The 55,169-nt window shown below is 66.8% G+C and carries 57 protein-coding genes (2 of these 57 cut by a window edge); 32 read left to right on the top strand and 25 right to left on the bottom strand.

Features of this window, described 5'->3' with window-relative positions:
- Nucleotides 1–1,020 carry the 3' portion of an ATP-dependent RNA helicase DbpA gene (gene dbpA / locus J2X06_RS09660; protein WP_310061600.1) on the top strand. Its footprint begins 369 nt before the window's first position, so the window shows 1,020 of its 1,389 coding nt (coding positions 370–1,389); its start codon lies beyond the left edge, outside the window; its stop codon occupies nt 1,018–1,020.
- 65 nt (nt 1,021–1,085) lie between these two features.
- On the opposite strand, the gene J2X06_RS09655 is transcribed toward dbpA, so the two are convergent.
- The 4 genes from J2X06_RS09655 to J2X06_RS09640 all read right to left on the bottom strand — a co-directional run bounded on the left by J2X06_RS09655 (nt 1,086) and on the right by J2X06_RS09640 (nt 5,103).
- Entirely contained in the window at nt 1,086–1,481 is a 396-nt protein-coding gene (locus J2X06_RS09655; protein ID WP_310061598.1) for a DoxX family protein, read from the bottom strand.
- A gap of 88 nt (nt 1,482–1,569) precedes the next feature.
- The gene (locus tag J2X06_RS09650) at nt 1,570–2,436 is read right to left on the bottom strand and encodes a general secretion pathway protein GspB (RefSeq protein WP_310061595.1); all 867 of its coding nucleotides are present in this window, start codon (nt 2,434–2,436) and stop codon (nt 1,570–1,572) included.
- 3 nt (nt 2,437–2,439) lie between these two features.
- Nucleotides 2,440–4,068, bottom strand: a complete 1,629-nt coding sequence (locus J2X06_RS09645; RefSeq protein WP_310061593.1) for an ExeA family protein — start codon at nt 4,066–4,068, stop codon at nt 2,440–2,442.
- A gap of 93 nt (nt 4,069–4,161) precedes the next feature.
- Entirely contained in the window at nt 4,162–5,103 is a 942-nt protein-coding gene (locus J2X06_RS09640; RefSeq protein WP_310061591.1) for a DMT family transporter, read from the bottom strand.
- Between the two features lie 110 nt (nt 5,104–5,213).
- Between J2X06_RS09640 and J2X06_RS09635 the strand changes: the two genes are divergently transcribed.
- Nucleotides 5,214–5,576 (top strand): TfoX/Sxy family protein, encoded by a 363-nt coding sequence (locus J2X06_RS09635; protein WP_310061587.1) that lies wholly within the window; start codon nt 5,214–5,216, stop codon nt 5,574–5,576.
- Nucleotides 5,577–5,613: 37 nt separating this feature from the next.
- On the opposite strand, the gene J2X06_RS09630 is transcribed toward J2X06_RS09635, so the two are convergent.
- Nucleotides 5,614–6,495, bottom strand: a complete 882-nt coding sequence (locus J2X06_RS09630) for a LysR substrate-binding domain-containing protein (protein WP_310061585.1) — start codon at nt 6,493–6,495, stop codon at nt 5,614–5,616.
- A gap of 147 nt (nt 6,496–6,642) precedes the next feature.
- Between J2X06_RS09630 and J2X06_RS09625 the strand changes: the two genes are divergently transcribed.
- The 3 genes from J2X06_RS09625 to J2X06_RS09615 are packed head-to-tail and all read left to right on the top strand — an operon-like array spanning nt 6,643 to nt 8,211.
- Entirely contained in the window at nt 6,643–7,041 is a 399-nt protein-coding gene (locus J2X06_RS09625) for a cupin domain-containing protein (protein ID WP_310061583.1), read from the top strand.
- A 38-nt stretch (nt 7,042–7,079) separates the two neighbouring features.
- A complete protein-coding gene (locus tag J2X06_RS09620) occupies nt 7,080–7,976 on the top strand; it encodes a DMT family transporter (protein WP_310061581.1) in 897 nt (298 codons plus the stop codon).
- A 4-nt stretch (nt 7,977–7,980) separates the two neighbouring features.
- The gene (locus J2X06_RS09615; protein ID WP_310061578.1) at nt 7,981–8,211 is read left to right on the top strand and encodes a cyclase; all 231 of its coding nucleotides are present in this window, start codon (nt 7,981–7,983) and stop codon (nt 8,209–8,211) included.
- 90 nt (nt 8,212–8,301) lie between these two features.
- On the opposite strand, the gene J2X06_RS09610 is transcribed toward J2X06_RS09615, so the two are convergent.
- The 5 genes from J2X06_RS09610 to J2X06_RS09590 all read right to left on the bottom strand — a co-directional run bounded on the left by J2X06_RS09610 (nt 8,302) and on the right by J2X06_RS09590 (nt 12,768).
- Nucleotides 8,302–8,964 carry a peroxiredoxin gene (locus J2X06_RS09610; RefSeq protein ID WP_310061575.1) on the bottom strand — a complete coding sequence of 221 codons (663 nt, stop codon included), beginning with the start codon at nt 8,962–8,964 and terminating at the stop codon, nt 8,302–8,304.
- 140 nt (nt 8,965–9,104) lie between these two features.
- Nucleotides 9,105–10,466, bottom strand: a complete 1,362-nt coding sequence (locus J2X06_RS09605) for an NTP/NDP exchange transporter (RefSeq protein WP_310061573.1) — start codon at nt 10,464–10,466, stop codon at nt 9,105–9,107.
- Nucleotides 10,438–11,418, bottom strand: coding sequence for an aldo/keto reductase (locus J2X06_RS09600; protein WP_310061571.1), 981 nt, complete (start codon nt 11,416–11,418; stop codon nt 10,438–10,440). The genes J2X06_RS09605 and J2X06_RS09600 overlap by 29 nt, the downstream gene beginning before the upstream one ends.
- A 100-nt stretch (nt 11,419–11,518) precedes the next feature.
- The gene (locus J2X06_RS09595; RefSeq protein WP_310063580.1) at nt 11,519–12,346 is read right to left on the bottom strand and encodes a DUF72 domain-containing protein; all 828 of its coding nucleotides are present in this window, start codon (nt 12,344–12,346) and stop codon (nt 11,519–11,521) included.
- Entirely contained in the window at nt 12,343–12,768 is a 426-nt protein-coding gene (locus J2X06_RS09590; protein WP_310061568.1) for a VOC family protein, read from the bottom strand. The genes J2X06_RS09595 and J2X06_RS09590 overlap by 4 nt, the downstream gene beginning before the upstream one ends.
- A 138-nt stretch (nt 12,769–12,906) precedes the next feature.
- On the opposite strand from J2X06_RS09590, the gene J2X06_RS09585 reads away from it, so the two are divergent.
- A complete protein-coding gene (locus tag J2X06_RS09585) occupies nt 12,907–13,257 on the top strand; it encodes a GFA family protein (RefSeq protein ID WP_310061566.1) in 351 nt (116 codons plus the stop codon).
- 130 nt (nt 13,258–13,387) lie between these two features.
- On the opposite strand, the gene J2X06_RS09580 is transcribed toward J2X06_RS09585, so the two are convergent.
- Entirely contained in the window at nt 13,388–15,214 is a 1,827-nt protein-coding gene (locus J2X06_RS09580; RefSeq protein WP_430539561.1) for a DUF885 domain-containing protein, read from the bottom strand.
- Nucleotides 15,215–15,402: 188 nt separating this feature from the next.
- Here J2X06_RS09580 and J2X06_RS09575 point away from each other — a divergent pair, with 188 nt between their 5' ends.
- Nucleotides 15,403–17,277: an alpha/beta hydrolase family protein gene (locus J2X06_RS09575; RefSeq protein WP_310061563.1), complete on the top strand. Its 1,875-nt coding sequence runs from the start codon at nt 15,403–15,405 to the stop codon at nt 17,275–17,277.
- A 5-nt stretch (nt 17,278–17,282) separates the two neighbouring features.
- On the opposite strand, the gene fdhD is transcribed toward J2X06_RS09575, so the two are convergent.
- From fdhD to J2X06_RS09555, 4 genes are all read right to left on the bottom strand, one after another.
- Entirely contained in the window at nt 17,283–18,083 is an 801-nt protein-coding gene (gene fdhD / locus J2X06_RS09570) for a formate dehydrogenase accessory sulfurtransferase FdhD (RefSeq protein WP_310061561.1), read from the bottom strand.
- Nucleotides 18,080–18,316 carry a helix-turn-helix domain-containing protein gene (locus tag J2X06_RS09565; RefSeq protein WP_310061559.1) on the bottom strand — a complete coding sequence of 79 codons (237 nt, stop codon included), beginning with the start codon at nt 18,314–18,316 and terminating at the stop codon, nt 18,080–18,082. Before J2X06_RS09565 ends, fdhD begins: the two co-directional genes overlap by 4 nt.
- 16 nt (nt 18,317–18,332) lie before the next feature.
- Nucleotides 18,333–20,579, bottom strand: coding sequence for an FdhF/YdeP family oxidoreductase (locus tag J2X06_RS09560; RefSeq protein WP_310061557.1), 2,247 nt, complete (start codon nt 20,577–20,579; stop codon nt 18,333–18,335).
- A gap of 140 nt (nt 20,580–20,719) precedes the next feature.
- Nucleotides 20,720–21,016, bottom strand: a complete 297-nt coding sequence (locus tag J2X06_RS09555; RefSeq protein WP_310061554.1) for a hypothetical protein — start codon at nt 21,014–21,016, stop codon at nt 20,720–20,722.
- Between the two features lie 131 nt (nt 21,017–21,147).
- On the opposite strand from J2X06_RS09555, the gene speG reads away from it, so the two are divergent.
- Nucleotides 21,148–21,699: a spermidine N1-acetyltransferase gene (gene speG / locus J2X06_RS09550; protein ID WP_310061551.1), complete on the top strand. Its 552-nt coding sequence runs from the start codon at nt 21,148–21,150 to the stop codon at nt 21,697–21,699.
- Nucleotides 21,700–21,775: 76 nt separating this feature from the next.
- Here speG and J2X06_RS09545 read toward each other — a convergent pair whose 3' ends face one another.
- Nucleotides 21,776–22,666, bottom strand: a complete 891-nt coding sequence (locus J2X06_RS09545) for a peptidylprolyl isomerase (protein WP_310063576.1) — start codon at nt 22,664–22,666, stop codon at nt 21,776–21,778.
- Between the two features lie 176 nt (nt 22,667–22,842).
- On the opposite strand from J2X06_RS09545, the gene J2X06_RS09540 reads away from it, so the two are divergent.
- From J2X06_RS09540 to J2X06_RS09500, 9 genes are all read left to right on the top strand, one after another.
- Nucleotides 22,843–23,400 carry a hypothetical protein gene (locus J2X06_RS09540; RefSeq protein WP_310061548.1) on the top strand — a complete coding sequence of 186 codons (558 nt, stop codon included), beginning with the start codon at nt 22,843–22,845 and terminating at the stop codon, nt 23,398–23,400.
- A 181-nt stretch (nt 23,401–23,581) separates the two neighbouring features.
- On the top strand, nt 23,582–23,944 hold the full coding sequence (locus J2X06_RS09535) for a PadR family transcriptional regulator (RefSeq protein ID WP_310061546.1): 363 nt from the start codon (nt 23,582–23,584) through the stop codon (nt 23,942–23,944).
- Nucleotides 23,944–24,870 carry a sensor domain-containing protein gene (locus tag J2X06_RS09530; RefSeq protein ID WP_310061543.1) on the top strand — a complete coding sequence of 309 codons (927 nt, stop codon included), beginning with the start codon at nt 23,944–23,946 and terminating at the stop codon, nt 24,868–24,870. Before J2X06_RS09535 ends, J2X06_RS09530 begins: the two co-directional genes overlap by 1 nt.
- A gap of 201 nt (nt 24,871–25,071) precedes the next feature.
- Nucleotides 25,072–26,325 (top strand): sensor histidine kinase, encoded by a 1,254-nt coding sequence (locus J2X06_RS09525; protein ID WP_310061539.1) that lies wholly within the window; start codon nt 25,072–25,074, stop codon nt 26,323–26,325.
- Nucleotides 26,318–27,094, top strand: coding sequence for a LytR/AlgR family response regulator transcription factor (locus J2X06_RS09520; RefSeq protein ID WP_310061536.1), 777 nt, complete (start codon nt 26,318–26,320; stop codon nt 27,092–27,094). The genes J2X06_RS09525 and J2X06_RS09520 overlap by 8 nt, the downstream gene beginning before the upstream one ends.
- Nucleotides 27,095–27,148: 54 nt before the next feature.
- On the top strand, nt 27,149–27,532 hold the full coding sequence (locus tag J2X06_RS09515) for a hypothetical protein (RefSeq protein WP_310061533.1): 384 nt from the start codon (nt 27,149–27,151) through the stop codon (nt 27,530–27,532).
- A gap of 79 nt (nt 27,533–27,611) precedes the next feature.
- Nucleotides 27,612–28,115, top strand: coding sequence for a nuclear transport factor 2 family protein (locus J2X06_RS09510; protein WP_310061529.1), 504 nt, complete (start codon nt 27,612–27,614; stop codon nt 28,113–28,115).
- A gap of 112 nt (nt 28,116–28,227) precedes the next feature.
- Nucleotides 28,228–30,213 carry a serine hydrolase domain-containing protein gene (locus J2X06_RS09505; protein WP_310061525.1) on the top strand — a complete coding sequence of 662 codons (1,986 nt, stop codon included), beginning with the start codon at nt 28,228–28,230 and terminating at the stop codon, nt 30,211–30,213.
- A gap of 201 nt (nt 30,214–30,414) precedes the next feature.
- The gene (locus J2X06_RS09500; RefSeq protein WP_310061522.1) at nt 30,415–31,491 is read left to right on the top strand and encodes an OmpA family protein; all 1,077 of its coding nucleotides are present in this window, start codon (nt 30,415–30,417) and stop codon (nt 31,489–31,491) included.
- 70 nt (nt 31,492–31,561) lie between these two features.
- Here the strand turns inward: J2X06_RS09500 and J2X06_RS09495 are convergent, their stop codons facing one another.
- Both J2X06_RS09495 and J2X06_RS09490 read right to left on the bottom strand, forming a co-directional pair.
- Nucleotides 31,562–32,824 (bottom strand): polyhydroxyalkanoate depolymerase, encoded by a 1,263-nt coding sequence (locus J2X06_RS09495; RefSeq protein WP_310061519.1) that lies wholly within the window; start codon nt 32,822–32,824, stop codon nt 31,562–31,564.
- 115 nt (nt 32,825–32,939) lie between these two features.
- On the bottom strand, nt 32,940–33,548 hold the full coding sequence (locus tag J2X06_RS09490; protein ID WP_310061516.1) for a class I SAM-dependent DNA methyltransferase: 609 nt from the start codon (nt 33,546–33,548) through the stop codon (nt 32,940–32,942).
- A gap of 124 nt (nt 33,549–33,672) precedes the next feature.
- Here J2X06_RS09490 and J2X06_RS09485 point away from each other — a divergent pair, with 124 nt between their 5' ends.
- Entirely contained in the window at nt 33,673–34,125 is a 453-nt protein-coding gene (locus tag J2X06_RS09485) for a CopD family protein (protein ID WP_310061514.1), read from the top strand.
- Nucleotides 34,126–34,367: 242 nt separating this feature from the next.
- On the opposite strand, the gene J2X06_RS09480 is transcribed toward J2X06_RS09485, so the two are convergent.
- Nucleotides 34,368–36,113, bottom strand: a complete 1,746-nt coding sequence (locus J2X06_RS09480) for an alkaline phosphatase (protein WP_310061511.1) — start codon at nt 36,111–36,113, stop codon at nt 34,368–34,370.
- Nucleotides 36,114–36,260: 147 nt separating this feature from the next.
- On the opposite strand from J2X06_RS09480, the gene J2X06_RS09475 reads away from it, so the two are divergent.
- Complete coding sequence (locus tag J2X06_RS09475; protein ID WP_310061508.1) at nt 36,261–37,613, top strand: dicarboxylate/amino acid:cation symporter; 1,353 nt, start codon at nt 36,261–36,263, stop codon at nt 37,611–37,613.
- The gene (locus tag J2X06_RS09470; protein ID WP_310061505.1) at nt 37,614–38,054 is read left to right on the top strand and encodes a GNAT family N-acetyltransferase; all 441 of its coding nucleotides are present in this window, start codon (nt 37,614–37,616) and stop codon (nt 38,052–38,054) included.
- Between the two features lie 37 nt (nt 38,055–38,091).
- On the opposite strand, the gene J2X06_RS09465 is transcribed toward J2X06_RS09470, so the two are convergent.
- From J2X06_RS09465 to J2X06_RS09455, 3 genes are all read right to left on the bottom strand, one after another.
- Entirely contained in the window at nt 38,092–38,580 is a 489-nt protein-coding gene (locus J2X06_RS09465) for an NUDIX hydrolase (RefSeq protein ID WP_310061502.1), read from the bottom strand.
- On the bottom strand, nt 38,580–39,503 hold the full coding sequence (gene bla / locus J2X06_RS09460; RefSeq protein ID WP_310061500.1) for a subclass B3 metallo-beta-lactamase: 924 nt from the start codon (nt 39,501–39,503) through the stop codon (nt 38,580–38,582). The genes J2X06_RS09465 and bla overlap by 1 nt, the downstream gene beginning before the upstream one ends.
- A gap of 81 nt (nt 39,504–39,584) precedes the next feature.
- The gene (locus J2X06_RS09455) at nt 39,585–40,007 is read right to left on the bottom strand and encodes a hypothetical protein (protein WP_310061497.1); all 423 of its coding nucleotides are present in this window, start codon (nt 40,005–40,007) and stop codon (nt 39,585–39,587) included.
- Between the two features lie 195 nt (nt 40,008–40,202).
- Here J2X06_RS09455 and J2X06_RS09450 point away from each other — a divergent pair, with 195 nt between their 5' ends.
- Entirely contained in the window at nt 40,203–40,793 is a 591-nt protein-coding gene (locus J2X06_RS09450) for an NADPH-dependent FMN reductase (RefSeq protein ID WP_310061496.1), read from the top strand.
- Nucleotides 40,790–41,287 carry an acyl-CoA thioesterase gene (locus tag J2X06_RS09445; protein ID WP_310061493.1) on the top strand — a complete coding sequence of 166 codons (498 nt, stop codon included), beginning with the start codon at nt 40,790–40,792 and terminating at the stop codon, nt 41,285–41,287. The genes J2X06_RS09450 and J2X06_RS09445 overlap by 4 nt, the downstream gene beginning before the upstream one ends.
- Nucleotides 41,288–41,371: 84 nt before the next feature.
- Here J2X06_RS09445 and J2X06_RS09440 read toward each other — a convergent pair whose 3' ends face one another.
- The gene (locus J2X06_RS09440; RefSeq protein WP_430539558.1) at nt 41,372–42,043 is read right to left on the bottom strand and encodes a C40 family peptidase; all 672 of its coding nucleotides are present in this window, start codon (nt 42,041–42,043) and stop codon (nt 41,372–41,374) included.
- A 119-nt stretch (nt 42,044–42,162) separates the two neighbouring features.
- Nucleotides 42,163–42,684 (bottom strand): C40 family peptidase, encoded by a 522-nt coding sequence (locus J2X06_RS09435; protein ID WP_310063573.1) that lies wholly within the window; start codon nt 42,682–42,684, stop codon nt 42,163–42,165.
- 137 nt (nt 42,685–42,821) lie between these two features.
- Between J2X06_RS09435 and J2X06_RS09430 the strand changes: the two genes are divergently transcribed.
- The 6 genes from J2X06_RS09430 (at nt 42,822) to J2X06_RS09405 (ending at nt 49,559) form a co-directional block, all read left to right on the top strand.
- Nucleotides 42,822–43,301, top strand: coding sequence for an FKBP-type peptidyl-prolyl cis-trans isomerase (locus J2X06_RS09430; RefSeq protein ID WP_310061490.1), 480 nt, complete (start codon nt 42,822–42,824; stop codon nt 43,299–43,301).
- 153 nt (nt 43,302–43,454) lie between these two features.
- Nucleotides 43,455–44,753, top strand: a complete 1,299-nt coding sequence (locus J2X06_RS09425; RefSeq protein ID WP_310061487.1) for a DUF418 domain-containing protein — start codon at nt 43,455–43,457, stop codon at nt 44,751–44,753.
- Between the two features lie 79 nt (nt 44,754–44,832).
- The gene (locus J2X06_RS09420; RefSeq protein ID WP_310061484.1) at nt 44,833–46,089 is read left to right on the top strand and encodes an NAD(P)/FAD-dependent oxidoreductase; all 1,257 of its coding nucleotides are present in this window, start codon (nt 44,833–44,835) and stop codon (nt 46,087–46,089) included.
- Nucleotides 46,086–47,471 (top strand): glutathione-disulfide reductase, encoded by a 1,386-nt coding sequence (gorA, locus tag J2X06_RS09415; protein WP_310061481.1) that lies wholly within the window; start codon nt 46,086–46,088, stop codon nt 47,469–47,471. Before J2X06_RS09420 ends, gorA begins: the two co-directional genes overlap by 4 nt.
- A 34-nt stretch (nt 47,472–47,505) precedes the next feature.
- Nucleotides 47,506–48,306, top strand: coding sequence for an N-formylglutamate deformylase (gene hutG, locus J2X06_RS09410; RefSeq protein ID WP_310061479.1), 801 nt, complete (start codon nt 47,506–47,508; stop codon nt 48,304–48,306).
- Entirely contained in the window at nt 48,303–49,559 is a 1,257-nt protein-coding gene (locus tag J2X06_RS09405) for a winged helix-turn-helix domain-containing protein (protein WP_310061476.1), read from the top strand. The genes hutG and J2X06_RS09405 overlap by 4 nt, the downstream gene beginning before the upstream one ends.
- Nucleotides 49,560–49,650: 91 nt before the next feature.
- Here J2X06_RS09405 and parE read toward each other — a convergent pair whose 3' ends face one another.
- Complete coding sequence (gene parE / locus J2X06_RS09400) at nt 49,651–51,552, bottom strand: DNA topoisomerase IV subunit B (protein ID WP_310061473.1); 1,902 nt, start codon at nt 51,550–51,552, stop codon at nt 49,651–49,653.
- Nucleotides 51,553–51,875: 323 nt separating this feature from the next.
- On the opposite strand from parE, the gene J2X06_RS09395 reads away from it, so the two are divergent.
- The 4 genes from J2X06_RS09395 to kdsA form a co-directional block, all read left to right on the top strand.
- On the top strand, nt 51,876–52,154 hold the full coding sequence (locus J2X06_RS09395; RefSeq protein WP_310061471.1) for a hypothetical protein: 279 nt from the start codon (nt 51,876–51,878) through the stop codon (nt 52,152–52,154).
- A gap of 336 nt (nt 52,155–52,490) precedes the next feature.
- On the top strand, nt 52,491–52,985 hold the full coding sequence (locus tag J2X06_RS09390; protein ID WP_310061468.1) for a hypothetical protein: 495 nt from the start codon (nt 52,491–52,493) through the stop codon (nt 52,983–52,985).
- A 139-nt stretch (nt 52,986–53,124) separates the two neighbouring features.
- A complete protein-coding gene (locus J2X06_RS09385) occupies nt 53,125–54,789 on the top strand; it encodes a CTP synthase (RefSeq protein WP_310061466.1) in 1,665 nt (554 codons plus the stop codon).
- A gap of 184 nt (nt 54,790–54,973) precedes the next feature.
- A protein-coding gene (gene kdsA, locus J2X06_RS09380) for a 3-deoxy-8-phosphooctulonate synthase (protein WP_310061463.1) crosses the window boundary here: on the top strand, nt 54,974–55,169 show its 5' end (the start). The gene runs 635 nt beyond the window's last position; 196 of the gene's 831 nt are visible here — the first part of the coding sequence; it begins with the start codon at nt 54,974–54,976; the stop codon falls past the right edge of the window.

The following is a 55,169-nucleotide window of genomic DNA, read 5'->3' as shown; positions in this document are numbered from 1 at the left end:
GAACACGCTCCCCACGTCGTGGTCGGCACGCCGGGTCGCATCCAGGAATTGCTGCGCAAGCGCGCGCTGGACTTCTCGGGCCTGCGCACGCTGGTGTTCGACGAGGCCGATCGCATGCTCGACATGGGCTTCGAGGAACCCATCCGCGAGATCGTCGGCAAGACGCCGAAATCGCGCCAGGGCCTGCTGTTCTCGGCGACGTTCCCGGATGCGGTGCGCGCGATCAGTCGCGGCATGCTGCGCGATCCGGTCGAGGTGACGGTGGAGGGTGGCGAGCGCCACGCGGCGATCGAGCAGCGCTTCTACGAGATCGACGCGCCGCGCAAGACGCCCCTGCTGGCGGCGCTGCTGCTGCAGGAGCGACCGGAGTCGTGCGTGGTGTTCTGCAACATGCGCCGCGATGTCGACGAGGTGGCCGGGTCACTGGCGCACTACGGCTTCACCGCGCTGGCGCTGCACGGCGACATGGAACAGCGCGACCGCGACGAGGTGCTGGTGCGCTTCGCCAACCGCAGTTGCAGCGTGCTGGTGGCCAGCGACGTCGCCGCGCGCGGACTCGACGTCAAGGAACTGGCGATGGTGGTGAATTACGACCTGCCCAGCGACGCCGACACCTACGTGCACCGCATCGGCCGCACCGGCCGCGCCGGTGCCGACGGCCTCGCGCTGAGCCTGTCCACGCCACGCGAAGTCGGGCGTGCCAGCGCCATCGAGGAGCGCCAGGGCGCGCCGCTGCAGTGGTTCAAGGCGACGCCATTGTCCGGCAAGGCCAACAACGTGCCGCCCGCGGCGATGACCACGCTGCGCATTGATGCTGGTCGGAGCGACAAGTTGCGGCCGGGCGACATCCTCGGCGCATTGACCGGCGAGGCGGGATTGAAGGCCGATGCGATCGGCAAGATCGACGTGTTCGCCACGCGCGCCTATGTCGCGGTCGCACGCGGCCAGGCGGCGCAGGCGCTGGCGCGGCTGCGCGAGGGGAAGATCAAGGGAAGGAAGTTCCGGGTGAGCCGGCTGTAATTGCGCCAGGCCTGGTTCGTACCCCTCTCCCGCGTGCGGGAGAGGGTTTGGGGCGAGGGTGCTCTTCAGCGCTGATTGAACGCGTACTTGCCCGGCCCGATCAGCGCGACCGCGGCCGCGGTGGCCAGATACATCATCTGCAGTTCGATCGCCCAGCCGCCCTGCTCGTTGAGGTGGCCGATGTCGCCCTGGTGCACCAGATAGAGCGCGACGATCATGTTGAGCACGATCAGGATGCCGCCGATGCGCGAGAAGAAGCCGGTGATCACCAGCAGCGGCGCCAGCACTTCGCCGGCCAGCACGCCATAGCCGAACGAGGCAGGGAAGCCCTGCGTCTCGACCATCTTCATGATGCCGTCCAGGCCGCCATCGAGCTTGCTGACGCCATGCAGCAGCACCAGCGACCCGAGGGCGATGCGAAGGATGAGCTTGCCGAGGTCCTGCTGGGTATTCGTGTTCATGGCGACTCCCCAAGAAAGGTGGATCGATGATAGTCCAGCCCCGCGCCAGTGCATGGCGCGGTGCGGTAAACCTTGCGGCCAGGCTGGGTCAGCGCGGCAGCTTCACACGCAGTCCGTTCCAGGCCAGCACCACGCCGTCGGCGCTGATCTCGTCCACGACAGCCGGGCCGATACGGTCGCCCTCGGTCACGCGCGCGCCGTCGATGATGGCGAAGCGCTGCGAGGGACCCTGGCCCCACATGTGCATGCTGATCTTCAACGGCGGCAGCTGCTGCCGATCGGCGGTGCTGAGGTCGGACAGGCGCAGCGGCGCGACGGTCGCGGGGGCGGGCGAGGGTTCGGCCCGGGCCGGGCTTGCCGGCTCGGGCGGCGCTTCGATCGCCGGTGTCGGCGCGGGCGCCGTAGCGAGGGTTTCGCGCGGCCTTGGCGGCGCCGCGGACATGGCCACCACCGGGGCTTCCACCACGGGCGGGTCGGGCTTCGCCGGGGCCTGCGTCGCAGGAGCAGTTCTCGCAGGGACAGGTCCGGCGGTAGCAGGTCCGACAGGTGCGGGCGTGAATCCCGATGGGGTCATCGTTGAAGTAGCGGGGAGCGATGCGGTCGTCGCAGGCCGGGGCATGGCGGCGGTGGGCATCGTGACCGGTGGGATCGATGCCCCGTCGCCGAGGACGGATGACGGTGCAATCTCTGATGGAGTCGGGCCGGTGTCGACGAGGTCGCGCGCGTCGACAGCTGCAACGGCGTTGGGGGCACCCGTCGGGCTTTCGTTCCAGTATCCGCGCGCGGCCCAGCCGGCAATGGCCAGCGTGCCGGCGACGAGCGCGAGCCACTGCCACGGCAACATCCGCTTCGCCGTGCGCCGAGATGGCGGCGGCAGTTCGGTGTAGAGGTCGGGCGACTGGCCGCGGCGGCGCTCGGCTTCGGATTTGCGCAGGGCATCAAGAATCAGCGACATGCCTTACTCCAGAACCCGTTGCAGGCGTGGACCCATTTCACCGGCAGACAGCGCCAGCAACGTTTCCGGACCGACGACGCCGTCGGTGTCGAGGCCTCGCGCGCGCTGGAAGCGGCGCACCGCCTCGATCATCGCATCGTCCAGCGTGGCCGACGGCCGCTGCGCCGGTTCGTAGCCCGGTGTCAGGCGCTTGCCGATCCAGCCGATGGCCGGTCCCTGCGCACCCATTGCCAGCGGTGCGTCGAAGTAGGCGGGGCCGCGCCACACTGCTGCATAGTCGCCGGTCCACAGGTGTTCCAGAGCCACGCGGCTGGTATCGACGGAAACGCCGTCCAGCGAAAGACGTACGGTGACCGCGTCGGCGCCCTGCAGCAACGCCCAGTGTTCCTTGCCGCCCGATTGCAGGCGCAGCAGCGCCGGACGGCCTTGCGTCGCCAGTTTGTCCAGCCGCGCCTGGCCGCGCACGCAATACACGCCGGGTGCGAGCGCAGCCGGGCAGGCCGACGCCGCGACGGCATCGGCATCGGTGGCGGGCAACCGCCACATCGCCAGCAACTGTCGCCAGGCCGGCAACGGCGACGGCTCGGCGGCGCCCAGCCGGGCGAGCAGACCATCCTCGTCCAGTCGCACCACCTTCGCCGCCGGCTTCACGGCCGTCGCGGTGTTCACGGGTTGCGCGGTTTTTGGCATTGCCTGCGCGGAGGTGTCGGGCGAGGGGCTAGGCGGGCGCGGCCACCAGGTCCACGCCGCCGCCGTCAGCGCGACGACGGCCACCACTGCGGTCGCGACCCGCCACACGGTCAGGTCGCGCGGTCGAGGCGGCGCCAGCGCCTCGCGCGCGGCGCGGTCGACCCAGCGTGCGTCGATCGAGGTTTCATCGTGCGCGTAGCCGGCCAGCAGCGCGCGTTCGGCGATCACGTTGACCAGCCGCGGCACGCCGCCGGAATGGGCATGGATGCGCCGCACCGCCGCCGACGAGAACGGGAAGCGCTGTCCGCCGGCGACGCGGTAACGGTGGCGCAGGTACTCGCCGGTCTCGGCCGCGTCGAGCGGCGTCAGGTGGTAGCGCGCGGTGATGCGCTGCGCGAGCTGGCGCATGTCCTCGCGCGCGAGCATCTCGCGCAGCTCGGGCTGGCCGAGCAGGAGGATCTGCAGCAGCTTCTGCGTCGGGGTTTCCAGGTTGGTCAGCAGCCGCACCTGCTCCAGGGCCTCGACCGACAGGTTCTGCGCCTCGTCGATGATCAACACCACGCACAGGCCCTGCGCGTAGGCGTCCAGCAGGTAGGCGTTGAGCCGGTCCACCAGCGCCTTGACGCTGCCGCGAGCACCGTCCAGGTCCAGGTGCAGTTCCTCGCAGATGGTTTCCAGCAATTCCACCGGCGACAGGCGCGGGTTGAGCACCAGCGCGACGCGGGTGTTCTCCGGTACCTGCTCCATCAGCAGCCGGCACAGGGTGGTCTTGCCGGTGCCGACCTCGCCGGTCAGCTGGACAAACCCGCCGCCCCCGCCCTGGCCGATGCCGAACAGCAGGTGCGCGAGTGCGTCCCGATGGCGCTCGCTGAGAAATACGAAGCGCGGATCGGGCGTGATCGAGAACGGCGGCTGCTGCAGGCCGTAGTGCTCGAGATACATGCGCGGACCGTGTGTGATGGCGAAGTCCCCACTAGCCTGCCATGAAAAACGCATCAGGCCACGCCGACCGGCCTGAACGGCGCAGCATGACGGCTATTCGGCGGCGCCCTTGGCCTCGGCGGTGCCCAGCACCTCCGGATGCTGCAGCGGCCGCGGTGAGCCGAGCAGGGGATGGATGAACACCGCCGCCAGGATGACGGCGACTCCGACGTAGAACAGCTTCGTGAGTTCGTGTTGCTCGCCCAGCAGCAGCGCCGCCAGCACGATGGCGTAGACGGGTTCCAGATTGACCGCCAGTTGCTGCGCGAACGCGCTCATGTGGCGCAGCGCCACCAGCGACAGCGTGAACGGCAACAGCGTGCACGCCAGGGCCAGGCCGAGCAGCAGGGCGAGGTCGCGGCCGCCCGGTACCACCAGCAGTTCACCGGCGAACACAGGAAACAACAGCGGCATCACCGGCGCGAGCAGGGTGAGCATGACGGTGCCTGCGCCCAGTTCCAGCGCGGTCACGGTGAGCGGATCGCCGTGTTCGACCAGGCGCTTGTTGAGCGAGCCGAACAGCGCCACCAGCAACGCCGACACCGCGCCGACCGCGATGCCCGCGCGCATGCCGGCAGGCACGCCGCCGACCACCAGCACCACGCCCGGCAGCACCATCAATCCCAGCGCCAGCTCGCGCTTGGAAAAACGCGTGCGCGTCAGCCACGGTTCGATCATCGCCACGAACACGGTGCCCAGCGCCATGCACGTCGCGCCGACGGAAGCGTTGGAGAGCTTGATCGCGCCGTAGAACGTCAGCCAGTGCAGCGAGACCAGCGCGCCGATGCCGCAGTAGGCCAGGATCAGCCGCGGCGTCATCGACCGCAGCCCGCGCCACACGCGCGGCACCAGCGCCAGCGCGGCGATCACCAGCAGCATGCGCCACCACACCAGCGGCAGCGCCGGCAGTGTGATCATCTTGCCGAGGATCGCGGTGAAGCCCCAAAGCAGCACGCAGAAATGGATTTGCAGGTGGGCCTTGCTGGTCGGGTTCATCGGATGGGGGCTGAATTCACTGCCCGCTATTCTCGCCGCAGTCGGGGCGATGTGCGCGCGGCGGTTGCCTGCGACAATCTCGGCATCACCGGATCGACCTGGAATCCACAATGAGCGCGGCCCTCATCGCCCACCTGCAGGACCTGTGCGCGCAGTCGGGTCACCTGACGGCGCGAGCCATGTTCGGCGGCTACGGGATCTACCTGGACGGATTGCTGATCGGCGTGCTGATCGAGGACGCGCTGTACCTGAAGGCCGATGACCAGACCTCGGCTCGGTTCGAGAAAGCGGGCGGTGCGCCGTATGTGTACATGGGCCAGCAGCGCCCGATCGCGATGAGCTACTGGTCGCTGCCGGAAGAGGCGCTCGAATCGTCCGAGGCGCTGCAGCCGTGGCTGCGCCTGGCGCAGGAGGCGGCGCTGCGCAAGCCGGCGAAGAAGCCGGTGACGAAGTCGCGCAAGCCGGCTCGGTGAGGTCGTTCCGGCGAACGGGTTCCGCGTTCGCCCTGGCTCAAACGACCTGGGTCAGCACCCAGTCCACAAACGCCTGCGCCGCCGGGCGAAGCCGGCGATGCGACGGGTACACCACGAAATAACTCCAGCGCGCCGTCAATGCCGGGCCGGGCAGGCGCTGCAGCCGCCCGCTGTCGAGGTAAGGCTGCGCGATGCGTTCGCGTGCCAGCACGGCACCCAGTCCGAACGCGGCCGCGCTCATCGCGTCGGTGCTGTCGCTGAAGGTGTAGCGCTCTTCGAGCTTGGGGCCGTGTACACCGGCGTGCCGGAACCAGTCGTGCCAGCCCTGGCGGGCGTGGTCGGAGATCAGCGGCAGTCGCGCGATATGGGCGGGCTCGCTGACCGCGTCCAGTCCCGGGTAGGTCGGCGCGACGACGGGGAACAGCCGGTCGTCCATCAGCAGGTGCGCGGTCAGCCCGGGCCAATGGCCGGGACCGTGGCGGATGCCCAGGTCGGGGCCACCCTCGTCGAAGCGCGTCAGCGCGATCTCGGTATCGACGCTGATCCGGATGTGCGGATGGCGTTGCCGGAACTCCGGCAGGCGCGGCATCAGCCAGGTATAGACCAGCGAGTGCAGGGTGGTGATGCGCACCCGATCCTGCTCGTCGCGGCTGCCGTGGAGGCTGCGCAGCACGCCGTCAACGTCGGCCATCGCGCTGCCGGCGGCGTCGGCCAGCTGGCGGCCCTCGGCGGTCAGGGACACCCCGCGCGCATGGCGCTGGAACAGGGCCACGCCCAGCCGCGCCTCGAGCTTGCGCACATGGTGGCTGACCGCGCTGGCGGTCAGGTGCAGTTCCTCGGCGGCATGGGCGAAGTTCTGGTGGCGGGCCGCCGATTCGAACGCCGCCAGGGCCGGTAGCCAGTCCGCGCGCAGGGCCATACGAGCCTCAAATCTGGTTTGTGTCTGACCGGCAAAGTATGCGCTTGTGGCGCTTGCGAGGCACTGGAAAATAGACGCTTGGCAAGAGCCAGATTGTCGTCGGGTCGCGCAGGCCCGCCAGTTCCGTCCCGAATCCGTGAGCAAGCGATGAGCGAGGTGCGCGTGTTTTCCAATGATGAACTGCAGGCGATGCCGATCGACGACGTCCCCGCCATCGAGATCGGCGAGGGCTGCTCGCGTCGCGACCTGCCCAGCAACCCTGGCGTGCGCGTCTGGGTGGTCGACATGGCGCCCGGTGCGCAATGGCCGTACTACGACCATCACGACACCGGCGAGTCTTTCTACGTCATCAGCGGCGAGGTGATCGAGGGCGAGGCGCGTTACGGCGCCGGCACCTACGTCGCCTTCGCGCCCGACAGCCGCCACCGGCCGCGCACCGAATCGGGCGTGCGCCTGATCGGCCTCAACGTCAGCACCAGCGCCTTCCTCGCCGCCGGCGGCAGTCCCGATTCGATCACGCACAGCTTCCATCCGACACAGGGCTGAGAGCGTCACCCACACCAATCCTCCCCCACGAGGTTTCGATGAACAGCGTCGCTACGGCATCCCCCCTTTCCGACACGCGCGAGCGTGGCTGGCTGACACCGCTCGAACTCGCGCTGCTCGGTGCGATCTGGGGCGCCTCGTTCCTCTTCATGCGCGTGGCCGCCCGCGACTTCGGCGCGATGCCGCTGGTCGAGGTGCGCCTGGCGCTGGGCTCATTGGTGCTGCTGCCGTTCCTGTGGCGTGCGCGTGCGCAGTTCCCGGCGAAGTTGTGGCCAAAGCTGGCGATCATCGGCGCGATCAATTCGGCGGTGCCCTTCATGCTGTTCGCGTGGGCGGCGCAGCGGGCCCCGGCAGGAGTCGGTGCGATTGCCAACGCGATGACGGTGCTGTTCACCGCATTGGTCGGTTTCCTGTTCTTCGGCGAGAAGATCGGTGGACGTCGGGTGATGGCGTTGCTGGTCGGTTTCGCCGGCGTGGTGGTGCTGGCCAGCGGCAAGACCGCCGGCGCCAGCATCGGCTGGGCCGTGGCGGCCGGTGCGGGCGCGGCCTTCCTTTACGGTCTCGGCCTCAATCTCGTGCGCCGGCACCTGACCGGCCTGCCGGCGGCGGCGGTGGCATCGGCCACGCTCGGAGTTTCGGCGCTGCTGACGTTGCCGTTCGCGATCGCGCAGTGGCCCGAGCAGGCGATTCCGGCCAGGTCCTGGTTCTCCGCCGCCATGCTCGGCGTGCTGTGCACGGGCCTGGCCTTCGTCATGTACTACCGGCTGATCGGGCGCATCGGCCCGGGCCGTGCTTCCACCGTGACCTACCTGATCCCGGTGTTCGGCGTGGCATGGGCGTGGTTGCTGCTGGACGAGCCGCTGACCGCGACGATGGGCATCGCCGGCGCGATGATCCTGGGCAGCGTGGCGCTGAGCCAGCGCGCCGGGAAGTGATGCGATGGCGCACACGTCATTGGTCGACAAGCGCGTCGTGTTCGATTTCGAGATCGCCTTCAGCAATGGAGGCGGCCTCAAAGGCTGGGATTTCCGACTGGATATCGACGGCGACGACATCGACGACGCCGCGCTCGCCGACTACATCGTCCAGGACATGCGCCTGTTGATGGTCGGCACCGTTCGCATCGACAACAAGCGCATCATCGAGGAAGCGCACAAGCGGCGCGCGTGAAGCCATCGAGGCAAATGCGCTGTTCGCAGATCAGCAAATTGGAGGCAACCCTCTCCCGCAAGACGGGAGAGGAAGCAATGACTCGCGCCGTCACGCGCGCGGCTGGTGCACGACCCGGATATAAGGCTTCTCCGCCGTCCAACCATCCGGGAACAGCTGCCGGGCATCGTCATCGGACACCGACGCGGCAATGATCACGTCCTCGCCGGGTTGCCAGTTCACCGGTGTCGCGACCTTGTGCTTGGCCGTCAACTGCATCGAATCGATCACGCGAAGCACTTCGTCGAAATTGCGCCCGGTGGTCATCGGATAGATCAGCTCGAGCTTGATCTTCTTGTCCGGACCGATCACGAAGACATTGCGCACGGTCTGGTTGTCCGCTGGCGTGCGGCCCTGCGCAGTACCGGGAGTCTCGGCCGGCAGCATGCCGTAGGCCTTGGCCACCTTGAGTTCCGGATCGCCGATCATCGGATAGTTCGGCGCAACGCCCTGGGTTTCATGGATGTCGCGCGCCCAGCGCTTGTGATCGTCCACCGAGTCCACGCTCAGGCCGATCACCTTGACGTTGCGCCTGTCGAACTCCGGCTTGATGCGCGCCATGTAGCCCAGTTCGGTCGTGCAGACCGGCGTGAAATCCTTGGGATGCGAAAACAGTACGCACCAGCTGTCGCCGATCCAGTCGTGGAAGGAGATCCGGCCTTCGGTGGTATCGGCCTGGAAGTCGGGGGCGGTCTCGCCAATGTTGAGTGCCATGGTCAACTCCTGCAGTAGCTCGGATGCGCCACGTCACGGGCGCCGCGCTCCCCACAGCGGCTGCGACCGACCTTGCCGGCGCACCCCTTCGACAGCCACCGTCGCGATCTTACGCCGTTGCGCGCAGCTCGAATGCGTATTCAGATCCGCTGGCGTTCGGGCGCACGGCCTTCGTTTCCGGCATCCCCGGACGCATTGGCGAGGCGATGCTGCGCGCGAGCCAGTCCCGCGCCCGTCAACGCCCAGGTCAGGGCAATGGCGGCACCCACCAGTGCGGCGATCGCGGGTTGGTGCGCCAGCATGTCGACCAGCGTCTTGGCCCAACCGCTGACCGCGTCGCCGCCGCGATAGACCACGGAGTCGATGAAGTTCTTGGCCTTGTACTTGGCTTCGGTCGGCACCACGGTGAACAGCATCTCGCGACCGGGCCGCACGAACGCGTACTCGCCAAAGCGGCGAACCACCATCACCACCGCCAGCACCGCGAACGTCGGAGCCAATGCCAACCACAGAAAACCCAGCATGGTGACCACCGGTACGGCCACCAGCAGCACCCATATCCCCAGGCGCTGCACGATCCTGCCGGTGATGAACAACTGCGAGACGACCGTCAGGCTCTGCACGATGAAATCGATGGTGCCGAACACCTGCGTCTGGTCGGCACGGTTCGGAAAGTGCATCTCCACCAGCCGCGCCTGCTCGAAATAAAGGAACGTGCTGACGCTGGCCAGTAGCAGCACGAACGCGGAAATGCCAAGCAGGTACGGCGATGTCAGCACCGTGGTGATACCGGCGAAAGGGCTGCCGCCGAGCGGCCGCTGGCGTGCGCTGGCGGTCAATTCCTCATGCACTGGCTGCGCGTCGCGCCAGCGCTGCAACTGCCGCGACGCGACGATGGCCGCGATCAGCAGGACCGAAGCCAGCCACAGCAAACCCTCATGGCCGATCCGCTCGACCAGCGCGATGCCGATCAGCGGACCGACCAGGCCGCCCAGGCTCGCGCCCGCGGCCATCAGCGCGAACACGCGCTTGGCCTGGGCGGTGGGAATCAGGTCGACCAGCACGCTCCAAACCACCGAGATGGCGATCAGGTTGAACACCGAGATCCAGATGTAGAACGTGCGCGCGATCCACAGGTTCTCCGGCTGCCAGCGGAAGCCGATCGCGAACAGCATCAGGTTGGCGGCGAAGAACCCGAACGTCCACGGCAGGATGCGACGCCGCTGCACGCGTCCGGCGATCCACCCGAACAGCGGCATCGCCGCCAGCGTCGCCAGGAACGTGCCGGTGAACAACCACTGCAGGTTCTCCACGCCACCTGCAATCCCCATCGTCTCGCGCACCGGACGCAACATGAAATATGCAGCGAACAGCAGGAAGAAGACCAACTGCGCAATCAGTACAGGCGCCAGTTCGTCTTCGGCAATGCCGAAGATCCGTGCCACCCACGCCATGCCCTTGCTCATCGCACCGTCAGCCCAGCGCCGCGACCAGTGCGGCACGCTGCTTATCGTCGAGCATCGGGCCGGTACCCGCCTTCAGATTGTCCAGTTGATGCCGCGGCTTGGACGTGGCCGGGATCACCACAGTCACCGCCTCCGGGCTGAGCACGAACTTCAGGATCAGCTGCGCCCAGGAGTCGGCACCGACGTCCTTGGCCCACGTGGGCAGCGGCTTGTCGCGGACTTGTGAGATGAGGCGGCCGTCCTCGAAGGCTCGGTTGATCATCACTGCGATGCCGAGGTCCCTGGCCATCGGCAGGATGGTCTGCTCGATGCCGCGCGATACCGGCGAGTAGTTGATCTGGATGAAATCGGGCTTGTGCTTGCGCATCTCCTGCGCGAGCTGTGCCTGTCCGTCCTCGCGGTAGTGGGTCAGGCCGGTGTAGCGGATCTTGCCCTGCTGCTTGAGCTCACGCGCCAGCGCGATCTGGGTGTCGGTGTCGCGCAGGTTGTGGACCTGCAGCAACTCGACCTTGTCGGTCTTCAGCCGGCGCAGCGAGTCCTGGAACTGCGCCAGGCCCTCGTTGCGGCCGGTGACGCCTGACAACTTGGTGGCCAGGAACAGCCGTTCGCGCACTTTGGATTCGGCGACGAGATCACCCAGCACATCCTCGGCCGAGGAGTACGTCGGTGCGGTATCGATCAGCTTCGCGCCTGCGGCTACGAAAGTCGCCAGCACCTCGCGCAGCGAAGCGCGCGCATCGACGTCGCCTTCCACTTCGAAACTACCGGACGTGCCCATGCCGATGACGGGGATTTTTTCGCCGGTGGACGGGATCGCGCGTGTCAACAAGGTTCCGCTGAAGGCAGCGGGCGCAACGGGGGCCGACGCAGTTGCAGTTGCCGGCGACGCGGGCTGGCTCTGTTCGCGGCTGCAGGCGGCCAGCGGCGCCAACGCGACGCCCGCGGCGGCGAGGGTGGCAGTGGTGAGGAAATCGCGACGATTGGCCATGGCTTGCTCCCACCTGGAATTGGAACGTCGAACCCGGCTGACCTTCGACCTAGCGGATGGCAACGGCCAGTGCCGTAAGGCAGGGTCGTTGCCGACGTGCTCAGCTGGCGCCGAGCCTTTTCAGCAGCGCCATCGCGGCGGCCGGGTTGCGCTCCTTGGCGCTGCTGATGAAGAACACGAACACTTCGCGCGATGCCGGCGGCTCCGTCGCCGGCGCGAGGCGGGGCAGGTCGGCAGGCTCGCCGCCCCGTGCCCACTCACGCAGACGCCCGCTCCACTGTTCGAGTTCGGCGTCCGGATAGCCGGTAGGGACATCGCTGCGCGAGCGCATCAAGCGCGCATAAACGAAATCAGCAGTCACATCGGCGAAGGAGGGATAGTCCGGCGAATCGGTGAACACCGTGGCCATGCCGTGGCGACGTGCGAGCGCGACGAAGTCGGCATCGACGAAGGCCGGGTCGCGAACGTCCAGTACATGGCGCATTGCGCGTCCGTCGACCGCGTCGGGAAGCAGTTCGACGAACTGCGCGAACTCGTCGCGATCGATCTTCTGGCCCGCGTCGAACTGCCAGACGATCGGCCCCAGCCGATCGCCGAGCGAGACGATGCCGCCGAGGAAGTCGTCGACCTGCGGTCCGGTTTTCGCCAGAGCGCGCGACTGCATGATCCGCATCGGTGCCTTCGCCGAGAACACGAAGCCTTCCGGCGTCTCCGCCGCCCACTTGGCGTAGGTCGCCGGTTTCTGCATGCCGTAGTAGGTGCCGTTGACCTCGATAGCGGTGAGTTGGCGGCTGGCGAATTCCAGCTCGCGCCGTTGCACCAGACCCTTCGGATAGAAGTTGTCGCGCCAGGGCGCATAGGTCCAGCCGCCTATGCCGACGCGGATGCCTTCTACGGGCTTGGGCGGATTGGAAAACAGATCCATCAGGTCTCCGTCCATGGGTTGTAAGTGCCGAACCACCACAAGTGGCCTTCCGGATCGCGGCAGGCATAGCCACGACCGCCGTATGCCTGGTCGGCGATCTCGATCTCGATCTTCGCGCCGGCGGCCTTGGCCTGGGCGTAGTGCGCATCCGCGTCGGCGACGATCACGCAGGGACTCTGCGTCTCACGCATGCCGATCTCGTCGGGCTGGGCGATGCGCGTGCCCCACTCGCCTTCCTTGCCGGCGGTGGCGACCATGATCATCCCGGTGCCGTAGACGAGTTGGGCGTGATGGACCACGTCGCCGTCGGCATACACGGCATGCTTCCCGAACCCGAACGCGCGGCACAGCCACTCGATCATCGCCGGCGCGTCGCGGTAGGTCAGGGCGGGGATCACGGTGCTTCCGGTGAGGGGGGAGGGCATGGTCGTCTCCGGAGATCAGGCGCGGAAGGATAGCCCGCACCCGGGTTAAGCCGATGTCGCGCCGCACCACCATGCCGTTCGGGCTGTTGCACAATCGCAGTCCCTACAGGAACACCCCTACAGGAACAGGATCCAGGCATGGCCACTTACACCGGAAGCTGTCATTGCGGACGCATTGCCTACGATGTCGAGGGCGAGATCGACCAGGTGCTCGACTGCAACTGCTCGATGTGTTCCAGGCGCGGCGGGCTGTTGTGGTTCGTCCCGCGAAAGGCGTTGAAACTCAAGACGCCGGAGTCCGACTACGCCACCTATCACTTCAACACCCACAAGATCGACCATCACTTCTGCCCCACCTGCGGCATCTCGCCCTTCAGCGAAGGCAAGATGCCCGACGGCAGCCCGATGGCGTGCGTCAACGTGCGTTGCCTGGAGGGTGTCGACTTGGCCTCATTGAAGGTCGTGCCCTATGACGGACGCTCGCGGTAGAGCCGCACTTCGTCGGGTGGAAGCAAGACTTGCCATCCGCGTCCGCGAGCGCCTGGACGACGCCAGGTCTCCGTAAAAAGAGAAAGGGCCCCGAAGGGCCCTTTGCTCTGGCGATCAGACGTTCAGGTCGTCACTTGATCGGCTCGTCCAGCATCATCTCGCGTACGAAACGCACAGGTGGCGCGCCATACGACAGCACCTTGTCGTGGTAGGCCTTGGCGTTGAACTTGTCGCCCATCTTCGCCTCCACCGCCTTGCGCATGTCGAAGAACTCCTGCGCACCAACGAAGTAGGTCGGCAGCTGCGCCGAGGTCAGCTGCGCGCGAACCCACTTTCCGGAGGCTTCGCGCTCCTGCTGGAAAGCCTGCTTGGTCATCAGTTCCATCGCCTGCTCGCGCGTCCAGTTGTCGACGTGCACGCCCTGGTCGAGGATCGCGTTGGCGATGGTGCGCAGGTAGAACTTCAGCTGCACCAGGCGGAACAGCGGATCGTTATCCAGATAGCCGGCGTCGGCCATCATGTCCTCGGTGTAGACCGCCCAACCCTCGGCGAAAAGGCCCGAACGAAGCACCGAGCGCAGCACCGAGTACGACTTGGCCGAGTGCACGCCCTCCAGGTAATGGCCCGGCATCGCCTCGTGGATCGACAGCAGGTGGATCATCCGGCTGTTGTACTCGCGCAGGAACGAGTCGACCTGTTCCTTGCTCCAGTCGTCCGGAATCGGCGAGATCGCGTAGTAGGTATCCAGGCCCTTGTCGAGCGGGCCCGGCGAGTCGCAGTAGGCGACCGCGACGCCGCGCTGGAATTCCGGCATCAGGATGACCTTGACCGGATCGTTGGGCACCGTGACCAGGTCGTGCTCGCGCGTGAACTTGGTCGCGTCGGCCAGGGTCTGCTTGGCGAAGTCGACCACCTTGTCGCGTGCCGGGCGGTCGGCGTAGGCCAGTTCCATCGCGGCTTCGATCGCCTTCTGCTGCTGCTCCGGTGTCGGGTTGGCCGGCATCGCCGGCGCGCCGGCTTTGTCCTTCAACACGGTCTGCGCGATCGCGTACATCTCGCCGCGCACGCGCTTGAGTTCGCTCTCGGCGCGCTGCTTGATCTCTGCGCGCGACAGCGACGAGTTGAGCGAGTACTGCAGCTTCTCGTCGTACAGCGTCTGGCCGAGGCGGAAGTCGCCCTTGGCGTTGGGCACCAGGGTTTCGTCCAGCCACTTCTGCTGCTCGGCGACGGCCTTGCGCAGCCCGGCGACGGCTTCGTCGAGCTTCTTGCGGTCCTCGCCCTGGACCTGGTCGGCGTACGGCATCACCAGTCCGTCGATCAGGCTGAGCAGGCCGGCGTTCTGCTTGGCGACGGTCTCGGCGTGGATCTTCGGCACGCGTGCCGGGTCGAGGTTCTCGCGCATCTGCGTGAACAGCGTCGGGATCTTCTCCATGCGCGCCGTAGCCGAACGCAGGCGCTGCGGCATCGGCGCGAAGTCGCGCGCCATCAGGTTGTAGATCGCGCCGCCGGCCAGGCCGCTGTAGACCTGCGGATCCCAGGCCCAGCTTTGCAGGGTTTCCAGGTTCCAGATGTCCGAGCGCAGCTGGTTGCGCAGAATCGCCGCATCGATCTGGTTCTCGCGCGAGAGCTTGCCGGAGTCGATCGCGTCGAGCTCGGTCAGCAGCTTCTTGCTGAAGTCGACCAGCTTCTGCCGGCCCGAGGCACTCAGGTCGTCGAGCTTGGCGTCGTAGTCGTGCTTGCCGATCTGGGTGGCGGCGACGGGATTGAGCGGCATCCAGCCGTCGAGCCACTGGCGGGAGAGTTCGCTCAACTTGGCATCGGTCGCGGCGTCGGACGTGGCGGCAGGCTGGGCGGCTTCGGCCGCGGGCTGGCTGGGAGCCGGGGTCTGCGGCTTGCAGGCGGCAAGGCCGACGCCGAGCAGGGCCAGGGCGAGCAGGGACGGACGCAACGGATGCATGGACGATCTCGGACAGGCGGCAACGCCGCGATCCGGCGAGGATATCGCTCCGGGGGGCTGGGCAACATGGGTCATTGGTTGAGGGGCGCGCGGAGCGGGTCGGGCCCGTTCGGTGGGTTCGTGGAGCCAAGGACGCCATCGACCGGATATCGTTCGCGCAGGGAGAGCACGTGTCACAGGGGGACATGGTGAAAAAAACCATCTTGTTGGCCGCATGGCTGGCGTTCGCGGGCGCGGCTCGGGCGGAAGGCCCCACCCTCGACGATTTCCTGAAGCGCCCGCAGTACGAGTCGATGTCGATATCGCCGGGGGGTGACTATCTGGCGGCCCGGGTCCCGATCGAGGACCGCACGTTGCTGGTGATCGTCAGGCGCAGCGACATGCAGATCACGGCCCGGCTCGACCCGGGCAAGGACGGTTTCGTCGAGTCGGAGTTCTGGGTCTCGAACACGCGGCTGTTTGCGTCGATTTCGATGAAGTTCGGCACGCTGGAGCAGCCCTACGAGCTGAACAACCTGCAATCGGTCGACGTGGATGGCCGGCATGGTCGCGCGTTCTGGGGCAATGTCATCGACCCGTTGATAGACGATCCGGAGCACGTGCTGACGTCAGATTGCCGCAAGGTCACCGCGAACGATTGCTGGTCGCGCGTACGCAAGACGCGAACCGACGGACTCGGCGAGCGCGAGGAAATCGTCGATGCGCCCGTGCCCAATGCCGATTTCCTCGCCGATCGTGCCGGCACCGTCCGCTTCAGCTGGAACTGGGACCCGGACGACCGCCAGCAGGTGTACCTGCTCCGCGACGGGCGCTGGGACTTGATCAACGACGAGGACACCAGCGGTGTCGAGATAACTCCGATCGGCACCAGCTACGACAGGCGGTTCGGCTTCCTGTCGAGCGAGCGCAAACAGGGCACGGATGTCATCGAGCGCATCGACCTGCGCAGCGGCGAGCGCACGGTGGTCGCCACCGACGAGACGTCCGATCCCGACAGCCTGGTGTGGTCCTTCGACGGCCACGAACCCATCGGTGCGGTTTACGGTGGGTTGAAGCCGCAGATCCGCTTCTTCGATCCCGGGCATCAGCACGCCGCGTTGATGCGGGAACTGATGGCGGCGTTTCCCGGCGAACTGGCCCGCGTGACCAGTGCCAGCCGCGACGGGAGCAGCGCGCTGGTTACCGTGAGCAGCTCCACCGAACCCGATCGCTTCTACCTGCTCGACACCACCAGCGGCGATCTCAAGCTGCTCGCCCGCAGCCGGCCGTGGCTGCGCGGCGCGTCCATGCGTCCCACTCGGGAGGTGGAATTCAAGGCGCGCGACGGTCTCATGTTGAAAGGTTGGTTGACCTTGCCGGAAGGCGGGGGGCCCTATCCGCTGGTGTTGATGCCGCACGGCGGCCCGTTCGGCGTCGCCGATGGCTGGGTCTATTCCGACGACGTGCAGATGCTGGCCACGCGCGGCTATGCCGTGCTGAGAGTCAACTTCCGCGGCTCGTCGGGACGCGGCCGCGATTTCGAGGAAGCGGGCTACCAACAATGGGGCCGCGCGATGCAGGACGACCTGACCGACGCCACGCGCTGGTCGATCGCCAGCGCCGGCATCGATGCGTCGCGGATCTGCATCTGGGGCGAGAGCTATGGCGGCTATGCGGCCCTGATGGGCGCGGTGCGCGAACCCGACCTGTACCGATGCGTGATCGGCATGGCCGGTCCATACGACCTGCCCACGATGTACCGATGGGGCGACACGCAGCGCTCACGCTGGGGCCGCCGCTTCCTCAACCGTGCGCTGGGCGAGGACATGGCGCAACTGCGCGATGCTTCGCCCACGGCCCATGCCGACCGGATCAGGGCCCACGTCATGCTGGTGCAGGGCATGCGCGACCGCCGTGTTTCGCCCGAGCACTTGCGGGCGATGCGACGCGCGCTGGATACGGTCGGCAAGCCATACCAGGGTTATTTCCCGCCCGACGAGACCCATGGGTTCTACGACGATGAAAATCGCCGCAGGTACTATCAGACGGTGCTCTGGTTCCTCGATGTCGATCTCAAGCGCTGAACGGCTCACTTCGCGCGGATGCGGTCGCAGTGGGTATAGACGTTGACCGATTCGCCGCGCGCGAATGCCGCCAACGTCATACCGGCGTCGTCGGCGGTGCGGATGGCCAGGTCGGTCGGGGCGGAGATCGCCACCACCAGGCCGATGCCGGCGGTGGCCGCCTTGTGCACGATCTCGTACGAAGCACGCGAGGTGATGACGAGGAAGCCGTCGGCGGGAGCGAGCGCGGGTTCGTGCAAGGCTAACGCACCGATCAGCTTGTCGAGCGCGTTGTGCCGGCCGACGTCCTCGCGCACCAGCAACTGGCCACCGTGGGCGAAACCGGCGGCGTGCACACCGCCGCTGAGGGCGTTGAGCGGTTGCCGCTGCGCCAGCATCGCGAGCGCGGCGCGGATATCGCCCAGCGCCACCGCTTGCGACGCTCCGACTCGCGGCACAGGGCGCAACGCCGCCTGCAGCGATTCGACGCCGCACAGTCCGCAGCCGCTGCGACCTTCCATCCCGCGGCGACGCTCCTGCAGCGCATCGAAGCGGGCTTGCGGAATGGCCGCGTGCAGGGCGATGCCTTCCTCGTGGCGGACGACATCGACCAGTCGGAATTCAGCGGGCGTGGCGACGATGCCCTCGCTGAGGGCGAAACCGAGCGCGAAATCCTCCAGCGCATGCGGCGTGGCCATCATCACGGCGAAGGACTCGCCGTTGTAGAGCAGCGCCACCGGCGCTTCGACGATCACGCGGTCGTCGTGCGGCACGCGGGCATCGTCGCGCAGACGCAGCGCTTCCACCTGTTGCAGGGCGTCGTTCATGTCGGCTGGCATAACTGCCGTCCCTTTGCGGTCAGCCATAGCAGCGTGCGCTCGCCGTCCTGGCGTTGCTCGACCAGGTCCAGGCCGTCGAAGCGCTGATCGCCTCCCAGTGCCACCAGCAGCCGCTGCAGTTCGCTCAGGCCCAGCCCGAGCCGCTTGGCGACACGATGGATCGACTGGCCATCCTCCTGTGCCAGCAGTCGCAGCAGCGACAGCACCGGATCCTCGCTCATCGTCCGTGGCCCACGGTCATTGCGCGGCGACCGCGCTGCGACTCAACCGCACCGGGATCGATTTGGAGGCCGGCGTGCGGGCTCGTTCGGCATGGTGCTCCAACGGCACTAAGGCGTTGGTCTCGGGAAAATAGCTGGCCAGGCAGCCGGGCGGGATGTCGTATTCGACCAGGCGGAATCCCGTCACTTTGCGCTCGCCGTCGCGCCACAGCGAGGTGATGTCGACCATCTCGCCGTCGCGCAAGCCCAGCCGCTGCAGGTCGTGCGTGGAAATGAAGCACACGCGCCGCAGGCCGTGCACGCCGCGGTAGCGATCGTCGAAGCCGTAGACGGTGGTGTTGTACTGGTCGTGCGAGCGCACGGTCATCAACTGCAGCGCCGCCGTGGAAGGGACTTCCGCCAGTGGATGGAAGAAGAAGCCCGCCTTGCCGCTGTCGGTCGGGAATACGCGCTCGCGGCCGGGATGGTGCAGATGGAACCCGCCGGGAACACGCACGCGCTGGTTGAAATCCTCGAACCCTGGAATGACCTGGGCGATGCGTTCGCGGATGCGGTCGTAGTCCTCGATCAGCCACAGCCAAGATGTGCGGCTGCGTGGCAGCGTGGACGCCGCGAGCCGCGCGACGATGGCCGGTTCCGACAGAAGGTGCTCGGAAGCCGGCGGATTCATCCCGGAAGACAGATGCACCATGCTCATCGAATCCTCGACGGTCACGGCTTGCGGGCCATCCGCCTGCAGGTCGATCTCGGTGCGGCCCAGGCACGGCAGGATCAGCGCCTGGCGTCCGTGCACCAGGTGCGAGCGGTTGAGCTTGGTGCTGACGTGCACGGTGAGCGCGCAGCGGCGCAGCGCTTCGTGCACATGAGCGCTGTCGGGCGTGGCCGCGGCGAAATTGCCGCCCATGGCGAAGAACACTTTGGCGCGGCCGTCGTGCATCGCCTCGATCGCCCCGATGGTGTCGTAGCCATGCTCGCGCGGCGGCCGGAAGTTGAATACCTGGCCCAGGCGGTCGAGGAAGGCGGGCGCGGGCTGCTCGTAGATGCCCATCGTGCGGTCGCCCTGCACGTTGGAGTGGCCGCGCACGGGGCAGGGACCGGCGCCGGGCTTGCCGATGTTGCCGCGCAGCAGCAGCAGCGCGGCCAGCATCTGGATCGTGGCGACGCTGCGCGCGTGCTGGGTGATGCCCATGCCCCAGCACAGGATGGTCGCGTTGCTGTCGATGTAGATCCGTGCGGCCTCCTCCAGCTGGGCGCGGCTGAGGCCGGATTCACGTTCCAGGTCGGCCCACGGCGTGGCCCGCAATGCTGCGGCGAAGGCATCGAAGCCGATCGTGTACGCGGCGATGAACTCGCGATCGACGGCATCGCGCTCGACCACGACCTTGGCCAGCGCGGTCGCCACGGCCAGGTCGCCGCCGATGCGCGGCTGGTAGTACTCCGAAGCGATCCGCGTGCTGCCGCCGCCGAGCATCTCGGTCGGCGACTGCGGGTTGGCGAAGCGCTCCAGGCCGCGCTCGCGCAGCGGATTGAATGCGACGATGCGGCAGCCGCGCCTGGACGCGTCGCGCAGCTCGCCGAGCATGCGTGGATGGTTGGTGCCGGGGTTCTGCCCGAAGATGAAGATCGCTTCGGCCAGCTCGAAATCCTCCAGCGTCACTGAGCCCTTGCCGCTGCCGAGCTGTTCGGTCAGCGCGACGCCCGAGGCCTCGTGGCACATGTTGGAGCAGTCGGGCAGGTTGTTGGTGCCGTATTCGCGTACGAACAACTGATAGAGGAAGGCGGCCTCGTTGGAGGTGCGGCCGGAGGTGTAGAAGATCGCTTCGTCCGGCGATGCCAGCGCGTTCAGCGCAGCGGCGATCGTCGCGAACGCCGCGTCCCAGCCGATCGGCTGGTAATGGCCGCTGGCCGCGTCATAGACCATCGGCTCGGTCAGTCGGCCTTGTGCTTCGAGGAAGTGATCGTCCTGCCGCGCCAGCCACTCGACGCCGTGCTCGGCGAAGAATTCGCGGGTGACCCGCTTCGACGTCGCCTCGTTCGCCACCGCCTTGACGCCGTTCTCGCAGAACTCGAAGGTCGAGTGCGGGTTGCGGTCCGGCCAGGCGCAGCCGGGGCAGTCGAAGCCGCGCGGCTGGTTGGCGCGCAGCAGGGTGCCGGCGCCCTTGAGCACCACCCGTTGCTCGCGCAGGGCATGCCAGGAACTCTTCAGGGCATCCCAGCCGCCGGCGGGCTTGTCGTAGGAATCGATGGGTTTCTTGTCGGACATCGCAGCTATCGGTTCGGGCGCCGGCCTATGTCGAATGATAGGCCGTTCCCCGCAAGCCGGCGTGCCCGGCATGCGGGGTCTGCGAAGTCGGTCGGCTGCGGCGGCTCCACCTGCCGCTGGTTCAGCGCTTTACCCGTGGCTCACTCGTCTTCGCCCTCGAACTCGACGAACACGTTCAGGTCGTAGGCCAGCGACTCCACGGCATCGCGTACTCGTCTTGCCGCGGAGAGGCTGGGCGCATCGATTTCGATCTCGTGGGAATCGGCGCCCCCGATCAGGTCGCTCAGGCCGGCCGAACTGGAATCGGCGTCGTCCATGTGCGGCATCAGGTCGGCCACTTCCTCGACGTGTTCGATGCCGTCGATGCTGACCAGCAAATTGCCGATGGCGCGGACGGCGTCTTCGCTGCCGGTGACTCGCATACGCAGGAGAGGCATGACACTTTCCTTCGCGGACGTGGCGGGCGTGGGAGGGTTTTACGAGGCTATTGAGCCGCGGGATAAGACCGCGTGATGGTCGGCGGCCGGCGAGTACGCAGGTGTCACGGCGATGGAGTAGGGTTGATCCCATGAATACGGTCGTCCGCCATGCCACGGTCACGCTGCGCCCGCTGGAGCGCGGCGACCTGCATTTCGTCCACGTCCTCAACAACAACCGCAGCGTGATGGGCTACTGGTTCGAGGAGCCGTACGAATCGTTTGTCGAGCTGGAAGAGCTCTACCGCAAGCACATCCATGACCAGTCGGAGCGTCGCTTCATCGTCGAGGACGCCTCGCACGAGCGGGTGGGACTGGTCGAGCTGGTCGAAATCGACCACCTGCACCGTCGCGCCGAGTTCCTGATCATGATCGCGCCCGAGCAGCAAGGTCGTGGCTACGCCCGTGCCGCGACCCGGCTGGCGATCAACTACGCCTTCCGCGTGCTCAACCTGTACAAGCTGTACCTGCTGGTGGACGTCGACAACACCCGCGCGATCCGCATCTACGAAGACGCGGGCTTCCAGCGCGAGGGTGTGCTGATCGACGAGTACTTCAGCGACGGCCGCTATCACGACGCGGTGCGTATGTGCCTGTTCCAGCATCAGGCGCTGGGGCGCGGCGAGGATCGTGGCGGCGGTTGAGCTCCGCCTCTTTCAGTTTCCCTCGTTCATTGCCGTTGCTCCCTCTTTTCCAGGAGCGATGGTTGGAGACTCCGGATCACCCTTTCGCCGGAGGCGTCCGCGCCGGCAACGGCACGTTGCACAGGTCGATGTGGCCGGCAGGCCGCTTGTAGAAATCGTCGCGGCGGTTGCGGCGCGCCTCGACCAACTCGTCGAACAGCGGCGTGTCCGTGCGCAGCACTTCGAGGGCGGTACGCTCGTTCTGCGGCACTTCCGAGGCCAGGCGAATGGCCTTGATCGCGGTGCGCTGCTCGGGCTTCTCGTAGAAACCGAGCGGGCCGGTGCCGCGCGGCAGCACCGACAGCAGCTCCATGCCCTGCACGACGCGGCCGACCGTGGTGATGTTGCGGTCGAGCTGGCGCGGCGACTGGCCGATCACGACGTACAGCTCTGTGCCGTTGCTGGAATCCGGAGCGATATCGCGGCCGGCGCCGACCATGCCGTAGCAATGTGCCAGCCACGCGGTCTTCGAGGCGGGGTCGCGCGCGGCCGGGAACCCGTCGGCAAAGCCGACCTGCGGCGCCCAGCCGTCGCGGTCGGGCAGGGCATGGAAATCCAGTTTGTCGCTACTGCGGCTGAACTCGGCGGGCAGCTTGCTCTTGGCGCTGCCCAGCGGCTTGCGCGCCTTCTCGTCCTCGGCACCATCGCCCCACTGCACGACGAAGTTGTCCTGCGAGCGGTTGATGCTCAGTCCGTTCCAGTAACCCTCGCGCGCCAGCGTGCGCAGGTTGGCGACGTGCGCCGGGGCGAAGTCCGGTGCCAGTTCGATCACGACACGGCCCGATGCCAGCTCCAGGTAGAGGGTGTTGCCGGGATCGAGCGCGCGCCAGTCCGAAGGCTTGGAGGCGTCGAGGATTTCCTGCATCGAACGAGCCTTGGCCGCTGACGGCGTCTGGCCGTTGGCCTGGGCTGCGAACAGGGCAAGCATCAGGGCGGCAGGCAACAGGGCAGCAAGCAGGCGCGGCTTCGGCACGGTGGAACTCCAGGCGGATGAGCGCCTGATTCTGCACAAGCCTTGCGGTGACGGCCAGAGCGGCTCAGTGCGCGGCCGCCGAATGGTGGGCGGTTGCGCCGTTGCCGCGGTGCGGTCGCGTCGATGCCCGCTTGCGGGCGGTCTTCGCGGCGGATTTGCCGGCCGCTTTCTTCGCCGTCTTCCTTGCGGTCTTGCGGGTCGCCTTGGCAGGCGTCTTCCGTGCGGTCTTTTTCGCGGTTTTCTTCGCGGTCTTCCTGGTGGCCTTCTTCGCGGTTTTCCTGACGGTCTTCTTTACCGCCTTCCTTGCCGGTGCTTTCGCGGTCTTCCTGGCTGTCTTCCTAACGGCCTTCTTCGCCGCCTTCTTCACCGCTTTCCTGGCGACCTTCTTCGTAGCCTTCCTGGCAACCTTCTTCGTTGCCTTCTTCGTTGCCTTCTTCGCCACCTTCCGGGTGGCCTTCTTCGCGGCCTTGCGCGGGGTCTTGGCAGCGGACTTGCTGGCGGATTTGCTGGCGGTCTTCCTGGCGGACTTGCGGGCGGTCTTCTTGCGGCCCGAGCCGGAGCGCTTGCCGCCGCCGCTCATCTTGTTGACGGTGGCCCAGGCAATGCGCTCGGCGTCCTCTTCCGATCGCCCCTGCTCACGCTCGCTGTCCTCGATGTGTTCGGCCTGGCGCTTCTGTTTATCCGTGTAGGCGGACTTGTCTCCACGTGGCATGGCATGCCTCCCGGGTCGCGATGGCGGCGACAAGTCATCTCATTAGCAGGAGGGCGGTCGACGCAACGGCAAGAAGGCCGGGCGTTACTAATGGCATGCGCACTATAGTGAAGTTGAGCATAGTGTTGAGTCCAAGATAGCTCCGGCCTCCCTCCGCCATGACCGACTTCGACAGCCACCTGCGCAAGTTCCAGAAGGAGCTCAGTGCCGGAACCGTGTCGCTGGCCCTGCTGGCCGTGCTGGGAGCCGCCAGCGAGCCGATGTACGGCTACCAGATCGCCAAGCGCCTGGAGCGTTTCGGCGAGGGCGTGCTCAGCGGCAAGCAGAGTGCGTTGTATCCCGTGTTGCGCAACCTGGGCGCGGCCGGCCTGCTCGACAGCCACACCGAGCCTTCGGTGGCGGGACCGCCGCGTCGCTACTACCACATCACCGACGCCGGTCGGGCCGTCCTCGACGAGTGGTCCGCCGCATGGCGCGCTACCCGCGATTCCGTCGATTCCGTCCTTGAAGGACTCAGCTAATGAACGCGTTCAATCCCGGTACCGCCACCTTGCCGTCCACCATTCCGCAGTATCTCGAACAGCTGCGCCGCTCGCTGGCGGGCGCCGACCCGGCGCTGGTGCAGGACGCCCTGTACGACGCCGAGGAATACCTGCGCTCGGAGCTGGCCGAAAATCCCGGCAAGAGCGAGGCCGACGTCATCGCCGCTGTCGCCGGCAGCTACGGCGCGCCGGACGAGGTCGCCGACATCTACCGCGACACCGAGATCAAGGTGCAGACCGCGCTGCGTCCGCCGGCGCCGCCGCAGCGCAAGTCGGCGCTGGGCCGCTTCTTCGGCGTGATCGCCGAGCCGCGCACGTATGCGGCGCTGTTCTACATGCTGCTGTCGCTGGCCACCGGCCTGTTCTACTTCTTCTGGGTGACCGTGGGCGTTTCGATGTCGCTGGGCCTGGCGGTGCTGATCATCGGCATCCCGTTCGTGATCCTGTACTTCGGCTCGGTGCGCGTGTTGTCGCTGGTGGAGGGCCGCATCGTCGAGGTGATGCTGGGCGAGCGCATGCCGCGCCGGCCGTTGTACAGCACGCGAGGTCGGCCGTGGGCCGAGCGGATCAAGGAGCTGTTCACCGACCCGCGTATCTGGGGCACGCAGCTGTATTTCCTGCTGATGCTGCCGTTGGGCATTCTCTATTTCACGCTCGCGGTCACCGGACTGAGCGTGTCGCTATCGCTGATCGCGTCGCCGATCGCGCTGCTGTTCGGCTTCGGCACCGGTATGTCGATCGATGGCAATGGTCTGATCCTGGAAAGCGAGCCCTGGGCCTGGCCGCTGGCGATTGCGGCCGGCGTGGTGATCCTGTTCGGGACGCTGCACCTGGCGCGTGCCATCGGCGCCATGCACGGCGCGCTGGCCAAGCACATGCTGGTCAAGTCGGCGCAGTACAGCTGATATGAGGCAATGCGTGGCCGGCCACTGATCGGCCGGCCCACCAACCGGGTGCCGGGCGGGGCATGGTCGTGCGACCAGGCCCTCCGCATTCGCCCCCGGTTTTTCCGGTTTCGTCGTCCCTCACCCCGGTTCGTCGCAAACCCGGTCAATCCCGCGTCATCGGCCGCTATGCTGCGCCCACATCCGGTTTCGGCCAGTCTCGTGTTCAAGAGCTTTTTCTTCGTCCTGCGCATTTCCATCGCCTGGTTGCTGGCGGTATTCCTGGTCGCGGGCGTGTGGTCCAACCTGCCATTACTCGGTCGGGTGGACTGGCCGATCACGATCGCCGGCATGATCACCATGGCGCTGGTGATCGCCGGTGCGATCTCGCACCTGGACCGCGTCCGGCTGATCGCCGGGCACACCGACAAGACCGCACTGGCCAACCGCCAGCGCCGCCAGGTGGAGATTCCGTTCGAGGCGGGCGAGGCGTTCGACATGATCGACGCCGCGATCCGCGAATTGCCGCGCATTCAGCAAGTCGAGAGCGCACGCGACAGCTTGCAGGTGCGCGCCAAGGTCGGCCGCCCGCAGACCTACGGCGAACATCCGCTCGGGCGCTGGAACCCGCTGCTGTGGTTCGGCATCCCGCGCAACCAGATCCTCGCCACGGTCACGCCCAGCCACGACACCGGCAGCGTCACCCTGATCTGCGAGCCGGAAAGCCCGGCGTGGAGCGACTGGTTCCTGGTCGACGACGGCACCAACTTCGAGAACGCCGAGGCGATCACGCGCGCCATCAGCCGCCGTGTCGCCGAGCGCCGTCGCGGTGAGCAGGCAGCGGCCACGCAGACCGCGACCGAAAAGGAACTCACTGTCGCCAAGCTCAGCCTGCTGCATGCGCAGGTGGAGCCGCACTTCCTCTACAACACCCTGGCCAGCGCGCAGTTGCTGACCCGCAGCGACCCGGCGCGTGCCGAAGAAATGCTGGGCCACCTGATCCAGTACCTGCGCCATTCGCTGCCGCGCACGCAGGACGAGCTGTCGACGCTGGGCGCCGAACTGGAACGCGCGCTGGCCTATCTGGAAATCCTGAAGATCCGCATGGGCCCGCGCCTGTCGGTGCAGACCGACGTGCCCGAGAACCTGCGCGCCACGCCCTTGCCGTCGATGATGCTGCAGACGCTGGTCGAGAACGCGATCAAACACGGGCTGGAGCCGCGCACCGGCGGCGGCAACGTCTGGATCCGCGCGCGTCGCAACGAAGGCGTGGTGGCGATCACCGTGGCCGACGACGGCGAAGGTTTCAACACCAAGACCAGCGGCACCGGGATCGGTCTGAAAAACGTGCGCGAACGACTGCGCCTGGTCTATGGCGCGCAGGGGTCGCTGGCGGTGGTCGCCAACTTCCCCGCCGGTGTGGCCGCGACGATCACGGTACCCGCCGACTTCGAGCAGGAGCGCCGCCATGGCTGAGCCGGTCTTTACCTGCGTCATCGCCGAAGACGAAGCGCTGCTGCGCAAGGAACTGGTCGAACAGCTCCGCCAGGCCTGGCCGCAGTTGCAGATCCTCGCCGAATGCGAGGACGGCGCCAGTGCACTGGAAGCCATGGCTGAGCATCACCCGGACGTCGCGTTTCTCGACATCCGCATGCCCGGCCTGAGCGGACTGGAGGTCGCCGCCGCCACGGCCGAAGCCAGCCCGCATACGCAGATCGTGTTCGTGACCGCCTACGACCAGTACGCGATCGACGCCTTCGAGCGCGGCGCGGTCGATTACCTGCTCAAGCCGATCACGCCCGCGCGGCTGGCCACCACCGTGCAACGCCTGCAGGCGCGCACCGGCAACAACGAAGCGGTCGCGCTTGCCGCGTTGCTCGAGCGCCTGGGTCCCGCCCGGCCGCGTGCCGACGCGCCGCCTCCTTTGACCTGGCTTACCGCCAGCGCCGGCCGCGAGACCCGGCTGATCCTCGTCGACGATGTCGCCTACCTGCGCGCCGACAACAAGTACACGACGGTGGTGACCGCGGAGGGCGAGGCGCTGTTGCGCACGCCGATCCGCGAACTGCTGGCCGTGTTGGATCCGACCACGTTCAAGCAGATCCATCGGTCGACGATCGTCAACCTCAAGGCGATCAGCGCCATCGTCCGCGACGACAGCGGTCGCGGCATCGTGCGGCTCAAGTCTCGTCCGGAAACTTTGACCGTCAGTGCGCCGTTCATGGCGCTGTTCCGCCACATGTAACCGCGCCGATCGTACCGATCCGGCAAGGAAGCCTTTCAACTTGCGAGGTGAACCATGAAGTTCCAGGCACTGTTGTACTTCGTACTCTCGCTGTTCGGCTGCGATACCGGCGGCAGCACCTTCGTCGATCGGGTCACGGTGGATGGCGCGGACGCGCTTTACAGCAAGGCGACCGTGGAGTCCGGTGTCGCCCGCTTCGAGTGCGTGCGCAGCGCCAGCGGGGCATGCCACTACACCGTGTTCCCGCCCGCATGCTCGGCACGCGGGCAATTGGGCACGCCTGGCCACGACTGTTCGAAGCCCATCGATCATTTTGCCGTCGCCAAGGGCGACAGCCGCCAGGTGACGGGATTGCCGCGTTTCCGCGTGTGCGTCAGTGCCAGCGGCGAGGCCGTGGCGCCCGATTGCCAGAGGCCGGAACCGCTCGCCACGCGATAAGCCAGCAGCGCGATATCCATGCCATTGGATGCGGAACGTCCAATGCGGAGTTGGACCTGCCCCCTTCCCGGAGACATGCATGAAAAAGCCAACCCTGCTGTTTGCTGCCTTGCTTGTTGTTACCGCGTTGGAGGCAACCGCTGCCTCCGCTGCCAGTGGCCGGCCGAGCGCCGAACAAACCGCCGATCCGCTGTTCGAGACCATCTCGGCGCTCGACGCCGCCGTGTTCGACGCATTCAACCATTGCAGCGCCTCGGAGCAGCTTCAAAAGCATGCCAGCTATTTCGCGCCCGACGTCGAGTTCTACCACGACACTGGCGGCGTCACCTGGTCGCGGCAGGACATGCTCGCGAACACCGAGAAGTATGTGTGCGGCCATTTCCGTCGTGAGCTTGTCCCTGGCACGCTCAAGGTGTTTCCAGTCAAGGACTTCGGCGCCATTGCGCAGGGTACTCACCGCTTCTGCCAGTTCGACGGCGGCAAGTGCGAGGGACTCGCTGATTTCGCGATCGTGTGGAGCAATCAGAACGGGCATTGGCAGATCACCCGGGTTCTCAGTTACGGCCACCGGGCCAACAAGTAGCCAGCCTCTGACTGTTCATTCAAGCCGAAGCCACTTGAGGCACGCCTTGGTTCAGGCGCTGTCCGCCGCCTTCGCAGCGCCGTCGTGTGGCGCCAATGTTCCGAGGAACCCGATGAAATCCTTCCTGTCGCTTGCCTGCGCCTTGCTCGTCGCCTGCGCCCCTGCACTGGGCGCAGAAAAACCATCGCCACCTGCCCACCAGGCGCTGACAGCCGATACGCCGCTCACCACCGCGCAGGGCAACAGCTTCGTCGCGCCGGCCGGCTGGTCGGTCCGGACGGCAGGTGTGGCGGTGATCCTGACCGCACCCGAAGGCGGCTCGCACATCGCCATCGTCGATGTCGTGGCCAACGACGCCGATGCCGCAGTGGCGTCGGGATGGGCAGCCTACGACGCCAAGGCCAATTGGCCGCTCAAGCTGGCCAGCGATCGCCCGTCACGCGATGGTTGGCTGCAGATCCGCGGTTACCAGTACGAAACCTCCGCCAACGACAAGCGCAGCGTGTCCGCCCGGGCGTTGAAACGTGGCGATGGATGGACCGTGACGATCTACGACATGGCCGACGCGGTCGGCGAAAAGCGCGATGCACAGGTTGAGCTGATCCTCGGGCGATTGTTGCCCAAGGGCTACAGTCGCGAATCGTTCGCCGGAAAGGCCGCGCACAAACTCGACGCGGCTCGCATCGATGCGCTCACGCAGTTCGTTGAGGACGCGCGCCAGCAGTTCGGCGTGCCGGGCATGGCCATCGGCATCGTGCAGGACGGCAACGTCGCCTATGCCGAAGGCTTCGGCGTGCGCGAGTTGGGCAAGCCGGACAAAGTGGATGCCGACACGCGGTTCATGATCGCTTCCAACACCAAGGCCCTGACCACCTTGATGTTGGCCAAGCTGGTGGAGGCGGGAAAATTCAGTTGGGAAACGCCGGTCACGCAAGTGCTGCCGACATTCAGGCTCGGAAACGCCGACACGACCGCGCAGGTGAAGATGAAGCACCTGGTCTGCGCCTGCACCGGCCTGCCGCGCCAGGACATGGAATGGATGTTCGCCAGCGAAGACGCCAGCCCGGATTCGGTGATGGCGACGGTGGCCACGATGCAGCCGACCAGTGGGTTCGGCGAGCTTTACCAGTATTCCAATCTTCTGGCCGCCGCCGCGGGATACGTCGGTGGCCATGCCGCGCATCCGCAGCAGGAACTGGGTGCCGCCTACGATGCCGCCATGCAGTCGCTGGTATTCGATCCGTTGGGCATGACGTCGACCACGCTGGATTTCGCCCGCGCCCAGCGCGGCAATCACGCCGCGCCGCACGGGCAGGACGTCGACGGCAAGACCGTGCCGGCCAGCATGGATCTCAATTACGCCGATATCCCGAACCGCCCCAATGGCGGCGTGTGGAGCAACGTCAATGACATGCTGCGCTATGTGCAGATGGAGCTCGACAAAGGCCTGCTACCCGACGGCACGCGTTACATCGGCGAGGCGCCGTTGCTGGCGCGTCGCGAGCAGCAGGTGGCCAGGGGGAGCGACACCGGCTACGGCATGGGCCTCAAGCTCGACCGCAGTTCGGGCACTTTGCTGGTGAATCACGGTGGCTCTGCGTTTGGCTTCATTTCCGACATGCTGTGGCTGCCGGAGCACAACGTGGGCGCCGTGATACTGACCAACGACGACGTCGGCGGCATTTACGTTCGCAGCCTGTTCCGTCGACGTTTCCTGGAAGTGCTGTTCGATGGTCGGCCGGAGGCCGTCGAGAGTCTGGCGGTGCAGGCCAGGCGCATGAAGGAGGACGTCGCGGCCGAACGCAAGTCCCTGGCCGTGCCGGCCGATCCGCTTTTGGTGAGCAAACTGGCAGCGCGCTACCGCAGCGCCGAGCTGGGCGGCATAGATGTCTTGCGTAAGGGTTCGGCGACCTGGTTCGACTTTGGCGACTGGAAAAGCGAGGTGGCTTCGCGGCAAAACGGCGATGGCACGGTCTCGTTCGTGACGATTTCGCCCAGCGAAGGCGGCTACGAGTTCATTGTCACCGCAGCGCAGGACGCGCGGTCTCTGGTGCTTCGCGATGCGCAGCACGAGTACGTGTTTGCCGAGGCGAAATAAGCCGGACAGCGGATCGCACTTGGCTTGAAAATTGCTCGCGAGAAGCCCCGTCTGTATGGGGCTTTTTCGTAATGTCCAACAGTTCGGCGAGATTCATTCCGTCCGTCGGACTGTTCACCGGTTTCACGGACACTGAACGGGGGCGTGTGCCAAATATCGCCAAATCTTGCGGACGTGGGCCCGCGGTTCGGAGACGAAAAAATGAAGCACAAGTCGAAAGTCTGGAACGGGATTGTCCTGGGGGCGGTGGGTGCCCTCATCGCTTCGCCCACGCTTGCCGTCGAGATCATCACGAAAGAGGACATCGTCAACAACGTCGTCAAAAAGGACCAACTGGTCAGGCTTGCGGACAATGCCATCTTCTTCCTCGACACATCGTCCTCGACGAACGACAAGTACGGGGACACGGGAAAACCCATCGTCCAGGTCGTGAAAAGCGAGCTTGAGAACAGGAACTCCTATTTCCCGGATCTCGGCTACAACATGGGCATCTACACCTATACGGACTGGCAGGAAAACTATCCGGTGCAGCCTTACAACCGCGAGAAGGTCGCCGCGGCGCTGGCTACGATGCGGGACAAGGGCAGCGGACCGACGCCGCTCAAGATCGGACTGCAGAAGCTCGATGGCATCCTCAAGCCACTGTCGGGCAGGACGGCCGTCTTCGTGTTCTGGGACGGTGGATACACCGGACAGAATCCCGCCGAGGTTGCCAAGACACTGGCGAAGACATACGACGCCTGCTTCTACGTGATCAGCAGCGCAAAGCCGGAAAGGCAAGCCACCCTCACGCAGGATGTCGCGAGCCTCAACTCGTGCTCGCGGGTGATTCCGCTTGCCGATTTCCTCAACCGGCCCGAGTACACGAGCGGTGCACTGTACGACGTGAAGGTGACGGAACAAGTCGTCACGAGCACCGACACCAAGATCGTCGGGCTCAAGGTCAACGACATCAACTTCGCCACCAACAAGACCGACCTCGTCGCCTCGGACAAGGCCGAACTGGACAAGGTGGCCGAGTTCATGAAGGACAAGCCCAAGTCATATGCCAAGATCGCCGGGTATACCGACGACGTAGGAAGCAGGGACCACAACGAAGGCCTGTCCCGTGCTCGCGCCCAGATGGTCGGGCGCTACCTGAAGGAAAAGCACGGCATCGACGACTCCCGGATGACGCTGTTCTGGTACGGGCCCAAGAACCCGATTGTGCCCAACGACAGCCCTGCAAACCAGGCGAAGAATCGGCGCGTCGAGGTCAACGTTGGACTGGGTGAATGACCCAAGCATCCAGGCACTGGCAAAAACAAAAAAGCCCCGCGAAGAACGGGGCTTTTTCGTTGCGGGGAGATCAGCCCGCGGGATCTGCCTTCGCCGCGTGCCGCGCGATGAAGTCGCGAACCTGCGGATACACCTGCGTGCGCCAGCGGCGGCCACTGAAGATGCCGTAGTGGCCGGCGCCCGCCACGGTGAGGTGCTCGCGCTCGGATTCGGCGATGCCGCTGCACAGCTTGTGCGCGGCGCGGGTCTGGCCCTGGCCGGAGATGTCGTCGAGTTCGCCTTCGATCGTCAGCAGCGCGGTGCCGCGGATCCGCGAGGGATCCACGCGCTGGCCGCGCACATCCCACAGGCCGCGCGGCAGCAGGTGCTCCTGGAAGACGACACGCACGGTCTCCAGGTAGTACTCGGCCGGCATGTCGAGCACCGCGTTGTACTCGTCGTAGAAGCGGCGGTGCGCCTGGGCGTCCTCGAGGTCGCCCTTGACCAGGTCCTGGTAGAAATCCCAGTGCGATTCGAAATGGCGCTCGGGATTCATCGCGACGAAACCGCCGTGCTGCAGGAAGCCCGGATACACGCGCCGGCCATGACCGGGATAGTTGGCCGGGACGGGGTGGATCAGATTGCTCTCGAACCACCACAGTGGCTTGTTCGTGGCCAGGTCGTTGACCTGCGTGGGGTTCTCGCGGGTGTCGATCGGCCCGCCCATCATCACCAGCGAGCGCGGCGTCACTTCGCCGTTCGACGCCATCAGCGACACGGCCGCCAGTACCGGCACGGTCGGCTGGCACACGCTGATCACATGCAGCGATTCGGCGCCGATCAGGCGGATGAATTCCTGCACGTAGGCGACGTAGTCCTCCAGCGAGAACTCGCCTTCGCTGGTCGGCACCATGCGCGCGTCGATCCAGTCGGTGATGTAGACCTTGTGGTCGCGCAGCAGCGTGCGCACGGTATCGCGCAGCAGCGTGGAGTGGTGGCCCGACAGCGGAGCGACGACCAGCACCGGCGGGTCGTCCTTGAGATCCTTCAGGTTGCCCGCGTCGTCGGTGTAGCGCTTGAAGCGCAGCAGCCGGCAGAACGATTTGCGCAGCATCTCGCGCTCGACCACCGGGCAGGCAACGCCGTCGATGTCGACGGAATGGATGCCGAACTCGGGTTTCTCGTAGTCCTTGCCGATGCGGTAGACCAGCTCGTAGCCAGCGGCCATGCGGGTGGCGCCCGGCAGGCCCGACAGCCAGCTGCCCTGCGCGGAGAACATGCGGGCACCGGCCTCGGCCCAATAGGTCATCGGGGCCATCCAGGCCCGCCCGAATTCATGCATCTGGTAGAGCATTGGTCAGATTCCATGATCGACCCGATTCGGGCCGTTGTTGCGCCGCAGCATAGCCGATCCGACCCGGGCCGAGGTTAACGACAAAAGGGCCGGGGTGAATCGTGGCCCGGACGATTCAGGCCGGGCGCTCCAGGGCGGCGGTGTCGTCGCTCAGGGCAGGGGAGAGCCACAGATGCGACCCGAGCGGCGTCAGCCCCAGTGCTTCCAGCCGCTGCCGGTAGAACTTCGCAGGACGACGCTTGAAACCGTGGGTGTCGCCGTCGATGCCGTCCTCGCGGGTGAAGGTCTCCAGGAAGGCGACGCCATGGCACAGCTCCGCCAATGCCGGCAGGCCGCGGTCGAGTTCGCGCGTGTCCAGGTAGTGCATGACGTCGGCGCAAACCAGCAGGTCGACCGGTGCACAGGGACGCAGGTGCTCGAAGTCGCCGAAGCGTGCGTAGTGGAGATTACGCCGTGGGCCGAAACGCTCGATCGCGTACTGGCTGCTGTCGAAACCGAGATAGCTGATCCTGGGTCGCAGCTTCAACAGCGGCGCGCGCCAGACGCCTTCGCCGCAACCGATATCCAGGACGGTGCGGATCGGCCGCTCCAGGTGGTACTCGGCGGTGGCCACGGCCATCGCGACCTTGCGCGCGAGGCGTGCGGTTCCTCCGATCGCCTGGTCCTTGAGCGCGGGATCGCGATACCAGCGTTCGAAGTAGGCCTGGTCGTATTGCTTGGTCATGGGAGGTCGATCTGGGTGGGCCGGGCTGATGTGAGTGGTGGGTGACGTCCGATGCAGGATGACGTGCGATGTCATGCCATGCTATCGCGCCCATCCACGACGCTGAAACGATCAAGGACCCGAGATGACCGCCTATTACTGGATCAAGACCGCTCACGTCGTGTTCGTCATGGCGTGGATGGGCGGCGTGTTCTACCTGCCGCGGATCCTGGTCAACCTGGCCGAAGCCGGCGTCGAATCCAAGGTGCGTGCGCGACTGGTGCTGATGGGACGGCGGCTGTACCGCTTCGGGCACATGATGTTCGGCTTCGCCTTCGCGTTCGGGCTGGTGCTGTGGCTGGGTTACCGGGTGGTGGGAGACTTCCCCACGATGGTGGCGCCGGGTAGCGGTTGGCTGCATGCGAAGCTGGCGTTGGTCGCGCTGATGCTGGCGCACTTCATCGTCAGCGGTCGTTGGCTGAAGGGCGTCGAGGCGGGGCGCAAGCTGCCGTCGTCGAAGGCCCTGCGCTGGTTCAACGAGCTGCCGGTGCTGCTGCTGGTGCTGGTGGTGTTCCTGGTGCTGGCCAAGCCGTTCTGACAGAACGAAAAACTTGCCGGATCGTTTTGCGCCGGGGCGGCCTTACTGGGCGTTGCATTTGTCACCCGTTCGCCCTGAGCACCGAATTCGTCACCGTTCGCCCTGAGCGTAGGCGCTGGCGCCGAAGTCGAAGGGTGAACGGGCCGCGATCTCCCCGCTCATCCTTCGACCTTGTTTCACTTCCTTCGACTTCGCGTCGCTACGCTCAGGACGAACGGCGAAAAATCCCCGGATGTTTCAACTCAGCGACGCGCCTGCGAACTGAACTTCGCCGGGTCCGGCAACACCACCGGCACGCCCTGCGCATCGCAATCGCCCGCCTCGCACAGCGCGCCACGCAGCTTCGGCATCGCCTGCATCAGGAAGTGGAAGATCGTGTTCTGTTCGACGCTGCCGCGCACGGCGTCGCTGCCCGGGCCGCGTGCCCAGATGCCGACGTCGTCGCCGCCGTGCGTTTCGTCGGCAAAGGGCACCAGTGCCTCCTGCAGGTAGTCCGGGTCCTGCGTGTCGACATGGGTCAGGTCGGGCCGTCCCTGGCTGGCCGCCTGGTAGCCGGCGGCGTCGTGCAGGAACCGTTTCGGTCCCTCCGCCTGCTGCGAACTGGCGCCGACGTAGCCGGGGCCGTTGCTGTAGTTGAGCGTGGTGTACGGCTTGCCCAGCGCATCTCGCGCATGGTGGCCCGCGCTGTCGCTCTCCTCGCCGCTGCGGCCACGCACCTTGCCGAGGATCGGATTGCCACGCACCGGATAGCCGACGAAGCTCAACGTGTGCGAATGGTCGGCGGTGACCAGGATCAGCGTGTCGTCGGCCGACGTGGCCTCGGTCGCGGCCTGGACAGCTTCACTGAGCGCGATGGTGTCGGTGAGGGCGCGATAGGCATTGCCGTAATGATGGGCGTGGTCGATGCGGCCGCCTTCCACCAGCAGCACGTAGCCTTGTCCGTTGCGGCTCAGGCGCTGGATCGCCGCGCGCGTCATCTGCGCCAGCGTCGGTTCGCCCGCGCCATCCTTCGCGCGGTCCTGCGAGAACTGCATATGCCCTGGCTCGAACAACCCCAGCAGCGGCGCATTCGCCGGCGCCGCTTCCAGTTGCTTCGCGTTCCACACATAGGCGCCGCCCGGATGACGCTGCTTCCATTGCGCGATCAGGTCGCGGCCGTCGAGGCGCTTGCCGACCTTGTTGTCGTATTCGGGATCCTGCTGGCGCGTGGTCATGAAATAACTGCGTCCGCCGCCCATCAGCACGTCGGGGCCGGTGCCGAACGGCGATTCCACGATCTGGCGGGCGATGTCGGTGCAGCCGGCTTCCCTGGCTCCGGCAGGCATCTGGGCGTCGCTTTCCCAGCTGCGATCGGCTGAATGGCTGAAAGTCGCGCCGGGCGTTGCGTGCGTGACGCGCGTGGTGGTGACCACGCCAGTGGCGAGACCGCGGCTGGCGGCCAGTTCCCACAGCGTCAGCATCGGCGCGTCCAGCGCCTGCGCGCAGTTGCCGCGCGTGGCCTGCTGGCCAATGCTCAGCACGCCCATCCGGGTCTTCACGCCCGTCGCCATCGCGCTCATCGTGCCGGCCGAGTCCGGCGTCTGCGAATCGGTGTTGTAGGTCTTGCTCAAGGCGGTGGCGGGGAAGTGTTCCCAGCTGAGCCGATTTTCCTCGCCGGGCCCGCCCTTGCGCTGTCCATCGAGGATGCGCGCCGCCGCCACCGTAGTCAGGCTCATGCCGTCGCCGACAAACAGGATCACGTTCTTCGCCTGGCCCGACATCGCGCCGCGCCCGGCCGCCTGCGCGGCGCCATCGCGGAACCACCATGCCGCCGACTCCGCCTGCGGATGCACGATCTGCGGCACATCGACCGTCAGGACGCCGGTAGGCGCCGAAGCCGGCGGGGCGCTGGGAGCGGTGGCCGTGTCCCGAGAGGCGCCCGCACTGGAACAGGCGCTGGCGAGCAGGGTAAGGGCGAAGGCGAAGCAGGCGTGGGGCAATCGGGACATTCGGGACGGCACGGACAGGCAAACCGCGATTATGCCCAGACACATTGCAGTAAATGGGAAGCCGGTGTTGCATTGACGGGGTCGCCGACCCCTTCCGGCTCGGCTATGGTGCCAAGTCGACAAGATGGGTAAAGCGCAGAGGTTCTGATGAGGGTGGTTTCGGCCTGGCTTGGCATCCCGTTCTGGCAGCGCGTGCTGGCCGGCTTCGTGCTCGGCGCGCTGGCGGGGTGGGCGATGGGCCCGTCGGCCGCGACCTGGTTCGGTCCGCTCGGCGACGTCTACGTCAACCTGATCAAGATGATCGCGATCCCGCTGGTGTTCTTCGCGGTGATCCATGCGGTGGGTTCGTTGCACGGCCAGAAATCGATCGCCGCACTCGGTGGTCGCACGTTCCTGTGGTTCGCCATCACCGCGGTGCTGGCCGTGTGCGTCGGCCTGGTGGTCGGGCTGGTGGTCAAGCCGGGCGCGGGCGTCAACATCAGCACGCTGACAGTGGCCTCGGATTACACGCCCAAGGACGTGCCCGGGCCGCTCGACGTGCTGTTCAACATCGTCCCGCAGAACCCGTTCCGCGCCCTCGCGGCGATGGGCGCGGGCAAGACCGCGGACGGCCAGAACGTTATCGTGCCGAGCAACGGCACGGTGCTGCAGGTGATCTTCTTCGCCGGCCTGATCGGCTTCGCCTTCGTCAAGCTTGGCGAGAGGACCGCCAACCTGCGCCGGCTCGCCGGCGAGGCCAGCGAGACGATGATCCAGGTGACCCGTTTCGTTCTGGAGTTCACCCCGCTCGGCACGTTCGGCCTGATCGCCAGCCTGGTCGGCGCCTACGGTTTCGAGAAACTGCTGCCGCTGGGCAATTTCGTCATCGCCCTGTACGTGGCCTGCGCACTGCACATCGTGGTCGTCTACAGCGGCCTGTTGCTGGCGCACGGGCTCAATCCGATGAAGTTCTTCCGCGGCGCGGCGCCGGCGATGCAGGTGGGCTTCGTCGCCTCCAGCAGCTTCGCCGCGATGCCGGTCGCGTTGCGCAGCGTGACCCACAACCACGGCGTCGATCGCGATTACGCGGCGTTCGCGGTGCCGCTGGCATCGAGCATCAAGATGGACGGCTGTGGCGCGATCTATCCGGCGCTGGCAGCGGTGTTCATTGCCCAGTACACGGGCATCGAACTGTCGTTGTCGCAGTACCTGATCATCATGCTGGCCTCGGTGCTGGGCAGCTTCGGCACCGCCGGCGTACCGGGGACCGCAGTGATCATGGCGACCGTGGTGCTGAGCGCGGCCGGGCTGCCGCTGGAGGCGATCGCCTACCTCTATGCCATCGACCGCGTGCTCGACATGATGCGCACGATGACCAACGTCACCGGGCAGATGCTGGTGCCGGTGCTCGTTGCCAAGGAGACCGGGCTGCTTGATCGCGAGGTGTACGACGCGGCATCGAGCAACCTCGGCATCGCCGAAGGCGAGAGGGCCGAAGTCGGTACGGTCAAGGACATCTGAGTGGAAAGCCCGGGCACCGACGCCATCGCACTGGTCGAGCATTTCCCCGACGTAGCGGACTACCGTCGCCTGCGCGTCGAGGCGGGCCTGTCCTCACGCACCCGCGAGGCGGCGCAGCGCGGCCTTGCCAACACGCTCTATGGCGTGAGCCTGCTCGATGACGGGCGGGTGATCGGCATGGGGCGCATCGTCGGCGATGGTGGATGCTTCTTCCTGGTGGTCGACGTGGCGGTGGAACCGCCGTATCAGGGGCGCGGCCTGGGTAAACGCATCATGGCCGCGCTGGACGCCTGGCTGCGCGCGAATGCGCCGGTGTCGTCGGTGGTGTCGCTGGTCGCCAATGGCGATGCCAGGCACCTGTATGCCCAGTACGGCTTCGTCGAGAGCGCGCCGTGTGCGGTGAACATGGAGTATCGGGTGCGGGCGTCGTCCCACGAATGATTCGAGGCACGTAGCGCTGCAATCAAGTCGGTTGCGCTCACACCCGCGAGTACGCCCACGACACCATCCGGCCGTCGCGATACGGCATCACGCCGTGGAACGCGCGCGGGTCCTCGTCGAACACCAGCGGCAGGAAGTTGCGGTCGCCTTCCCACATCGGCAATTCATCCAGGCGATCCAGCGGCACCCATTCCAGCGTGCCTTCCGGGTTGCTGGCGAACGGCGTGCCGCTGAAACGGGTGACGACGAAGACGAAGCCCAGCCAGTCCTCGCCGTGCTTGCCGAAACCGGGCCAGCTGATCGTGCCGCGCAGCTTCAGCTCCTCGCAGTCGATCCCGGCTTCCTCGTGGATTTCGCGACGCATGCCGGCGACGACGTCCTCGTAGGGCTCGAGCTTGCCGCCCAGTCCGTTGTACTTGCCGAGCTGGTGATCCTCGGGGCGTGCATTGCGATGGACCATCAGCACGTCGCGCCCGTCGGGCGACAGCACATAGCCGAGTGTGGCGACGATGGGGGTGTAGGGCATCAGTGCGCGCTCCCCTGCGATGCGTTGCCTTGCGTATCGTCGCCGCGTTGTTTGGCCAGTTGCGCATCGAAGGCGCGTTCGGCCTGGTCGGCATAGGCGGCGCAGGTCGTGGGCGTCTGGTGCGGCGCGGCGGTGTTGGCCGGCGCCCAGCCGCTGGCGGAAGGGTGCGGCGTCAGCAGCAGGTCGCACGGCAAGGCGCGCACGGCGGCAAAGCCACGGTGGTAGTCGTCGACGATATTCGGATAGCGCGGGTTGCCGACCAGCCTGTAATCCGGCGCGCTGAGGCTGTCGGCGTAGGCGATGTGCACCGGCTTGCCTTCGCGCTTGCCGCCGGACTTGTCCGGCCAGGCGCTATCCGTCCAGGTCCAGCTCATGCTGCCGGGGGTATGCGCCGGCGTGTAGTGCACGGTGAAGGCGACGTCACCGAGTTGAACGACTTCGCCATCCATCACCAGCCGATCCACGCGCGGTACCGGGTAGAGCAAGCCGTCGCCATAGTGGATGTCGTTGCTGCCGCCGCGCGCGAGCAGGGCTGCCGATTCGGCGTTGCTCACCAGTTGCGCGCCGGTCGCGCGTTGCACGGCGGCGAGCGGCCCGGCGTGGTCGGCGTGCGCGTGGCTGTGCAGGATCAGCTTGAGGTCGCCTGGCGCGACGTCGAGCTCGCGCATGCGCGCGAGCAGCAGGTCCGCGGCCTGCGGCATGCCGCCGTCGATCAGTACTGCGCCGGCGTCCGTCTTAACCAGTACCGCGCTGAGGCCGTCAGTGCCGATGTACCAGCTGCGCTGGGCGAGCCGGAAAGGCGCGACCGGTTGACGCCAGCTGTCGGGAGTCTGATAGGCCTGCAAAGGGGGCAGGACGGGTTCGGCGGCGAGAGTGGAGCCGGAAGTGATCAGCAGGGCAGCTGCGAGAGGAAGGACGCGCATCGAGGACAGGCGAAGGGACGGGGGGCTGCACAGTGTCGGCGATTCGGTCGTGTGCAACCAGATATTCGCAGCCTCGGTTTCCTACACCCGCGGCAATGTGGTGCGCCGGTAAACCAGCCGCACCGCCAGCAGCGCAACGGGAATCGGGAGCAGCAGGCCGAGGATGCTCAGCCAGGCCGGATGCGGTACTGCCATGATCATGCCGATCACGCCCGATATCACCACCAGCGCGACCAGCAGCGCGGCCGCGGTCTGGTGACGGGCGACTTTGGCCGCGGCCAGCGCGCCCACGAAGGTGCCGGCCAGCCAGGCCAGCAGCACCATGACCTTGCCGCCGAACGGCATGGTGGCGACGAACTGCGCGAAGGCGGCTTCGTTGGCGGGATCGGTCACGTCCAGCCCGGACGGCGGCGGATAAAAATGGTGTCCAAGCATCTCCATCGCCATGATCACCAGCACCGCCACCACCACGCCGACCAGCATGCCGAGAATCGTGCGCCCCATTGGTTTTGCTCCGCCGTGTTTGCCGCGGCGAGGATCCCGCTTCGCGCGCGCGGCTGCAACCGGTCCGGACGGAATTGGGTTGGATCCCAAGCCAGGATTTCGGTTCGGCAAACCTTGCAAAGCACGCCGTGAGGCGCGGGCCTTTTTCACGGACACGCAACGGTCCACCATAGCGCTATCCCCACGGAGTCCGGCATGACCGCAAATGCTCCCCGCCTGCTGGCCTTTGCCGGCAGCCTGCGCCAAGGCTCCTTCAATCGCCGCCTGATCCACGTGCTGGCCGAAGGCGCACGCAGCGCCGGCGCCGAGGTGACGTTGATCGAGTTGCGCGACTACGCGCTGCCGATCTACGACGGCGACATCGAGGCCGCCGGCGTGCCCGAACAGGTGCGCCAGTTGCAGCAACTGATGGGCGGGCACGACGGCCTGCTGATCAGCACGCCCGAATACAACGGCTCGATGCCGGCGCTGCTGAAGAACACGCTGGACTGGATCTCGCGCCCTACTGCCGACGGTGGCTCGGGGGTGGCGCTGTTCCAGGACAAGGTGGCCGGCATCGTCTCGGCGTCGCCGGGGCCTCTCGGTGGGCTGCGCTCGCTGCTGGTGCTGCGCGATGCGCTGGCCAAGCTGGGCCTCATCGTGGTGCCCCAGCAGGTGGCGGTAGGGCAGGCGGCCGACAAGTTGCCCGATTACGGCGTACTGGCGGACGATCGCCAGAAGCACCAGGTGCACGGCGTCGGCGCCGCCGTCGTGCGTCACCTCACACGCGCAGGAGTGACGTCATGATCGGGCAACAGCGAGAACTCAATTTGCGTTTCCTGGCCGAGCCGACCGATGTCAATTACGGCGGCAAGGTGCACGGCGGCATGGTGATGAAGTGGATCGACCAGGCCGGCTACGCCGCCGCGGTCGGCTGGAGCGGAAAATACAGCGTTACCGTCGCCGTGGGGGGCATCCGCTTCGTCGCGCCCATACGCATTTCCGATCTGGTCACCGTGCACACCAAGCTGGTCTACACAGGCACCAGCAGCATGCATTTCGCCATCGACGTGAAGGCGCGCGATCCGATGGGCGGCGAGGAGCGCCTGTGCACGCACTGCGTGATCGTGTTCGTCGCGATGGACGAGAAGGAGGGCAAGCCGACCTCCGTGCCGGCGTGGACGCCCTCGAGCGACGATGATCTGCGCCTGGCCGAGTACGCCCAGAAGGTGATGGGACTGAGCAAGGGCATCGAGGAAACCGTCGAGCGTCTGGCGGCGGTCAACGCTGCCGCCACCTGATATTCATCTCTTAGAGGCCCTGGAACGCAGAAGGCCGCCCGGAGGCGGCCTTCTTCATGCGTCCGGTCGCGTGGCGCGGCCGGCTCAGATGCCGTCGACGCGGCGTGCCTGCATGAACTTGCCGCTCCAGTAACCGTCGTCGAGGCTGGAGACCTGCACGTCCTTGCCACGGCGGGGCGCATGAACGAACTGGCCTTCACCCACGTAGATGCCGACGTGATCGACCCGGCCCCTGCGGCCGAAGAACACCAGGTCGCCGGCCGCCAGCTTGGCCTTGTCGGTGACCAGTTGGCCGGTCTTGGCCATATCTCGCGAGACACGCGGCAGTTCGATGCCCAGGGCATTGCGGAACACATATCCGACCAGGCCGCTGCAGTCGAAACCCTTGTTCGGGTCGGTGCCGCCCCAGCGATACGGGGTGCCGAGCAGGGCGAGGGCGCGCTGCATGACCGTCTTGATGCGGCCCTGTTCGGCGGCGGGAGCGCCGGCGATGTCGCCGGAGGCGCCCGGAGCGAGCAGGCGGTTGAAGTCCGTCGCCAGCAGCAGGGCGCGGTCGGAGAAGGTCATGGCCTCGGGCAGCACGGCCCGGGTCACCGGAGCCGGGGCATCGGCGGAATCGCCGGCCAGCGAGGAACTGGGAATTTGCTGGGCCAGCGCCGGCATGGCGACAGCGCCCAGAAGGACGGAAAGCAGCAGACCACGAAGCGCCCGCGTCGGGCGGGGGGAAGCGGAAAGGCGGGGCGGGGCTATCGTCACGCGGTCATCACAATGTCGTCGACCCGCAGGATCATGCCTGCCTGGGCCTCAAAAGGGGTTCAGATTTCGTTAAAAAATAGTTAAAAGACGTGACCCGTGGCGAAAATCGTGCCATCGGATCAACGCAGCACCCGCTTGGCGCCGCTGTAGTGGTCCTGCCAGTAAGGCCCGTCCAGCCGATCGAGCCGGACCGTGCCGCCCGTGCTGGGGGCATGCACGAAGCGGCCTTCGCCCACGTAGATGCCGACATGGGTCACCGACCCGGATTGGGCGAAGAACACCAGATCACCGGCCGCCAGGCGATAGGGATCGATGCGCGGGCCCTGGAATCCGGCCAGCTCCCGCGAGGTCCGCGGCAGCCGCAGGTCGACGGTGTCCCGATAGACGTAGTTGACCAGGCCGCTGCAATCGAAGCCGCCTTCGGGCGTGTTGCCGCCGTATCGATAGGGCGTGCCGACCAGACTGATGGCGCGCATCAGCACGGCATTGGCCGCGACCGGATCCTCCGGCGCGACCACCGGCCAGGCCCGGCCCGGAGACGAGGATCGGACCGCCTCGCGGCCTCCGCCGCAGCCGGCCAATGCGAAGGTAAGCAGGGTTCCGGCCAGCAGGAGGGCACGGGGGAGTCCCTGCGCTGGCATGGGGGCGGGCTTGCCCGGATAATGGGCGGTCTTCGTCGCGGTCATTGGCTTGAGCTTGGCCGTTCGCGTCGTTGCCGGCAACCTGCCGCACCCTTTCCTTTATTGCTGCCCCGGGCGGCAACCAGTCGAGTCCCGCAATGAAAATCGAGAATGACCGCGTCGTCCGCTTCCACTACACCGTTTCCGAGCAGGGCCAGGAGCCGCTGGAAACTTCGGAAGGCCGCGATCCGCTGGCGATCCTGATCGGCCACGGCAACATCATCCCGGGCCTGGAAAAGGCGATGGAAGGCCGTGAGGCCGGCGAGAAGTTCGAGGTCGACGTGGCTGCCGCCGACGCCTACGGCGTCCGCCAGGACGGCCTGACCCAGCGTGTGCCGAAGAAGTACTTCAAGGACGCGCGCCTGGAGCCGGGCATGCAGGCCGTGCTGCCGACCAACTTCGGTCCGCGCGCCGTGACCATCCAGAAGGTCGGCATGAGCGTGGTCGATGTCGACCTGAACCACCCGATGGCCGGCAAGGACCTGCACTTCGCCATCGAGATCGTCGAAGTGCGCGAAGCCTCGGCCGAAGAGATCGAGCACAAGCACGTGCACGGCGAAGGTGGTCATCACCACTAAGGTCAAGCGACCTGCGCATCAGACAACGGCCCGGTTTCGGGCCGTTGTCGTTTCCGGACGGCGGTGGTCGTCCCCATGATCGGGAGATGACCACCGGCACGCATGGAGGGCCGGGGTACGTGCTGTACTGCCGTGCGATCCCGGGGAGCACGCATGTCCGATAGCACTAGCGATAGCGTCCTGGCGCCGACCGCGCCCGGCGAACGGATACAAACGCTCGACGTCCTGCGCGGCTTCGCGCTGCTGGGCATCGCGCTGGTCAACGTCGAGTTCTTCAGCCGTCCGCTGCAGGACATCAATGCGCCGGGGATCGACCCGACTACGAGTGGCGCGGATTACTTCGTGGAGTGGCTGACGTATTTCTTCGTCCAGGGAAAGTTCTGGACGATGTTCGCGCTGCTGTTCGGCATGGGCTTCACGGTGATGATCGACCGCGCCGACCGGGCCGGTCGTCCGTTCGTGCCGGCCTACCTGCGGCGCAGCCTGGCGCTGCTGGGCATCGGCCTGGTGCACACGGTGCTGATCTGGTCCGGCGACATCCTCGTCAGCTATGCCCTCGGCGCGTTGCTGCTGCTGTCGGCAAGGCAGGTGCGCCGGGCCTGGCTGCGCCGGTCGCAGGGCCGTGAGCCGGCGCCGATGACCGCATCGCGGATGGGGGGATGGGGCGCGGCGCTGTACGGGCTTCCGCTGGTGGTGATCCTGCTGGCCGGCATGCTGGATTCGCCGCCATCGACATCGCAGCCGACGCGTGCGCAGACCGAGCACGCGACCCGCATCGCCGAGAAGGCCGTGCAGCGTGCCAATGCCGTGGAGACCTACAGCCGCGGCAGCTTCGCCGACGCTGTCGACCAGCGCATCGTCGACACGGTGTGGCAGATGGGCACGCTGCCGATCGCGACGTTCTGGGTGGTCGGCCTGTTCCTGATCGGCGGCGCCCTGCTGCGCAGCGGCGTGATGTCGAATCCGCAGGCCTGCCTGCACTGGTTGCGGCCGATGCGCAATGTCGGCCTGCCATTGGGCTTCGTGGCGATGGCGATCAGCACCTGGCTGGGGACGGCCTCGCCGAATGAGGAGCTGTCGTTTCGCGAGGCGGTGCAGGTGGTGCTGTTCCTCGTGGCCTCGTTGGTGCTCGCGCTTGCGTACGGAGCCACGCTGGTGACCGCGCTGCCGGGACCGGCGGGGCGATGGCTCGGGGACTGGCTCGCGCCGGCGGGCCGGATGGCGCTCAGCAATTACCTGATGCAGTCGCTGATCGGCACGCTGCTGTTCTACGGCTATGGCCTGGCGCTGTGGGGCCAGGTGGGCCGCGCATGGCAGGCCGTCGGCGTGCTGGCGGTGTTCGCCCTGCAGATGCTGGGCAGTCGCTGGTGGCTGGCGCGGTTCCGCTTCGGCCCGGTGGAGTGGGTCTGGCGCTGCATCACGTACGGGCGGATCGCTCCGATCCGGGCCTGATGCCGGTTTTGCGGCACTTGGCGTGTTTACGACTGACGACCACTGCTCCCACCGCGCCTCCACCTTTTAAACTGTGCGCATGGAACAACACGATGATGTGGTGATCGTCGGCGCCGGCGTGATTGGTCTGGCCAGTGCGCTGGCCCTGATCGAATCCGGGCGCCGTGTTCGCGTGATCGACGCCGGGCACGTCGGCGGCGGTAGCTCGCATGGCAACTGTGGCACCATCACGCCCAGTCACGCGCCGCCGCTGGCCGCGCCGGGCACGGTGCTCAAGGCGCTGCGATGGATGCTGACGCCGGACGCACCGCTTTACATCCCGCCACGCTGGGACCCGGCGCTGTGGAGCTGGTTGCTGCGCTTCGCCGCGCGCTGCAACGAGCGCGACTGGCGCGTGAGTGCCGTGGCCAAGTCGGCGCTGCTGAACGACTCGCGCGAGCGTCTGGCCGACTGGGTGCGCGGCTACGGCCTGGCGTGCGAATTCGTCGAAAGCGGCGAGGACTACGTCTATCGCGATCCACGCGCGTTCGAGCACGGGCAGCGTGAGATCGGTTTGCTGCGCGAACTCGGGGTTTCGGTCGAAGTGGTCGACGGTCGCCAATATGAAGCGCGGGAACCCGCGCTCAAGTCCGGCGTGGCCGGAGCGATCTGTTTCGACGGCGATGCCGCCTTGCGGCCTGACCGCTACGTCGACGAACTCGCCCGCGTGGTGCGCGAGCGCGGCGGCACGATCGTCGAGCAGTGCGCGCTGCAGGGGCTGGACCATGATCGTAATGGCGTGCGTCTGCGCACTGCACGGGGTGAGCTGCGCTCACGCGATGCCGTGCTGGCGCTGGGCGCGTGGTCGCCGCGATTGGCCGATGCGGTTGGGCTGCCATTCCTCAAGCGCGCCATGCAGCCGGGCAAGGGCTACTCGATCACGTACTCCGCGCCGACCCTGGTGCCGAAGCGGCCGTTGATGCTGCGCGACCGCTCGGTCTGCGTCACGGCCTGGGGCAGCGGCTTCCGCCTGGGCAGCACGATGGAGTTTTCCGGCTTCGACGAAACGCTCAACGAGCGCCGGTTGGCGGCGCTGGAGCGCGGCGCACGCGAGTACCTGCACGAGCCGTTCGGTGCGCAGCGCCACGAGCAGTGGTTCGGCTGGCGGCCGATGAGCTGCGACGACATCCCCATCATCGGACCGGTCCCCGGCCGCGACGGCCTGTGGCTGGCCACCGGACACGGCATGATGGGCGTCGGCATGAGCGCGGGCACCGGCCAGCTCGTGGCCGACCTGATCGCCGGCCGTGCGCCCGCGGTTGACCCGACGCCGTATCGGATGGAGCGATTCACATGAACCACGCCGCCGCACGGGATGACAGGGAAGAAACCGTCCAGGGCCACTTCGACCTGATCGTCATCGGCGGCGGCTCCGGCGGACTGGCCGGCGCATTCCGCGCGGCCGAGCATGGTGCGCGCGTGGCGCTGCTGGAGCCGCACCTGCTCGGCGGCACCTGCGTCAATGTCGGCTGCGTGCCGAAGAAGGCGATGTGGCTGGCGGCCGAGGTCGGCAACCGGCTCAAGCTCGCGCGGACGCTGGGCTTCGATGCGTCTCCCGCCAAACTCGACTGGCCGACCTTCCTGGTCCACCGCCAGCGCTACATCAGCAACATCCACGACAGCTATCGGCGTCGCCTCGACGCGGCCGGCATCGTCACTGTTGCCAGCCGCGGTCAATTGCTGGACGCGAACACCGTGCTTTGCGGCCGGGGGGCGCATCTGCGGGCAGAGCGCATCCTGATCGCGACCGGCGGCCACCCGGTCAAGCCGCAGATCCCCGGCGTCGAGCTAGGCGGTACGTCCGACGATTTCTTCCAGTGGTGCGCCGCGCCGGAGCGCGTGGCGATCTTCGGCGCGGGCTATATCGCGGTCGAACTGGCCGGCGTGCTGCAGGCGCTGGGCAGCCGTGTGGAGATCTTCGCGCGCGGGCCGCGTCTGTTGAGCGAGTTCGATGCCGAAGTGAGCGAGCAGCTGGCCGAGGACTATCGCCAGGCCGGCGTACACCTGAATTTCGGTTACCAGCTCGGGCGCGTGCAGTCCGTCGACGGCGGCGTGCGGCTGTGCGATGCCGATGGCGCCATCGGCGAGCGTTTCGATGCGCTGCTGTTCGCCACAGGGCGCCGCGCCAACACCGCGCAGTTGGGGCTGGAGGCAGCCGGCGTTGCCGCCGATGCCAACGGTTACGTCCTGGTCGACGAACTGCATGCCACCAACGTCGCGAACATCCATGCCGTCGGCGACGTCACCCCCAACCTGGCGTTGACGCCGCTCGCCATCGCCGCGGCTCGCCGGTTGATGGATCGCCTGTACGGCGGTCGCGAGGCGCGGCTGGACCAGAACGACGTGCCGACCGTGGTGTTCTCGCATCCGCCGATCGGCAAGGTGGGGCTGACCGAGGTCGAGGCGCGCGCGCAGCATGGCGACGACGTGCACGTCTACCGCGCCGGCTTCCGCCCGATGCTGTACGCGCTGGCGGACGTCCCGCAGCGCAGCCTGTTCAAACTGGTCTGCGTCGGCGACGCGCGCCGGGTCATCGGCATCCACCTGATGGGCGAGGCCGCCGACGAGATCCTGCAGGGCTTCGCCGTGGCCATGAAGCGCGGCATCACCCTGGAAGACCTGCGCGACACGGTCGCGATCCATCCCACCAGCGCCGAGGAAGTGGTGCTGATGCGATGAACGTCGCCACACCATGCGATCAGGAACAACCACCATGAACTCCGACATCTACACCCTGCATCGCGGCACCGCGCCGCTGCTGATCAGTCTGCCGCACGATGGCAGCCTGATACCCGACGCGCTGGCCGGGCGCATGGTGCCGTCGGCACGGCGCGCGCCGGACACCGACTGGCACGTGTCGCGCCTGTACGGCTTCGCGCGCGAATTGGGCGCGTCGATCCTGGCGCCACGGCATTCGCGCTACGTCGTCGACCTCAACCGGCCGCCCGACGACACCTCGCTGTATCCGGGCCAGAACACCACCGGATTGTGTCCCGCGGTGCAGTTCACCGGCGAGCCGGTGTACCTGGAGGGACAGGCGCCGTCGCCCGATGAGATTGGTGAGCGTGTGGAGAGTTACTGGCACCCATATCACGACGCGCTGCGTGAGGAACTCGATCGTCTTGCGCAGCACGGCCGGGTCGTGCTGTGGGAAGGCCACTCGATCCGCGGCAGCAACCTGGAATTTTTGTTTCCAGGGCGGCTGCCCGACCTCAACCTCGGCACGTCGGCCGGCGGCAGTTGCTCGCCTCAGTTGCAGGCGCGGCTGGAAAACGCGCTGGCGTCGCAAACGCAGTACGACTGGGTGTCGAACGGCCGCTTCAAGGGCGGCTACATCACCCGCCACTACGGGCAGCCGGAGCGTGGCATCGACGCGGTGCAGTTGGAGACCAGCCAACGCAACTACATGGATGAAGATTCCTTCGAATACGACGAAGCCAAGGCCGCACAGTTGCAGCAAGTGATTTCAAGCCTGTTGCAGGCGGCGCTGGAGGTCGCGCGTCGCGCCGCATGAAGGCCGATGCGGCGCGGCCGGTGCTGACCCCGACGCAGGCGCGCCTGCTGCACCTGTCGGCGCAAGGCCTGCTCGCCCGACCACGCCGGCGCGCCGACAAATCCGAGCTTCAGTCCGCCATCGCGCGCATGCAGTTGCTTCAGATCGATACGATCCACGTGGTGGCGCGCAGCCCGTACCTGGTGCTGTTCTCGCGGGTGGGCGCGTATCCGGCGGCATGGCTCGAACAACTGCTGGCCGAACGCGCGGTCTTCGAGGTCTGGGCGCACGAAGCCTGCTTCGCGCCGATGGACGACTACGTCCTGCATCGCAGCGCATTCGCCCAGCGCGAGCACCACTGGGCGATCCGCCACGCACTGCGTATCCGCGACGCGCATGAGCAGGACATCGCACGACTGCTGTCGCATATCCGCGAGAAGGGCGCGGTCAGGGCCGCCGATTTCGAGCGCGACGCGGCCGGCAATCCAGGCGGTTGGTGGGGCTGGAAAGACGAGAAACGCTGGCTGGAGGCGGCGTTTGCATTGGGACAGCTGATGGTGACGCGGCGCGAGAACTTCCATCGCGTCTATGACCTGGCCGAGCGCGTGGCCGGCGAGGCGCGGGCCGACTGGGCGAGCGCATGCCTCGATGCCGACACGGTCCGTCGCGAGACGATCCTGAAATCGGTACAGGCGTTGGGCATCGCCCCGGCGCGCTGGATCGCCGATTACTTCCGCACCCGACCGCGGCTGCGCGATGCGGACCTGGATCCGTTCGTGGCCGAAGGCGCGTTGCTGCGGGTGTCGGTCAAAGGTTGGGATACGCCGGGTTACGTACATCCGATGCACGCGCCGCAGTTGGCGCAGGCCGCGGCCGGACGCCTGCGCGCGACGCATTCGGCGCTGCTGTCGCCGTTCGATCCGGTGGTCTGGGACCGGGCGCGTGCCAGCGAACTGTTCGGCTTCGACTACACGCTGGAGTGCTATACACCGGAGCCCAAGCGCCGCTACGGCTACTTCGTGTTGCCGATCCTGGTGCGCGGACGCCTGGTCGGGCGGCTGGATGCGAAGGCGCACCGCCGCGATGGCGTGTTCGAAGTGAAAGCGCTCTACCTGGAGGACGGCGTCGTGGCGGACGAAGCGCTGACCGCGGATATCGCGCGTGCCATCGACGACTGCGCGCGATGGCACGGCACGCCGAAGGTCGAGCTGGTGCGCTGCCGGCCGGCCGCGTTCGCCAAGCCGCTGAAGGCCAGCCTGGCTGCGTTGCGCTGACAGTCATTCCGAAGGCGGGAATCGACACGTCAGCACTGGCATTGCCAACCCTTCCCGCATACAGGCAGGGGAGGGATCCGGTGCGAAGTCGTCATACCTCCAGCGTGGCCAGGTCGCCCTTGGTCTCCAGCCACTGCTTGCGATCGCCGGCGCGCTTCTTCGCCAGCAGCATGTCCATCAGCGAGTGCGTCTGCACGTCGTCATCGACGGTCAGCTGGACCAGGCGGCGCGTATCGGGGTGGATGGTCGACTCGCGCAACTGCGATGGATTCATCTCGCCCAAGCCCTTGAAGCGGGTGGTATTGACCTGGCCCTTCATCTTCTCGCGCGCGATCTTCTCCAGCAGGATCCGCTTTTCTTCTTCGTCCAGCGCGTAGAACACCTGCTTGCCCACGTCGACGCGGAACAGCGGCGGCATCGCCACGAACACGTGGCCGGCGGCGACCAGCGACGGGAAGTGCTTGAGGAACAGCGCCGTCAGCAGCGTGGCGATGTGCAGGCCGTCGGAGTCGGCGTCGGCAAGGATGATGACCTTGCCGTAGCGCAGGCCGGACAGGTCGTCCTTGCCCGGATCGCAGCCGATCGCCACGGCCAGGTCGTGCACTTCCTGCGAAGCCAGCACGCTGCCGGAGGCGACTTCCCAGGTGTTGAGGATCTTGCCGCGCAGCGGCAGGATCGCCTGGAAGTCCTTGTCGCGCGCCTGGCGCGCGCTGCCGCCGGCCGAGTCGCCTTCCACCAGGAACAGTTCCGTGCGCGACAGGTCCTGGCTGCTGCAGTCGGCGAGCTTGCCGGGCAGGGCGGGGCCCTGCGTGACCTTCTTGCGGGTGACCTGCTTTTCGGTCTTCAGGCGTGCGGCGGCGCGCTCGATCGCCAGTTGCGCGATCTTCTCGCCGAGTTCGACGTGCTGGTTGAGCCACAGCGAGAACGCATCGTGCGCGGCGCCCTCGACGAAGCCGGCGGCCTGGCGCGACGACAGGCGCTCCTTGGTCTGGCCGCTGAACTGCGGGTCGGTCATCTTGATGCTGAGCACGAAGGCGACGCGATCCCACACGTCCTCCGGCGCCAGCTTGACGCCGCGCGGCAGCAGGTTGCGGAAGTCGCAGAATTCGCGCAGTGCGTCGGTGAAGCCGGTGCGCAGGCCGTTGACGTGCGTGCCGTGCTGCGCGGTAGGAATCAGGTTGACGTAGCTCTCCTGCGCCAGTTCGCCATCGGGCGCCCAGGCGACCGCCCAGTCGACGGTCTCGGTGTCCTTGGTCAGCTTGCCGACGAACAGGTCGGGCGGCAGCAGTTCGCGATTGGACTGGCCGCTGCGCAGTTCGCCCGACAGGTAATCGCGCAGGCCGTCCTCGTAGTACCACTCCAGGCGCTCGCCGCTGGCCTCGTCGAACAGCTTGACCGTCAGGCCGGGGCACAGCACGGCCTTGGCGCGCAGCAGGTGCTTGAGCGAACGCAGGTTGAACTTGGGTGTGTCGAAATACTTGGGGTCGGCCCAGAAGCGCACGCGCGTGCCGGTGTTCTTCTTGCCGACGCTGCCGACGACTTCCAGCGGCGTGGCGCGGTCGCCGTTGCGGAAGGTCATCCGGTATTCGTTGCCGTCGCGGCGGATATGCACCTCGACCAGCGTGGACAGCGCGTTGACCACGCTGACGCCGACGCCGTGCAGGCCGCCGGAGAAGGTGTAGTTCTTGTTGCTGAACTTGCCTCCCGCGTGCAGGCGCGTGAGGATCAGTTCGACGCCCGGAATCTTTTCTTCCGGGTGGATGTCCACCGGCATGCCGCGACCGTCGTCGCCGACCTCGCAACTGCCGTCGGCATACAAGGTGACTTCGATGCTGCGCGCATGGCCGGCCAGCGCCTCGTCGACCGCGTTGTCGATGACTTCCTGCGCCAGGTGGTTCGGGCGCGTGGTGTCGGTGTACATGCCGGGGCGGCGCTTGACCGGGTCAAGGCCGGAAAGGACTTCGATGTCTGCGGCGTTGTAACGGGAACTCATTCGATACACGACTGCGAGGGGCAAGACTGAGGATGGTCGGCGGGTGGCGGCGGAAATTCAACCGCGACGAGTCCGGCCAATGATTACGAATGGGCGTCGGGCGGATCCGGCAGAGAAGGATCTGATGCGGATCAAGGCGTTGGCGCCAATGGGATTGAAATACGGGCGGCGCGCGCCCACCTTGTCGGGTGTTGACGCCGTGCTCCGGTCGTTGTTCAGGAGGGAGCACGGATGCGCGGGCTAGGGTCGTCCGTCGCCGAGGGGGTGACCTGACCAAGGTCGCCGCTTCCGAGCCAGCTCCGCACCACCCAGGAGATCATCGTATGACTACCCGCAACCCCCTGCTGTCGAAACTGGTCCTTCCGGCCGTGATCGCCACCGTCCTGGCGTCGCCGGCATTCGCCCAGCAGGACGCCCAGTCGGATGCGAAAAACCGGCAGGTACAGCAGAAGGCACAGGCGGACAGGGCCGCCAATGCATCCGCCAACAAGTCGGATGAGGCCGCCCAGGATGCGTCCAAGGACAAGGCCAAGGACAGCAAGAAGTCCAAGGCCAAGAAGGGCGACCCCACCTACGAGCCCGAGGAAGACGACGATCGCTGAGTCGGCGTGACGTTCATTACCGCACGCACGAATTTCCTGCACGCAGACGCCCCGCATGACGGGGCGTCTGCGTTTTGCGACCTCCGACACGCCGGCAACGGCGAGATGTCGAGGAGATGAACAGCGCCTCGTGAAATTCAGGAGGCAGCGGGGTGGGCCCGCCTAGGTTCGGTCGCGTCGTCGATATCGACGGCCGAGGGCTGACGTTCTGCCCTCGTTATTTTCGGGCCGCATTTCGGCTCATCCAGGAGGTAAGACGCCATGCGTAGAGCACCCATGCATCGTTTCGTCGCTCGCAAACCCGCTGCTTCCCAGTCCGCTATAGGAAAGGTCGGCATGTTGCTCCCGGCCCTGATGGTGGCTGCGCTCGTCGCGCCGTCCGCCCGGGCCATTGACCTGGGTCTGAAGACCGGCGCTGCCGTGCAGGCCGGTCCGGTCCAGGCCGACGTATCGGCCGCAACCGATGCCCGCGCCACCGCCGGCGCGGCGCGCGAAAGTGGTGCGCGCACCGCTCGCGAAACCGGAAACCAGGTCTCTGGCACCGCGCACGCAGTCCACGACGCGGCAGGCGGAGCCGTCCGACGCGCCGGCCACGACACGGCGGCGCTTACCGCCGCGGCCCAAGTCCGGGCCGACGCCGCTGGTGCCCGCGATCACAACGCCGACGCCGCCCAGACCCGCACCGACGCCCGCCTCGGCGCGCAGGGTTCGCTGCAGGCGAACGACCGAGCGAAGACGGCCGTGGGCGCGAATGCCCGCGCCTCGGCGAGCTCGGCGATAGGCGGCTCGGAAGCCACGGCGACGCCGCCGCCGGAAGGGGGCGGTCGCTAATTCCGTCAAGGGTTTGACGATCGTTGCAAGACCCGGCCCCGGGGTTCACGCCCCGGGGTTTTCGCCATTCGCGGCACGCGACGGGTCGCGGCGAAGAGGCCGAGCCGGTAGACTATGGCTTTCCAGCGGTAGCAAAACCATGACTCCCCTGATTTTCGTCACCGGCGGCGTGGTGTCCTCACTTGGCAAGGGCATCGCGGCAGCCTCGCTGGCGGCCGTCCTCGAAGCGCGCGGACTGCGCGTGACGATGATGAAGCTCGACCCCTACATCAACGTCGATCCGGGCACGATGAGCCCGTTCCAGCACGGCGAGGTCTACGTCACCGATGACGGCGCCGAGACCGACCTGGACCTGGGCCACTACGAGCGCTACCTGCGCACGCGCCTGAGCCGCAAGAACTCGATCACCACCGGTCGCATCTACGACAACGTGATCCGCAAGGAGCGTCGCGGCGACTACCTCGGCGGCACCGTGCAGGTGATCCCGCACATCACCGACGAGATCAAGCGCTGCATCATCGAGGCCACCGAAGGCTTCGACGTGGCCCTGGTCGAGGTCGGCGGCACGGTCGGCGACATCGAGTCGCTGCCGTTCCTTGAGGCGATCCGCCAGATCCGCAGCGAACGCGGCTCGGAAGGCGCGTTGTTCATGCACCTGACCCTGGTGCCGTACATCGCCGCCGCCGGCGAGCTCAAGACCAAGCCGACCCAGCACTCGGTCAAGGAACTTCGTTCCATCGGTATCCAGCCCGACGTGCTGCTGTGCCGCAGCGAGCAGCCGCTGCCCGACAGCGAGCGCCGCAAGATCGCGTTGTTCACCAACGTCCCGGAGCGCGCCGTCATCTCGGCGGTCGACCTGGACAACATCTACAAGATGCCGCGCCGCTTCCACGAGGAAGGCCTGGACGCGATCGTGCTGGACCGCCTGCGCATCAACGCCGGCCCGGCCGACCTGTCGCAATGGGACGAGGTGGTCGACGCCAGCGAGCATCCGGTCGACACCGTCACCATTGCCGTGGTCGGCAAGTACATCGACCACCAGGACGCCTACAAGTCGCTGGCCGAGGCGCTCAAGCACGGCGGCCTGCGCCAGCGCACCAAGGTCAAGCTGAAGTGGCTCGAATCCAGCGAGATCGAGCAGCACGGCACCGAAGTGCTGAAGGACGTCGACGGCATCCTGGTGCCGGGCGGCTTCGGCGATCGTGGCTTCGAGGGCAAGGTGCTCTCCTCCAAGTTCGCCCGCGAGTCCGGCGTGCCGTATTTCGGCATCTGCTACGGCATGCAGGCGGCGGTGGTCGACGTGGCCCGCCACCTGGCCGGCCTGGACGGCGCCAACAGCACCGAGAACGACAAGGCCAGCCCGCATCCGGTGATCGGCCTGATCACCGAATGGCGCACCGCCAGTGGCGAGGTCGAGCGTCGCAGCGAAGACAGCGACCTGGGCGGCACCATGCGCCTGGGCCTGCAGGACCAGCGCATCAAGCCCGGCACGCTGGCACGCGAGGTGTACGGCAAGGACGTGATCGGCGAGCGCCACCGCCATCGCTACGAGTTCAACAACCGCTACCGCACCCAACTCGAAGATGCCGGCCTGACCATCGCCGCCAAGTCGATGGACGACCTGCTGGTCGAAATGGTCGAGCTGCCGCGTGGCGCGCATCCGTGGTTCCTGGCCTGCCAGGCGCATCCGGAGTTCCTGTCGACGCCGCGCGACGGTCACCCGCTGTTCGTCGGATTCATCCGCGCCGCGCGCGAACACAAGGCGCAGGCCGGCGGCCGGCTGCTGAAGGAAGCGACGGCGTGATCCCCGACTTCGTCATTCCTGCGAAAGCAGGAATCCATTTTGACTTGGCGGTTGCTCGTCATTCCAAACGTCCCCGGAGCGTGCCCTGTGGCTTGGACGCAACGGCAAAATGGATCCCGGCTTTCGCCGGGATGACGGCAAAGCCGCTTGCCGCCGGGATGACGGCAACAAACAGGAGCAACGCATGAAGCTTTGTGGATTTGAAGTAGGACTCGACCAGCCGTTCTTCCTGATCGCCGGGCCGTGCGTGATCGAGTCGATGCAACTGCAGCTCGACACCGCCGGCAAGCTCAAGGAAATTACTTCCGAGCTCGGCATCAACTTCATCTTCAAGTCCAGCTTCGACAAGGCCAACCGTACCTCGGCCACCAGCTTCCGCG

Origin of the sequence: Lysobacter niastensis, assembly GCF_031457115.1 — a bacterium.
Classification (GTDB): domain Bacteria; phylum Pseudomonadota; class Gammaproteobacteria; order Xanthomonadales; family Xanthomonadaceae; genus Lysobacter_J; species Lysobacter_J niastensis_A.
This window is presented reverse-complemented; position numbering and strand designations above follow the sequence as displayed.

Coding starts and splice junctions, on each gene's coding strand:
- J2X06_RS09655 (WP_310061598.1), bottom strand. CDS start 1,481: ATGAACACGAATACCCAGCAGGACCTCGGCAAGCTCATCCTTCGCATC.
- J2X06_RS09650 (WP_310061595.1), bottom strand. CDS start 2,436: ATGTCGCTGATTCTTGATGCCCTGCGCAAATCCGAAGCCGAGCGCCGC.
- J2X06_RS09645 (WP_310061593.1), bottom strand. CDS start 4,068: ATGTATCTCGAGCACTACGGCCTGCAGCAGCCGCCGTTCTCGATCACG.
- J2X06_RS09640 (WP_310061591.1), bottom strand. CDS start 5,103: ATGAACCCGACCAGCAAGGCCCACCTGCAAATCCATTTCTGCGTGCTG.
- J2X06_RS09635 (WP_310061587.1), top strand. CDS start 5,214: ATGAGCGCGGCCCTCATCGCCCACCTGCAGGACCTGTGCGCGCAGTCG.
- J2X06_RS09630 (WP_310061585.1), bottom strand. CDS start 6,495: ATGGCCCTGCGCGCGGACTGGCTACCGGCCCTGGCGGCGTTCGAATCG.
- J2X06_RS09625 (WP_310061583.1), top strand. CDS start 6,643: ATGAGCGAGGTGCGCGTGTTTTCCAATGATGAACTGCAGGCGATGCCG.
- J2X06_RS09620 (WP_310061581.1), top strand. CDS start 7,080: ATGAACAGCGTCGCTACGGCATCCCCCCTTTCCGACACGCGCGAGCGT.
- J2X06_RS09615 (WP_310061578.1), top strand. CDS start 7,981: ATGGCGCACACGTCATTGGTCGACAAGCGCGTCGTGTTCGATTTCGAG.
- J2X06_RS09610 (WP_310061575.1), bottom strand. CDS start 8,964: ATGGCACTCAACATTGGCGAGACCGCCCCCGACTTCCAGGCCGATACC.
- J2X06_RS09600 (WP_310061571.1), bottom strand. CDS start 11,418: ATGGCCAATCGTCGCGATTTCCTCACCACTGCCACCCTCGCCGCCGCG.
- J2X06_RS09590 (WP_310061568.1), bottom strand. CDS start 12,768: ATGCCCTCCCCCCTCACCGGAAGCACCGTGATCCCCGCCCTGACCTAC.
- J2X06_RS09585 (WP_310061566.1), top strand. CDS start 12,907: ATGGCCACTTACACCGGAAGCTGTCATTGCGGACGCATTGCCTACGAT.
- J2X06_RS09580 (WP_430539561.1), bottom strand. CDS start 15,214: ATGCATCCGTTGCGTCCGTCCCTGCTCGCCCTGGCCCTGCTCGGCGTC.
- fdhD (WP_310061561.1), bottom strand. CDS start 18,083: ATGAACGACGCCCTGCAACAGGTGGAAGCGCTGCGTCTGCGCGACGAT.
- J2X06_RS09565 (WP_310061559.1), bottom strand. CDS start 18,316: ATGAGCGAGGATCCGGTGCTGTCGCTGCTGCGACTGCTGGCACAGGAG.
- J2X06_RS09560 (WP_310061557.1), bottom strand. CDS start 20,579: ATGTCCGACAAGAAACCCATCGATTCCTACGACAAGCCCGCCGGCGGC.
- J2X06_RS09555 (WP_310061554.1), bottom strand. CDS start 21,016: ATGCCTCTCCTGCGTATGCGAGTCACCGGCAGCGAAGACGCCGTCCGC.
- speG (WP_310061551.1), top strand. CDS start 21,148: ATGAATACGGTCGTCCGCCATGCCACGGTCACGCTGCGCCCGCTGGAG.
- J2X06_RS09545 (WP_310063576.1), bottom strand. CDS start 22,666: ATGCTTGCCCTGTTCGCAGCCCAGGCCAACGGCCAGACGCCGTCAGCG.
- J2X06_RS09535 (WP_310061546.1), top strand. CDS start 23,582: ATGACCGACTTCGACAGCCACCTGCGCAAGTTCCAGAAGGAGCTCAGT.
- J2X06_RS09530 (WP_310061543.1), top strand. CDS start 23,944: ATGAACGCGTTCAATCCCGGTACCGCCACCTTGCCGTCCACCATTCCG.
- J2X06_RS09520 (WP_310061536.1), top strand. CDS start 26,318: ATGGCTGAGCCGGTCTTTACCTGCGTCATCGCCGAAGACGAAGCGCTG.
- J2X06_RS09515 (WP_310061533.1), top strand. CDS start 27,149: ATGAAGTTCCAGGCACTGTTGTACTTCGTACTCTCGCTGTTCGGCTGC.
- J2X06_RS09510 (WP_310061529.1), top strand. CDS start 27,612: ATGAAAAAGCCAACCCTGCTGTTTGCTGCCTTGCTTGTTGTTACCGCG.
- J2X06_RS09505 (WP_310061525.1), top strand. CDS start 28,228: ATGAAATCCTTCCTGTCGCTTGCCTGCGCCTTGCTCGTCGCCTGCGCC.
- J2X06_RS09500 (WP_310061522.1), top strand. CDS start 30,415: ATGAAGCACAAGTCGAAAGTCTGGAACGGGATTGTCCTGGGGGCGGTG.
- J2X06_RS09495 (WP_310061519.1), bottom strand. CDS start 32,824: ATGCTCTACCAGATGCATGAATTCGGGCGGGCCTGGATGGCCCCGATG.
- J2X06_RS09490 (WP_310061516.1), bottom strand. CDS start 33,548: ATGACCAAGCAATACGACCAGGCCTACTTCGAACGCTGGTATCGCGAT.
- J2X06_RS09485 (WP_310061514.1), top strand. CDS start 33,673: ATGACCGCCTATTACTGGATCAAGACCGCTCACGTCGTGTTCGTCATG.
- J2X06_RS09480 (WP_310061511.1), bottom strand. CDS start 36,113: ATGTCCCGATTGCCCCACGCCTGCTTCGCCTTCGCCCTTACCCTGCTC.
- J2X06_RS09475 (WP_310061508.1), top strand. CDS start 36,261: ATGAGGGTGGTTTCGGCCTGGCTTGGCATCCCGTTCTGGCAGCGCGTG.
- J2X06_RS09465 (WP_310061502.1), bottom strand. CDS start 38,580: ATGCCCTACACCCCCATCGTCGCCACACTCGGCTATGTGCTGTCGCCC.
- bla (WP_310061500.1), bottom strand. CDS start 39,503: ATGCGCGTCCTTCCTCTCGCAGCTGCCCTGCTGATCACTTCCGGCTCC.
- J2X06_RS09455 (WP_310061497.1), bottom strand. CDS start 40,007: ATGGGGCGCACGATTCTCGGCATGCTGGTCGGCGTGGTGGTGGCGGTG.
- J2X06_RS09450 (WP_310061496.1), top strand. CDS start 40,203: ATGACCGCAAATGCTCCCCGCCTGCTGGCCTTTGCCGGCAGCCTGCGC.
- J2X06_RS09445 (WP_310061493.1), top strand. CDS start 40,790: ATGATCGGGCAACAGCGAGAACTCAATTTGCGTTTCCTGGCCGAGCCG.
- J2X06_RS09435 (WP_310063573.1), bottom strand. CDS start 42,684: ATGCCAGCGCAGGGACTCCCCCGTGCCCTCCTGCTGGCCGGAACCCTG.
- J2X06_RS09430 (WP_310061490.1), top strand. CDS start 42,822: ATGAAAATCGAGAATGACCGCGTCGTCCGCTTCCACTACACCGTTTCC.
- J2X06_RS09425 (WP_310061487.1), top strand. CDS start 43,455: ATGTCCGATAGCACTAGCGATAGCGTCCTGGCGCCGACCGCGCCCGGC.
- J2X06_RS09420 (WP_310061484.1), top strand. CDS start 44,833: ATGGAACAACACGATGATGTGGTGATCGTCGGCGCCGGCGTGATTGGT.
- gorA (WP_310061481.1), top strand. CDS start 46,086: ATGAACCACGCCGCCGCACGGGATGACAGGGAAGAAACCGTCCAGGGC.
- hutG (WP_310061479.1), top strand. CDS start 47,506: ATGAACTCCGACATCTACACCCTGCATCGCGGCACCGCGCCGCTGCTG.
- J2X06_RS09405 (WP_310061476.1), top strand. CDS start 48,303: ATGAAGGCCGATGCGGCGCGGCCGGTGCTGACCCCGACGCAGGCGCGC.
- parE (WP_310061473.1), bottom strand. CDS start 51,552: ATGAGTTCCCGTTACAACGCCGCAGACATCGAAGTCCTTTCCGGCCTT.
- J2X06_RS09395 (WP_310061471.1), top strand. CDS start 51,876: ATGACTACCCGCAACCCCCTGCTGTCGAAACTGGTCCTTCCGGCCGTG.
- J2X06_RS09390 (WP_310061468.1), top strand. CDS start 52,491: ATGTTGCTCCCGGCCCTGATGGTGGCTGCGCTCGTCGCGCCGTCCGCC.
- J2X06_RS09385 (WP_310061466.1), top strand. CDS start 53,125: ATGACTCCCCTGATTTTCGTCACCGGCGGCGTGGTGTCCTCACTTGGC.